This window comes from Kitasatospora sp. NPDC001540 (genome assembly GCF_042894345.1).
Taxonomy (GTDB): domain Bacteria; phylum Actinomycetota; class Actinomycetes; order Streptomycetales; family Streptomycetaceae; genus Kitasatospora; species Kitasatospora phosalacinea_C.
Window position 1 is genome coordinate 1 of the sequence record NZ_JBIAVO010000024.1, and the last position, 53,815, is coordinate 53,815.

General features: G+C 74.3%; 57 protein-coding genes and 1 pseudogene (1 of these 58 cut by a window edge). 29 read left to right on the forward strand and 29 right to left on the reverse strand.

Translation table 11 applies throughout. The features are described 5' to 3' along the window. Window positions 1-91 (reverse strand): annotated as a pseudogene (locus ACFY00_RS25280) (electron transfer flavoprotein subunit beta); the annotation flags it as partial. A 129-nt stretch (window positions 92-220) separates the two neighbouring features. Then, entirely contained in the window at window positions 221-1,840 is a 1,620-nt protein-coding gene (locus tag ACFY00_RS25285; protein WP_388033833.1) for an FAD-dependent oxidoreductase, read from the reverse strand. A gap of 82 nt (window positions 1,841-1,922) precedes the next feature. Here ACFY00_RS25285 and ACFY00_RS25290 point away from each other — a divergent pair, with 82 nt between their 5' ends. After that, window positions 1,923-2,537, forward strand: coding sequence for a helix-turn-helix domain-containing protein (locus ACFY00_RS25290; protein WP_388033834.1), 615 nt, complete (start codon window positions 1,923-1,925; stop codon window positions 2,535-2,537). Window positions 2,538-2,604: 67 nt separating this feature from the next. On the opposite strand, the gene ACFY00_RS25295 is transcribed toward ACFY00_RS25290, so the two are convergent. Further along, entirely contained in the window at window positions 2,605-3,267 is a 663-nt protein-coding gene (locus tag ACFY00_RS25295) for a Tat pathway signal sequence domain protein (RefSeq protein WP_388033835.1), read from the reverse strand. 132 nt (window positions 3,268-3,399) lie between these two features. Next, window positions 3,400-4,386: a hypothetical protein gene (locus ACFY00_RS25300; protein WP_388033836.1), complete on the reverse strand. Its 987-nt coding sequence runs from the start codon at window positions 4,384-4,386 to the stop codon at window positions 3,400-3,402. A 647-nt stretch (window positions 4,387-5,033) separates the two neighbouring features. Between ACFY00_RS25300 and ACFY00_RS25305 the strand changes: the two genes are divergently transcribed. The 4 genes from ACFY00_RS25305 (at window position 5,034) to ACFY00_RS25320 (ending at window position 8,106) form a co-directional block, all read left to right on the forward strand. Continuing rightward, a complete protein-coding gene (locus tag ACFY00_RS25305) occupies window positions 5,034-5,663 on the forward strand; it encodes a DUF6230 family protein (RefSeq protein ID WP_388033837.1) in 630 nt (209 codons plus the stop codon). Then, window positions 5,653-6,201: a DUF6114 domain-containing protein gene (locus tag ACFY00_RS25310; protein WP_388033838.1), complete on the forward strand. Its 549-nt coding sequence runs from the start codon at window positions 5,653-5,655 to the stop codon at window positions 6,199-6,201. The genes ACFY00_RS25305 and ACFY00_RS25310 overlap by 11 nt, the downstream gene beginning before the upstream one ends. 232 nt (window positions 6,202-6,433) lie before the next feature. Further along, on the forward strand, window positions 6,434-7,090 hold the full coding sequence (locus tag ACFY00_RS25315) for an allophanate hydrolase subunit 1 (protein ID WP_388033839.1): 657 nt from the start codon (window positions 6,434-6,436) through the stop codon (window positions 7,088-7,090). Window positions 7,091-7,167: 77 nt separating this feature from the next. Continuing rightward, complete coding sequence (locus tag ACFY00_RS25320; protein WP_388033840.1) at window positions 7,168-8,106, forward strand: biotin-dependent carboxyltransferase family protein; 939 nt, start codon at window positions 7,168-7,170, stop codon at window positions 8,104-8,106. A 53-nt stretch (window positions 8,107-8,159) separates the two neighbouring features. Here the strand turns inward: ACFY00_RS25320 and ACFY00_RS25325 are convergent, their stop codons facing one another. The 3 genes from ACFY00_RS25325 to ACFY00_RS25335 form a co-directional block, all read right to left on the reverse strand. Next, the gene (locus ACFY00_RS25325) at window positions 8,160-9,473 is read right to left on the reverse strand and encodes a VWA-like domain-containing protein (protein WP_388033841.1); all 1,314 of its coding nucleotides are present in this window, start codon (window positions 9,471-9,473) and stop codon (window positions 8,160-8,162) included. Then, the gene (locus ACFY00_RS25330) at window positions 9,470-10,696 is read right to left on the reverse strand and encodes an AAA family ATPase (protein WP_388033842.1); all 1,227 of its coding nucleotides are present in this window, start codon (window positions 10,694-10,696) and stop codon (window positions 9,470-9,472) included. Before ACFY00_RS25330 ends, ACFY00_RS25325 begins: the two co-directional genes overlap by 4 nt. Window positions 10,697-10,770: 74 nt before the next feature. After that, the gene (locus ACFY00_RS25335; RefSeq protein WP_388033843.1) at window positions 10,771-12,030 is read right to left on the reverse strand and encodes a hypothetical protein; all 1,260 of its coding nucleotides are present in this window, start codon (window positions 12,028-12,030) and stop codon (window positions 10,771-10,773) included. A gap of 262 nt (window positions 12,031-12,292) precedes the next feature. Here ACFY00_RS25335 and ACFY00_RS25340 point away from each other — a divergent pair, with 262 nt between their 5' ends. Further along, complete coding sequence (locus tag ACFY00_RS25340; protein WP_388033844.1) at window positions 12,293-13,252, forward strand: oxygenase MpaB family protein; 960 nt, start codon at window positions 12,293-12,295, stop codon at window positions 13,250-13,252. Window positions 13,253-13,945: 693 nt separating this feature from the next. Further along, complete coding sequence (locus ACFY00_RS25345; RefSeq protein ID WP_388033845.1) at window positions 13,946-14,245, forward strand: WhiB family transcriptional regulator; 300 nt, start codon at window positions 13,946-13,948, stop codon at window positions 14,243-14,245. 124 nt (window positions 14,246-14,369) lie between these two features. Here the strand turns inward: ACFY00_RS25345 and ACFY00_RS25350 are convergent, their stop codons facing one another. The 3 genes from ACFY00_RS25350 to ACFY00_RS25360 form a co-directional block, all read right to left on the reverse strand. After that, window positions 14,370-14,837 (reverse strand): ATP-binding protein, encoded by a 468-nt coding sequence (locus ACFY00_RS25350; RefSeq protein WP_388033846.1) that lies wholly within the window; start codon window positions 14,835-14,837, stop codon window positions 14,370-14,372. 141 nt (window positions 14,838-14,978) lie between these two features. Beyond that, the gene (locus tag ACFY00_RS25355) at window positions 14,979-15,347 is read right to left on the reverse strand and encodes an STAS domain-containing protein (protein ID WP_388033847.1); all 369 of its coding nucleotides are present in this window, start codon (window positions 15,345-15,347) and stop codon (window positions 14,979-14,981) included. A 128-nt stretch (window positions 15,348-15,475) separates the two neighbouring features. Further along, window positions 15,476-16,390, reverse strand: a complete 915-nt coding sequence (locus ACFY00_RS25360) for an RNA polymerase sigma factor SigF (protein WP_388033848.1) — start codon at window positions 16,388-16,390, stop codon at window positions 15,476-15,478. A 206-nt stretch (window positions 16,391-16,596) separates the two neighbouring features. Here ACFY00_RS25360 and ACFY00_RS25365 point away from each other — a divergent pair, with 206 nt between their 5' ends. Continuing rightward, window positions 16,597-16,971: a hypothetical protein gene (locus ACFY00_RS25365; protein ID WP_285739676.1), complete on the forward strand. Its 375-nt coding sequence runs from the start codon at window positions 16,597-16,599 to the stop codon at window positions 16,969-16,971. Between the two features lie 134 nt (window positions 16,972-17,105). Then, window positions 17,106-17,501: an SsgA family sporulation/cell division regulator gene (locus tag ACFY00_RS25370; RefSeq protein WP_388033849.1), complete on the forward strand. Its 396-nt coding sequence runs from the start codon at window positions 17,106-17,108 to the stop codon at window positions 17,499-17,501. A 67-nt stretch (window positions 17,502-17,568) separates the two neighbouring features. Here the strand turns inward: ACFY00_RS25370 and ACFY00_RS25375 are convergent, their stop codons facing one another. Both ACFY00_RS25375 and ACFY00_RS25380 read right to left on the reverse strand, forming a co-directional pair. After that, window positions 17,569-17,925 carry a PRC-barrel domain-containing protein gene (locus tag ACFY00_RS25375; protein WP_388033850.1) on the reverse strand — a complete coding sequence of 119 codons (357 nt, stop codon included), beginning with the start codon at window positions 17,923-17,925 and terminating at the stop codon, window positions 17,569-17,571. After that, a complete protein-coding gene (locus ACFY00_RS25380; protein ID WP_388033851.1) occupies window positions 17,922-18,479 on the reverse strand; it encodes a MarR family winged helix-turn-helix transcriptional regulator in 558 nt (185 codons plus the stop codon). The genes ACFY00_RS25375 and ACFY00_RS25380 overlap by 4 nt, the downstream gene beginning before the upstream one ends. 99 nt (window positions 18,480-18,578) lie before the next feature. On the opposite strand from ACFY00_RS25380, the gene ACFY00_RS25385 reads away from it, so the two are divergent. Continuing rightward, window positions 18,579-19,427 (forward strand): SAM-dependent methyltransferase, encoded by an 849-nt coding sequence (locus ACFY00_RS25385; RefSeq protein ID WP_388033852.1) that lies wholly within the window; start codon window positions 18,579-18,581, stop codon window positions 19,425-19,427. Window positions 19,428-19,557: 130 nt separating this feature from the next. On the opposite strand, the gene ACFY00_RS25390 is transcribed toward ACFY00_RS25385, so the two are convergent. Next, complete coding sequence (locus tag ACFY00_RS25390) at window positions 19,558-21,402, reverse strand: cellulase family glycosylhydrolase (protein WP_388033853.1); 1,845 nt, start codon at window positions 21,400-21,402, stop codon at window positions 19,558-19,560. Between the two features lie 402 nt (window positions 21,403-21,804). Between ACFY00_RS25390 and ACFY00_RS25395 the strand changes: the two genes are divergently transcribed. Further along, complete coding sequence (locus ACFY00_RS25395) at window positions 21,805-22,743, forward strand: carbohydrate kinase (RefSeq protein ID WP_388033854.1); 939 nt, start codon at window positions 21,805-21,807, stop codon at window positions 22,741-22,743. A gap of 50 nt (window positions 22,744-22,793) precedes the next feature. Further along, the gene (locus tag ACFY00_RS25400) at window positions 22,794-23,219 is read left to right on the forward strand and encodes a hypothetical protein (RefSeq protein ID WP_388033855.1); all 426 of its coding nucleotides are present in this window, start codon (window positions 22,794-22,796) and stop codon (window positions 23,217-23,219) included. A gap of 44 nt (window positions 23,220-23,263) precedes the next feature. On the opposite strand, the gene ACFY00_RS25405 is transcribed toward ACFY00_RS25400, so the two are convergent. Then, a complete protein-coding gene (locus tag ACFY00_RS25405; RefSeq protein ID WP_388033856.1) occupies window positions 23,264-24,193 on the reverse strand; it encodes an AraC family transcriptional regulator in 930 nt (309 codons plus the stop codon). Window positions 24,194-24,367: 174 nt separating this feature from the next. On the opposite strand from ACFY00_RS25405, the gene ACFY00_RS25410 reads away from it, so the two are divergent. Further along, the gene (locus tag ACFY00_RS25410) at window positions 24,368-24,748 is read left to right on the forward strand and encodes a YybH family protein (RefSeq protein ID WP_388033857.1); all 381 of its coding nucleotides are present in this window, start codon (window positions 24,368-24,370) and stop codon (window positions 24,746-24,748) included. 127 nt (window positions 24,749-24,875) lie between these two features. Here ACFY00_RS25410 and dmpI read toward each other — a convergent pair whose 3' ends face one another. From dmpI to ACFY00_RS25425, 3 genes are all read right to left on the reverse strand, one after another. Then, entirely contained in the window at window positions 24,876-25,058 is a 183-nt protein-coding gene (gene dmpI / locus ACFY00_RS25415; protein WP_388033858.1) for a 4-oxalocrotonate tautomerase DmpI, read from the reverse strand. Window positions 25,059-25,170: 112 nt separating this feature from the next. Further along, window positions 25,171-26,076, reverse strand: a complete 906-nt coding sequence (locus tag ACFY00_RS25420; protein WP_388033859.1) for a LysR substrate-binding domain-containing protein — start codon at window positions 26,074-26,076, stop codon at window positions 25,171-25,173. A 74-nt stretch (window positions 26,077-26,150) separates the two neighbouring features. Next, window positions 26,151-26,717, reverse strand: a complete 567-nt coding sequence (locus ACFY00_RS25425) for an SMI1/KNR4 family protein (protein WP_388033860.1) — start codon at window positions 26,715-26,717, stop codon at window positions 26,151-26,153. A 93-nt stretch (window positions 26,718-26,810) separates the two neighbouring features. On the opposite strand from ACFY00_RS25425, the gene ACFY00_RS25430 reads away from it, so the two are divergent. After that, window positions 26,811-27,794 (forward strand): TIGR01777 family oxidoreductase, encoded by a 984-nt coding sequence (locus ACFY00_RS25430; protein WP_388033861.1) that lies wholly within the window; start codon window positions 26,811-26,813, stop codon window positions 27,792-27,794. A gap of 509 nt (window positions 27,795-28,303) precedes the next feature. Here ACFY00_RS25430 and ACFY00_RS25435 read toward each other — a convergent pair. Continuing rightward, complete coding sequence (locus ACFY00_RS25435; protein ID WP_388033862.1) at window positions 28,304-28,867, reverse strand: TetR/AcrR family transcriptional regulator; 564 nt, start codon at window positions 28,865-28,867, stop codon at window positions 28,304-28,306. Window positions 28,868-28,998: 131 nt separating this feature from the next. Here ACFY00_RS25435 and ACFY00_RS25440 point away from each other — a divergent pair, with 131 nt between their 5' ends. Next, a complete protein-coding gene (locus ACFY00_RS25440; protein ID WP_388033863.1) occupies window positions 28,999-29,271 on the forward strand; it encodes a hypothetical protein in 273 nt (90 codons plus the stop codon). Between the two features lie 10 nt (window positions 29,272-29,281). Further along, the gene (locus ACFY00_RS25445) at window positions 29,282-29,737 is read left to right on the forward strand and encodes a hypothetical protein (RefSeq protein WP_388033864.1); all 456 of its coding nucleotides are present in this window, start codon (window positions 29,282-29,284) and stop codon (window positions 29,735-29,737) included. 7 nt (window positions 29,738-29,744) lie between these two features. Here ACFY00_RS25445 and ACFY00_RS25450 read toward each other — a convergent pair whose 3' ends face one another. Continuing rightward, window positions 29,745-30,404, reverse strand: a complete 660-nt coding sequence (locus ACFY00_RS25450; protein ID WP_388033865.1) for an NADPH-dependent F420 reductase — start codon at window positions 30,402-30,404, stop codon at window positions 29,745-29,747. Between the two features lie 109 nt (window positions 30,405-30,513). On the opposite strand from ACFY00_RS25450, the gene ACFY00_RS25455 reads away from it, so the two are divergent. The 6 genes from ACFY00_RS25455 to ACFY00_RS25480 all read left to right on the forward strand — a co-directional run bounded on the left by ACFY00_RS25455 (window position 30,514) and on the right by ACFY00_RS25480 (window position 34,531). After that, window positions 30,514-30,888 carry a winged helix-turn-helix transcriptional regulator gene (locus ACFY00_RS25455; RefSeq protein WP_388033866.1) on the forward strand — a complete coding sequence of 125 codons (375 nt, stop codon included), beginning with the start codon at window positions 30,514-30,516 and terminating at the stop codon, window positions 30,886-30,888. An 11-nt stretch (window positions 30,889-30,899) separates the two neighbouring features. Beyond that, window positions 30,900-31,154 (forward strand): hypothetical protein, encoded by a 255-nt coding sequence (locus ACFY00_RS25460; RefSeq protein WP_388033867.1) that lies wholly within the window; start codon window positions 30,900-30,902, stop codon window positions 31,152-31,154. A 129-nt stretch (window positions 31,155-31,283) separates the two neighbouring features. Continuing rightward, window positions 31,284-31,448, forward strand: coding sequence for a hypothetical protein (locus ACFY00_RS25465; protein ID WP_388033868.1), 165 nt, complete (start codon window positions 31,284-31,286; stop codon window positions 31,446-31,448). Window positions 31,449-31,838: 390 nt separating this feature from the next. Further along, window positions 31,839-32,732, forward strand: a complete 894-nt coding sequence (locus tag ACFY00_RS25470) for a hypothetical protein (RefSeq protein WP_388033869.1) — start codon at window positions 31,839-31,841, stop codon at window positions 32,730-32,732. After that, entirely contained in the window at window positions 32,729-33,742 is a 1,014-nt protein-coding gene (locus tag ACFY00_RS25475) for a hypothetical protein (protein WP_388033870.1), read from the forward strand. Before ACFY00_RS25470 ends, ACFY00_RS25475 begins: the two co-directional genes overlap by 4 nt. A 138-nt stretch (window positions 33,743-33,880) precedes the next feature. Continuing rightward, window positions 33,881-34,531, forward strand: coding sequence for a haloacid dehalogenase-like hydrolase (locus ACFY00_RS25480; RefSeq protein ID WP_388033871.1), 651 nt, complete (start codon window positions 33,881-33,883; stop codon window positions 34,529-34,531). A gap of 12 nt (window positions 34,532-34,543) precedes the next feature. Here the strand turns inward: ACFY00_RS25480 and ACFY00_RS25485 are convergent, their stop codons facing one another. From ACFY00_RS25485 to ACFY00_RS25495, 3 genes are read right to left on the reverse strand one after another with little or no spacing between them, the layout of a single operon-like run. Further along, a complete protein-coding gene (locus tag ACFY00_RS25485) occupies window positions 34,544-35,443 on the reverse strand; it encodes a hypothetical protein (RefSeq protein WP_388033872.1) in 900 nt (299 codons plus the stop codon). Window positions 35,444-35,465: 22 nt separating this feature from the next. After that, window positions 35,466-36,821: a hypothetical protein gene (locus tag ACFY00_RS25490; protein ID WP_388033873.1), complete on the reverse strand. Its 1,356-nt coding sequence runs from the start codon at window positions 36,819-36,821 to the stop codon at window positions 35,466-35,468. After that, a complete protein-coding gene (locus ACFY00_RS25495; protein ID WP_388033874.1) occupies window positions 36,821-37,738 on the reverse strand; it encodes a hypothetical protein in 918 nt (305 codons plus the stop codon). Before ACFY00_RS25495 ends, ACFY00_RS25490 begins: the two co-directional genes overlap by 1 nt. A 332-nt stretch (window positions 37,739-38,070) precedes the next feature. On the opposite strand from ACFY00_RS25495, the gene ACFY00_RS25500 reads away from it, so the two are divergent. From ACFY00_RS25500 to ACFY00_RS25510, 3 genes are read left to right on the forward strand one after another with little or no spacing between them, the layout of a single operon-like run. Beyond that, complete coding sequence (locus tag ACFY00_RS25500) at window positions 38,071-38,322, forward strand: hypothetical protein (RefSeq protein WP_388033875.1); 252 nt, start codon at window positions 38,071-38,073, stop codon at window positions 38,320-38,322. Between the two features lie 44 nt (window positions 38,323-38,366). Beyond that, on the forward strand, window positions 38,367-39,611 hold the full coding sequence (locus ACFY00_RS25505; RefSeq protein ID WP_388033876.1) for an RCC1 domain-containing protein: 1,245 nt from the start codon (window positions 38,367-38,369) through the stop codon (window positions 39,609-39,611). A 27-nt stretch (window positions 39,612-39,638) separates the two neighbouring features. Next, the gene (locus tag ACFY00_RS25510) at window positions 39,639-40,904 is read left to right on the forward strand and encodes an RCC1 domain-containing protein (RefSeq protein ID WP_388033877.1); all 1,266 of its coding nucleotides are present in this window, start codon (window positions 39,639-39,641) and stop codon (window positions 40,902-40,904) included. A gap of 73 nt (window positions 40,905-40,977) precedes the next feature. On the opposite strand, the gene ACFY00_RS25515 is transcribed toward ACFY00_RS25510, so the two are convergent. Next, window positions 40,978-41,169 carry a hypothetical protein gene (locus ACFY00_RS25515; RefSeq protein ID WP_388033878.1) on the reverse strand — a complete coding sequence of 64 codons (192 nt, stop codon included), beginning with the start codon at window positions 41,167-41,169 and terminating at the stop codon, window positions 40,978-40,980. 271 nt (window positions 41,170-41,440) lie between these two features. On the opposite strand from ACFY00_RS25515, the gene ACFY00_RS25520 reads away from it, so the two are divergent. Continuing rightward, entirely contained in the window at window positions 41,441-42,040 is a 600-nt protein-coding gene (locus tag ACFY00_RS25520) for an HAD family hydrolase (RefSeq protein WP_388033879.1), read from the forward strand. Between the two features lie 137 nt (window positions 42,041-42,177). Here ACFY00_RS25520 and ACFY00_RS25525 read toward each other — a convergent pair whose 3' ends face one another. Together ACFY00_RS25525 and ACFY00_RS25530 are read right to left on the reverse strand one after the other, a co-directional pair. Next, window positions 42,178-42,714 carry a hypothetical protein gene (locus ACFY00_RS25525; RefSeq protein WP_388033880.1) on the reverse strand — a complete coding sequence of 179 codons (537 nt, stop codon included), beginning with the start codon at window positions 42,712-42,714 and terminating at the stop codon, window positions 42,178-42,180. Window positions 42,715-42,825: 111 nt separating this feature from the next. Next, entirely contained in the window at window positions 42,826-45,153 is a 2,328-nt protein-coding gene (locus tag ACFY00_RS25530; protein ID WP_388033951.1) for an ATP-binding cassette domain-containing protein, read from the reverse strand. Between the two features lie 310 nt (window positions 45,154-45,463). On the opposite strand from ACFY00_RS25530, the gene ACFY00_RS25535 reads away from it, so the two are divergent. Continuing rightward, window positions 45,464-47,668 (forward strand): carbohydrate-binding module family 20 domain-containing protein, encoded by a 2,205-nt coding sequence (locus tag ACFY00_RS25535; RefSeq protein ID WP_388033881.1) that lies wholly within the window; start codon window positions 45,464-45,466, stop codon window positions 47,666-47,668. A gap of 82 nt (window positions 47,669-47,750) precedes the next feature. Here ACFY00_RS25535 and ACFY00_RS25540 read toward each other — a convergent pair whose 3' ends face one another. Continuing rightward, window positions 47,751-48,287, reverse strand: coding sequence for a winged helix-turn-helix transcriptional regulator (locus tag ACFY00_RS25540; RefSeq protein WP_388033882.1), 537 nt, complete (start codon window positions 48,285-48,287; stop codon window positions 47,751-47,753). Between the two features lie 109 nt (window positions 48,288-48,396). Here ACFY00_RS25540 and ACFY00_RS25545 point away from each other — a divergent pair, with 109 nt between their 5' ends. Beyond that, entirely contained in the window at window positions 48,397-48,825 is a 429-nt protein-coding gene (locus ACFY00_RS25545) for a nuclear transport factor 2 family protein (RefSeq protein ID WP_388033883.1), read from the forward strand. Between the two features lie 19 nt (window positions 48,826-48,844). Here the strand turns inward: ACFY00_RS25545 and ACFY00_RS25550 are convergent, their stop codons facing one another. Next, window positions 48,845-49,864: a two-component system response regulator gene (locus ACFY00_RS25550; protein ID WP_388033884.1), complete on the reverse strand. Its 1,020-nt coding sequence runs from the start codon at window positions 49,862-49,864 to the stop codon at window positions 48,845-48,847. Window positions 49,865-50,493: 629 nt separating this feature from the next. Between ACFY00_RS25550 and ACFY00_RS25555 the strand changes: the two genes are divergently transcribed. Then, complete coding sequence (locus tag ACFY00_RS25555) at window positions 50,494-52,008, forward strand: FAD-binding oxidoreductase (protein WP_388033952.1); 1,515 nt, start codon at window positions 50,494-50,496, stop codon at window positions 52,006-52,008. Between the two features lie 145 nt (window positions 52,009-52,153). Here the strand turns inward: ACFY00_RS25555 and ACFY00_RS25560 are convergent, their stop codons facing one another. Continuing rightward, window positions 52,154-53,419 carry an alpha/beta hydrolase family protein gene (locus ACFY00_RS25560; protein WP_388033885.1) on the reverse strand — a complete coding sequence of 422 codons (1,266 nt, stop codon included), beginning with the start codon at window positions 53,417-53,419 and terminating at the stop codon, window positions 52,154-52,156. A gap of 117 nt (window positions 53,420-53,536) precedes the next feature. Next, on the reverse strand, window positions 53,537-53,815 hold the 3' portion of the coding sequence (locus ACFY00_RS25565; RefSeq protein WP_388033886.1) for a hypothetical protein. 291 nt of this gene lie beyond the right edge of the window; the window shows 279 of its 570 coding nt (coding positions 292-570); its start codon lies off the right edge, out of view; it ends in the stop codon at window positions 53,537-53,539.

Below are 53,815 nucleotides of genomic sequence, written 5' to 3' on the forward strand. Positions count from 1 at the left end.
CCTCCCGGTCGGTGGTGGCGTCCTCCGCGAAGCGACGGTCACCGGTCGCGTCGGGCACGTACTTCACACAGACAACGATCCTCAAGCTCACGGCCACCTTGTCCTTTCACGCGGGAGGGAACTGAGTTCCCTCACTAGACCACACTCTGTGCCACAGATCCACTCTGGCAGGGGTGTGAGAGGGGACTCAGTTCCCAGGCCGCGCGACCGGGCGCCGCGCTCAGGCGGCCCGGCGCAGACGCAGGGTGGAATCGCGGTGCGGGCGGGCGTCCGGGTCGGCGACGGGGTGCCCGGGGTGGTCGTGCCGGGCGTGCTCCTCGGCGAGCTCGACCGTCCACTGCGCCGGGTCCAGCCGCAGCAAGGCGAGCATCTCCGCGGGGGTGGGGAAGTGCATCTCGGGGTGCGGGCGGTCGTGCTTGACCGGGGGCGCGGCGTGGCTGGTGACGAGCAGCGTGCCGCCGGGGGCGACGGCCGCGGCGGCACGGCGCAGCACCCGCTCGCGCGGGAACTCGGCGGGCGAGTGGAGGAACTGCGCCGAGACCAGGTCGTACGCGCCGGACGGGAAGGCGTGCGCCAGGTCGACGCGCTGCCAGTCGATCCGGTCGGCGAGGCCCGCGGCGGCGGCCCGGGCGGCGGCCCGCTCCAGGGCGACCCGCGAGATGTCGACGGCGGTGACCTGCCAGCCCCGCTCGGCCAGCCAGAGCGCGTCCCCGCCCTCGCCGCAGCCCAGGTCGAGCGCCCGGCCGGGCGCCAGGTCGGCGGCCTGCACGGTCAGCGAGGCGTTCGGGCGGCCGCTCCAGATCTGCTCGCTCTCGCCGTACCGCTTCTCCCAGAACTCGACCGCGTCGACGGCCAGGCGGGTCTCCTCGGCGACCAGGTCGGCGTTGATCGCGGCGGCGGCGCGCAGCCCGTCCGCGGCGGCGATGGCGACCTGCGCGGCCGGGTCGGTCAGGTTGCCCGCCGCCCACACGCCGGGGACGCCGGTGGCGCCGGTCGGGTCGGTGGTGGCCAGCCGGGTGGCGAACCGGACGCCCTGGTACGCCAGGTCGGTGGCCGCCAGGCCCAGCTCGGCCAGGAACGGCGCGGTCACGGCCATCTCGGTGCCGACGGCCAGCGCCTCGCACTCCACCGCGGTGCCGTCGGCCAGCCGCACGCCGGTCAGCTCGGCGCCGTCGTCCTCGGGCAGCAGCGCGACCACCTCGCCGGGCACCACGCGCACGCCGCGGGCGGCCAGTTCGCGCCGCTGCTGCTCGTCGAACGGCCCGCCGGTGTGTGCGAGCAGCGTGACGTCCGCGCTCCACTGCCGCCACAGCAGCGCCTGGTGGACGGCGATCACCGGGTTGGTGGCCAGCACGGCGATCTTCCGGTCGCGGACCTCCCAGCCGTGGCAGTACGGGCAGTGCACCACCTGGCGCCCCCAGCGCCCGGCCAGACCGGGCACCTCGGGCAGCAGGTCGGTGGTGCCGGTGGTCAGCAGCAGGCGGCGGGCGTGCACGGTGCTGCCGTCCGACAGCTCGGCCCGGAAGCCGCCCTCCGCCTCGCGGCTGACGGACCGCACCTCCGCGTCGTGGAACTCGCCGCCGTACGAAGCGACTTCGGCCCGGCCGAGGGCGACGAGCTCGGCGGGCGGCAGGCCCTCGCGGCCGAGCAGACCGTGGATGCCCTCGGCGGGCGCGTTGCGCGGCCGGCCGGAGTCGACCACCAGGACGGAGCGGCGGGCCCGGGCCAGGGTCAGGGCGCCGCTGAGCCCGGCGGCGCCGCCGCCGACGATCAGGACGTCGTGCTGGCGGACCGGGTGCCGGTGCCGGTCGGGGTGCGGGTGCGGGTGCGTCGTGGTCATGCTCCGATGGTGCGCCGGGTTCGCCGGATTGACAAACAATGTTGCTGAGGTGGCAAATGGAGGCGTGGAGAGGAGCAGGACGGTGGGCGAGGCGACGGGCGAGGACTTCGAGGCGGTGCTGACGGGCGTCGGCCCCCGGCTGCGGGCGATCCGCCAGCAGCACGGCACCACGCTGGCGCAGCTGAGCGAGCAGACCGGCATCTCGGTCAGCACGCTGTCCCGGCTGGAATCCGGCGGGCGGCGGCCGACCCTGGAACTGCTGCTGCCGCTGGCCCGCGCGCACGGCGTGGCCCTGGACGAACTCGTCGACGCCCCGCCGACCGGCGACCCCCGGGTGCGGCTGCGCCCGTTCGTCCGGCACGGCTGGACGTACCTGCCGCTGGCCCGCAGCCTCGGCGGCATGCAGGCCTACAAGATCGTCGTCCCGGCGGGCGGCAGCCGGGAGAACTGCGAGCAGCGCACCCACGAGGGCCACGAGTGGCTGTACGTGCTCTCCGGGGAGCTGCTGCTGAAGCTGGGCGAGCACGAGGTGGTGCTGAAGGCGGGCGAGGCGGCGGAGTTCGACACCCGGACACCGCACCTGTTCACCAACGCGGGGCGGGTGCCGGTGGAGTTCCTCAGCCTGTTCGGGCCGCAGGGGGAGCGGGTGCACGTGCGGGCGCGTACCGCCAACAAGGCGGAGAAGGACGGGGATTGACGGCCGGACGGCGGGACGCCGCGCCCGTGGGGGTGGGCGCGGCGTCCGAACGGGCGGTGGCAGGGCGTCAGTTGACGAAGACCGTGCCGCCGAGGGTGGTGTCGGTGACCGGGCCGTAGGCGGCCGAGAAGCTGATGCTGGCGAAGCAGATGCTGGGGCCGGACAGCTTGGTGAAGGCCTGGTTGGCCATGGTGATCTGCGCCGGGCTGTTGGTGGCGTTGCCGTGGAGGGCGCCGCCGGTGGAGGAGTAGGTGCACAGGGCGTTCCCGGCCAGGGTCTTCAGGTTGACGACCGCCTGGATGGAACCGCTGAGGGTGACCGGGAACCCGGCGGAGTCGGAGATGCTCAGGGTGTAGGGCAGGTTGCTCATGGTCAGGCTGTTCACGCCGCTGACGCCGACCACGTTGGAGGTGCAGCCGGAGAAGGTCAGGGTGCCGACCGGGCCGGACGCGGTGGCGGAGCCGGTGGCGAGCGGGTTGCTGCTCACGCTGCCGCCGATGGTGGAGGTGGTGCACTTGACGCCGGTGGTGGTGCCCGGGTTGTACATGGTGGCCAGGGTGCCGCTCACCAGGTTCGCGGACAGGCTGTCGCCGACCCCGACGGGGGTGGTGGTCCCGGCGATGGTCAGCACCGGGGTGGTCCCGGCCGCGTTGGCGGGCGCGGCGGGCAGGGCGAGCAGGGCGCCGGCGGCGGCGAGGGCGGCGACGCCCGCGAAGGTGCGGTTGCGCATGAGGGTTCGTTCCTTCCGGTGGGTGGGGCGGATCGGATCGGACGGAGCTGCTCCGGCACGGGTCGCCGGAGCGCGTGCCGGTCCCGCGTTGGGGACGGGGCGGCACGGGCAGGTGGGGGAGCGGGGGTCGGGTCAGTGGGCGGAGCTGTCGCTCAACGCGGCGGTGAGGTCGGCGATGTCGGTGTCCAGCACGAAGGAGGCGTCGGTCTGCTGGAAGCTCACCGAGTCCTTGCCCGCGGCGGCGGGCAGGCCCATGGTCCAGTTGATGATCTGGTTCAGCGAGCCGAGCACGCCGCACCCGTTGGCGCCGGGCACCGCGAAGGTGTTGTCGACCAGTGACGCGCCGGTCTCCGAAATGGCCAGCGCGTTGTGCCCGTTGGGGTCCGGGGCGTAGTCCAGGGTGCCCGGGTCGCCGGTCATCGGCGGGGTGGAACCGGTGGACCCGGTGGTGGGCTTGAGCAGCAGCGGCGCGGCGTCCGAGCCGACGTAGCAGTGCAGCCCGAACAGCGCGTTGTACAGGTGCAGTTTGATCGGCAACCGGAACACCGGGTACGGCTCGCCGGTCGCCAACGGCGTGAACTTGGTGACCGGGCCCGCGAGTTCGACCTGGGCGAAGACGCTGGTGATGCCCGGCAGGTAGTTCTGGACGCCCGGGATGTTGATCTGCACCATCGGCGCGCTGAGCAGCGGGGCGCCGGTCGGCGGCACCACGGTGTACTGGTTGGCGCTGCTGCCGTCCGGGAACGACACCTCGGGCGCCGACTTGTCCCAGTAGAAGCCGAACTGCAGCGTGATCGGCGAGTTGAACGGCACCACGGTGCTGCCGAGGGTGAACTTCCCGGCCTTGGTCACCGACACCAGGCAACCCACCTGGAGGTTCTCCGGGTTCTGCATGGCGGGCGCCGCGAGCGGACAGTTGCCCATGCCGGTGTACGGGGCGCCGGGCGCCGTGGTGCCTGCCGTGGCGGCGGAGGCCGGGGTGACGCCGGAGAGCAGTGCGGCGCAGGCGAGGACGGCGGCGGGTGGCAGCAGGCGGCGGAGCCGGCGTCGGGGTCGGGACGCGGAGGCGGGGGTGGTGGGCGTGGCGGTGGGGGAGCTGGTGCGCAAGGTGGGGGGCATGGCGGGGCACTCCTGACGGCAGGGGGTGGGCAGGGCGGTGCGACCGGACGGGTGGGTGCCGGAGCGGGCCGGGGTGGCCGGACGGGCCGGGGTGGCCGGGAGGTCGGGGCGCGGTGTGGTGGGGCGCGGTGCGGCTGAGCGGGGTGGGCCTGGGGGAACAGGTCGCTCGACGCCACGAGCGACCGGGCCGAGGGCGCACGACTGCCACCGTTGCGCCGGAGCGGTCCGCCGTACCGGGAACGCGGCGCCCCCGTACGGGAGGTGCGCCGGGCCGGAGCGAGAACGACCCGGTGGGTGCGGCGGAGCGCCGTGGTTACCGCCGGGTACCTGCCAAGTTCTAGGCGGCCTTTCGGTTCAACGTCAAGGCGGTGCGCGGAAGTTGGAAGGAAGGTGAGTGGAGTTCGGCCGGATCGAGTTCTCAAGTCCCCCGACAGTCACGGGAGTTGACCTGAGTTTCGGAAATCCCGGACGGTGCGCGAAGTATTGACCCGCCATGTACCCCGGGGTAACTTCCAGTCAGCCCGCCGGTTGTGAGAAAGATCGTCAACTGCACTGCCATACAACACAGTTGGCGATCCGAGCCCACGCCAGGCACTCAGACCGACGAAGAGCAGCGGATCCCCCACCCGAACCCTCTGGAGCTGTCCATGGCACCCTCCGCAGAACAACCCGCCGCCACCACGACCGGGCGCGGCCGGGTCCGGCTGCGCCGCGCCGCACTGATGGCGATACCGGCCTGCGTCACCGCGGGCGTCCTGGTGACCCTGACCGCGCAGAACGTCCTCGCCACCCAGTTCGCCATCTCCGGCATGGCCTTCCAGGTCACCGCCGACAAGCTGGACGGCAGCGGGTTCGAGCAGTTCGGCACCCTCGACAACATGATCGAGAACAGCCCCAACGCCGGGGACACCGGCGGCCAACTGTTCCTGATCCAGACGGTGGTCAAGCAGGCCTCACTGACCAAGCTCTGCCAGAGCGTCAACCTGGGCGGCATCAACCTGCTGATCACGGCGGGCGACAAGGGCACCCCCGTCACCGCCGAGAACCTCACCACCGACTCCGACCTGATGAGCGGCGACGCCGAGTTCAAGGGACTGGAAGTCGGCCGCGACGCCAGCACCTTCGACAAGGGCGGCGTGGCCGGCCCGCCCGGCATGTTCGGCCAGCAGGGCGACACCGTCACCGTCGACCACTTCCGGCAGCAGAACTACGCCACCACCGCCGGAACCTTCCGCCTGCCCAACATGCACCTCAGCTTCAGCAGCGATGGCTGCTGAACCCGGACCGGCACCGGGCCGGGCGGCCGACACCACGGCCGCCCGGCCCGCCGCCGACACGCCCGCCGTCGGCACGCCCGTCGCCCCGCGCGGTTTCGCGGGCTGGCGCGGACGCCGACCGTTCTGGGGCGGCCTGCTGGTCGTCCTGGCCGGGAGCGAGATCCTGTTCACCGAGAAGGCCCCGATGCGCATGGTCATCCGCATCGGCATGCTCGGTCTGGCGGGCTACATCGTCCCCGGCCTCATGGTGCTCTGCGGACTGCTGCTCATCTTCCACCCCGTCCAACGGATCTTCTACTCCCTGGTCGCCGTCCTCGCCACCCTCGGCAGCTGGGTCACCTCCAACCTCGGCGGCTTCTTCATCGGCCTGCTGCTCGGCCTGATCGGCAGCAGCCTCTCCTTCGGCTGGCTCCCCGACCAGCCCCGACGCCGCCGCCTGCTGCGCCGGGAACCGAAACGCGGTGCGGACGGCGGTGCGGACGGCGCAACGCACGGCGGCGCGGAGCGCGGACCGGCACCCGAAGCGACCCCGGCCTGACCGGGGCGGCGCCCGGCGGAGGAGCGTGGCCACCGTCGGACGCCCCGGCCGCGGCCCCCGCACACCGAGCGGGCGGGGACCGCGGCCGGGCCCCGCACCGGACACCGGTGACGGCCCGCCACTTCTTGGTACCTTGGGCAGCCGACGGCCCGCGGACGCCCGCGGACGCCCGCAGCGATGCGGCGGCGTGGCGGCACAGCGGTGCAGCGGGCCCGGACACACGGCGGCGGGCATGGCCACGGCGGACGGGACGGGTGCGGTGCGGGTACTGCGGTGCGGCAGCGACGCCGTCCTGATCGAGGCCGAGGACGCCGAACAGGCCCAGCGGCTGCACGCGGCCCTGCGCGACGCCCCGCCCGCGGGCACCGGCGAACTCGTCCCCGCCGCCCGCACCGTCCTGGTCCGCTACGACCCGGCCGCGACCGACTGGCAGCGCCTGCGGGCCGCCGTCACCGCGCTCCCGCTGCACGAGGCGCCACCGGCCTCCGCGGCGGAGACCGTGCTCGTCCCCGTCCGCTACGACGGGCCCGACCTCGCCGAGGTCGCCCGACTGGCCGGGCTGACGGAACGCCAGGTCGTCGAGCGCCACACCGCCGGGCACTACCGCGTCGCGTTCTGCGGCTTCGCCCCCGGCTTCGCCTACCTCACCGGGCTCGACCCGCGCCTGCGGGTGCCGCGCCGCGCCGAACCCCGCACCCGCGTCCCCGCCGGGGCGGTCGCCGTCGCCGACGAGTACACCGGCGTCTACCCCCGCACCTCGCCCGGCGGCTGGCAACTGCTCGGCACCACCGACCTCCCGCTGTGGGACGCCGCCGCCGACCCGCCCACCCGGCTGCGCCCGGGGACCGCCGTGCGCTTCGTCGTGGCGGGGCCGGGAGGGGAGTCGTGAACGGGCCCGTCGAGGACGGCGTACCGGCGCGAGACGGTGTATCGGGTGCGGGAGGGGACGCAGACGCGAACGCGAACGTGGACGCGGACGCGGACGCCGGGCGGGCCGGGCTGCTGGTGGTGCGGGCCGGGTACGGGGCGACCGTGCAGGACCTGGGGCGCCCCGGGCTGGCCGCGCTCGGGGTGGGGCGCTCCGGGGCCGCCGACCGGGGCGCGCTGCGGCTCGCCAACCGGCTGGTGGGCAACCCGGAGGACGCCGCCGGACTCGAAATGCCGCTGGGAGGCGTCGAGTTGGCGTTCCGGCGGACCGCCACCTGCGCGCTCGCCGGAGCCGACTGCCCGGCCTGGGTGGACGGCCGCCCGGTCGGCCCGCGCACCCCGCTGGCGGTGCCCGCCGGGGCCCGGCTGCGGATCGGCACGCCCGGCCGCGGCCTGCGCGCCTACCTGGCCGTCCGCGGCGGGCTGGACGTCCCCGCCGTGCTGGGCTCCCGGGCCACCGACACCCTCGCCGGACTCGGACCGCAACGGCTGACGGTCGGACAGCTGCTGCCCGTCGGCACCACCGCCACCGGCTGGCCCGCCGCCGAACACGCCCCGCGCCGCGACCAGGCCGAGCCCCTGGTGCTGCACGTGATCCCGGGGCCGCGCGACGACTGGTTCACGCCCGCCGCGCTGCGCACCCTGTGCGGCGAGCCGTACACCGTGACCGCCGACAGCGACCGGGTCGGCATGCGGTTGGACGGCCCCGTGCTGGAACGGGCCCGGGGCGGCGAACTGCCCTCCGAGGGCATGGTGGGCGGCGCGCTCCAGGTGCCGCCGTCCGGGCGGCCGATCCTGTTCCTCGCCGACCACCCCGTCACCGGCGGGTACCCGGTGATCGCGGTGGTCCGCCGCGCCGACCTGGACGCGGCCGCGCAGGCCAGGCCCGGCGACGTGCTGCACTTCCGGTTGGTCGGTCGGGCGGATGGTCGGTCGGGCGGTCAGGCGGGCAGTCGGCCGGACAGTCGGTCGGACTGAGGACGGAGCGGGAACCGGGGGAGGGCCCCGGTTGCCCCGGATCCGGTGGCGGGTCACCCCAGGGTGACGACCTTCGCCCAGCTCGGCGGGGTGTCCGGCTGGTAGTCGGGATCGTCCTCGTCCACGCTGCGGGGACGCGGGAACAGGCCGACGACGGTGCGGCACGGGGGCGGGCTGCTCGGCCACGGGGTCTGGCCGTCCGTCAGGACGACGACCACGTCCGGGGCGGGGCGGCGGCGCAGGGCCGCGGTGAAACCGGTCCGCAGGTCGGTGCCGCCACCGCCGACCAGCTCCCACCCGCCCTCGGCGGCGGCCTCCCGGACGAACCGGGCGGCGGCGTCGCAGGAGACCACCGAGACCAGGTCGCGCCGTCCGTCCACCGCGCGCAGGATCGCCGCGGTCTCCAGCAGCGCGCTGCCCAGCTCGCGGTCGCTGACCGATCCCGAGGTGTCGACGACCACCGCGACCCGGGGCGGGCGGCGGCGCAGCGAGGGCAGCACGACCCCGGGCAGACCGGACGAGCGGCGCGCCGGACGGCCGTAGCTGTAGTCGGTGCCCGCACCCGCCGCGGCCACCGCGGAGCGGACCGCCGCACCGAGCAGCTCCCGCCAGGGCTGCGGCGGGTGGAAGGCCTCCCGGGCCCAGCGCCGCCAGCCCGCGGGCGCGCTGCCGGGCCGGCCCAGGATGCCCTGGGCGACCCGGAAGCGGACCAGGTCGCGCTCGTGCTCGGCCAGGCCGTGCCGACAGTCGCACTCCGCCCCCGGACCGTGCGGGCAGCCCGGGCCGGACTCCCACTCCCGCTCCAGGCCGTCGGCGCCGCTGCCGCACTCCAGCCAGACCAGCCGCTGATACTTGGTGTCGATGGTGAACTGCCGCAGGTAGTCCTCCATCAACCCGCCCTCGGCCAGCCCGAGGGTGCTCGGGTAGACCGCGTCGACCGGCCGGACCAGGCCGTCGCCGAACGCGTCGTCGTTGATCTCGCAGTCCGCGGCCAGGTTGACCCGCAGCCGGTCGGCCGGGCCGTCCAGGCCCAGCGCGCGCATCGCCCGGTCGCCGCGCCGGGCGTGGTCGCGCAGCAGGTGCGAGACCTCGTGCACCCAGACCGAGGCCAACTCCTCCTCGGAGATGCGGTCGACGAATCCGGGCGAGACGTAGCACCGCCAGTACCGGTCCACGGCCATGGTCGGCACCCGGGACGACTCCACCACGTGCATCGCGAACAGCGCCGTCGCCAGGTACGGGCGCGCCCGCACCGCGTGCAGCCGGGCCGCGAACAGCTTCTCGGTGTCCAGCCGCAGCGTCGTCCGGGCGGTGGCGGCGGTGGCGGCGGTGGCGGTGGCCGCGCCCGCTCCGGCCGGGGTGCTCATCGGTGCCCCGCGGTGGCGGGGACGCGGGCCGCCGAACGCTCCGCCCGGCGGGAGACCTGCAGCGCACCGGCGAAGCGGTGGACCAACTCCGGTACCTCCCAGGCGTCCTGGCGCAGCGAGGCGAGCGTGGTCACCGGCACCACCAGCAGGTCGGGCGGGCTGGTCTCCAGCGCGCGGGCCATCAACGCCCAGGCGGAGTCCCAGCGTTCGCGGGTCGGGCGGGCGCGGACGGCGGCCACCACCCCGTCCAGCACGGTCTGCCGCAGGTCGCCGCGCTCGGGCAGGACGGCGGCGGCCGGGTCGGCGAGCAGGTCCTCGGGCGCGGGCAGGTCCATCCGGTCGACGGTGGCGAGGAGTTCGAGCCCCGGACCGTCGCCGACGGTGCCGCGCACCAGCAGCGACAGCACCTCGCGGGAGGATCCGGCCGCCGAACCGAACGCGAGCAGCCGCACGGTCATCTCCCAACTGCGCGGCGACGGCCACGCCTTGCCGCGCCGGGCCTCGGCGGACGGCAGCCGGTGGGCCAGCTCGGGGCGGACGGTGAGCAGTCCGCACACCGCCCGGCGGGCGAACTCGACCGCGGCGGGCAGCCGTTCGGCGTCCAGCCGGGGCAGTTCGGCGCGCGGCCACACGCCGCCCAGGCCGCGCACCACCACCTCGGCGTCGTGCACCCAGTCCAGGTGGACGAAGCGGTTGGCCAGCGGCGGGCTCAGCTCCCAGCCGTCGGCGGCCGAGGCGCGCGGGTTGGCCGCCGCCACGATCCGCACCCCCGGCGGGAGTTGCAGCGAACCGATGCGCCGCTCCAGCACCAGCCGGAGCAGGGCGGCCTGCACCGCCGGTGGCGCGGTGGACAGTTCGTCGAGGAACAGCAGCCCGCGGCCCTGCCGGACCAGCCGCACCGCCCAGTCCGGCGGCGCCAGCGGCACGCCCTGCGTGGCGGGGTCGTCCCCGATCACCGGCAGGCCGGAGAAGTCGGACGGCTCGTGGACGCTGGCGATCACCGTGGTGAGCGGCAGGTCGAGTTCGGTGGCGAGCTGGGTCAGCGCGGCGGTCTTGCCGATGCCGGGCTCCCCCCACAGCAGGACCGGCAGGTCGGCGGCGACGGCGAGGGTCAGCGCCTCGGTCTGGAGATCCTGCCGGGGCTCGGTGCCGGACTCCTTCAACAGGCCCAGGAGGCGTTCGGCGACGGCGAGTTGGGGCGAAAGCGGAACGGAAGAAGACATGGGTGATCACCTTTGGGGTCGGAGAAGACGTGGCGGGCGTGCCGGGGACCGGTGGGCGTGGCGGGGCGTCGGCCCTAGCAGGACGTCCAGTGCCGTCGGCTGTGCGGAGGGAGGCGGTGCGGGCGGCCGTTCGGGCGCGGGTCGCCCGGCACGGGGATGGGAGCGGTGTCGTAACGGCTGCGACCGGGTTCGAGACCGGCCGCGTGCAGACTGTGGACCAGGCGGCGCCGCAGGTCGGCATCCAGCACCTCGGCCAGCGGGCCGTGCCGCAGCACGGCCTTCGGGCCGATGAGTCGGCGCACGGCGGCGAGCGCCCCGGCGCGGTCGCCGTGCAGCAGCCGCTGCCGGATGGCGTCCAGGTCCTCCGGCTGCCGGTGCGCGCGGTCGATCGCCCGCAGGCACGGCAGCGGAGGCCCGCCGAGCTCCGCCAGCGCCTCCTCGCGCCGCAACTGCTCCGGGTCGTGGTCGAGCGGCACCAGCACCCCGTCGACCACGGCGAGCCGGTGCGGGACACCACGGCACTCCACCGTCAACGGCCCCTCCCCGCCCGCCCGTTCGGGCCGGGATTCACGTACGGACCGGTGGCCGGGGACGAGCGCGGCGGCCACCAGCGGGTGCAGCGCGTCCGGCCCGATCAGCCCCGCACGGAGCAGCAGCAGGTCGGGCGGCGTCCACGTGGCGGCGTCCGGCAGTACCGCCAGGCCGCGGACCCCGCGCACGCTCTCCACCGCCGCGGTCGGCGGGCCGCCGAGCAGCAGGTACTGCCGGTGGGCCAGCCGCACCGCGACGGGGGCGTCCTCCGGCAGCCCGTCCGCCGAGCGGACCAGCGCCGCTTCGAACCGCCATGCCGCATCCGCGATCTGACGATTCGTCAAAGAGGCGCTGCGATCGGCGAGTTCGGAGGTGCGGCGGGCGTCCCAGAGGTGCCGGTGCAGGTCGAGGCGGAAGCGCGGGTCAGGGCGCGGCCGGGGCCGCCCGGCGGACGGGCGGGCGGCGGCGTCCCACAGCGCCAGCCCGATCCGCTGGCCCGCCGAGGCGTGGCCCGGCGCCGTCCGGGCGACCAGGTGCAGCGGCGGCCCGCCCCCGTCGCGCGGGTAACGCGCCAGGGACAGCGTCAGCCCGGGCCGCAGCACCCCGTCCGGGGCGATCCGCGGCAGGTGCCAGCGCAGCAGGTCGGGGGCCAGGTGCCGCAGGTCGGCCCGGAGCCGACCCGTCAGCTCGGACCCGTACGTGCGGGTGACGGCGCGCAGCTCGATCTCCGGATCGCATCCGGCCGCTGCGCAGGCTCCGCCCCAATCGCCCAGCGCACGGCGGGCGGTGGCGGTCTCGATCATGGCCGGGGGAACGGCGAAACGCCGGACGCGCGACCAGAAACTGTTACGGGTGTCCTCGTCCAGGAGGGAAGTGTCGTACATCAGCACGCACTTCGGAAGGACGGGACCTCCAATCCGTGAGTAGTCATCGTCGGTGATCGTAGCCGCAGACCGGCGAACTGTCAGCTCCGTTCCGATCCCGCCAGCGCGCCGCGCCCCGGACGGTTCCCGACGTAGGGTGACGGGAAGGGACAGGAAGCCGGTGGCGGAAGGGCGGTGGAGGATGTCGGACGGACGGGCGGCGGGCGGACGGCCCCGGTGGCGGCGGCCCGGCGAGGCGCTGCGGCTGCGCCTGCTACGGGAGATCAACTCCACGGTGCACGGCGCCGACCTGCACCTGGAGCGCTACGACCGCCCGCCCGGTGACCCGGGGCTGTTCGGCCCGGACAGCGTGGTGTGGCGGGTGCACGGGCACCCGGCCGGGATGCTGGTCGGCGGGTTCGCCGCGCTGATGCTCCAGTCGCTGCACCCCGTGGCGATGCGCGCCGTCGCCCAGCACTCCGACTACCGCACCGACCCGGTCGGCCGACTGCACCGCACCGCCCGGTTCGTCTCCACCACCACGCTCGGCTCCTCCGCCGCTGCCGAGGCCGCGATCGCCGACGTCCGCCGCATCCACGGTCACGTCCGCGGCCGCGACGCCGAGGGGCGGCTCTACCGGGCCGACGACCCCGACCTGCTGTGCTGGGTGCACACCGCCGAAGTGGCCTGCTTCCTGGCGGGACACCAGGTCTTCGCCGGTGGTGACCGGTTGACCGCGGCGCAGTGCGACGACTACCTCGCCGAGGTCGCCCAGATCGGCCAACTCCTGGGCGCCGACGGCGTACCCCTCTCCCGTGCCGAACTCGCCCGCTACCTGGCCGGGGCGCGCGGTGCGCTGCGGGCCGGGCCCGAGGCGCTGGAGGCCGTCGGGCTGCTGCGCGGCTTCGGCCGGACCGGGCGTGAACGCCTCGCCGTCCGCGTCCTCACCAACGCGGCGATCGGCCTGCTGCCCGCCTGGGCCCGCTCCGCGCTCGGCATCCGCCGCCCCTGGGCCGTCCGCCGGCTCTGGGACCGCCCGCTGGCCCGGCTGCTCAGCGCCGTCATGGTCTGGGCCTGCGGGCTGTCCCCGATCCGCGCCGCCGCGACCGCCCGGGCCCGGGCGAAGTCCTCCGTCCCGGCGGGCGGCGGCGCGGGGCGCTGACCGCGGGGCGCTGATCGCGGGCGGCGGCGCGGGGCGCTGACCGCGGGCGGCGGCGCGAGGCGTTGAGCCCGGACGCGGCGGAGCGGCCGTCGCGTCCGGGCCAGGGTCCGGGTGCGACGGCCGCTCCGGCGTCGTCAGTGGTCAGCGTGGGGTGCGGGGAGTGCGGACGTCAGCACTGGGGCCGACGGCCGTGGTTCGCTCCGCGCCTCGCGCGGGCCTTCTTCTTGCGGCGGCGCTTCGACGACATGGCCTCTCCTCTCGCGTGGTGCACAACGGCCCCCCGTCCACCGTGCCCCGTCCGCGCCGAACCCGCCAGCCGACCTGCTCCGTCGGCCCGCCGGGACGCGCCGGCCGAGGAGTGGCCGCCGGTCGAGACCCCGGAGGCCCGGATGACCGCCGAGGGGGCGCCACTGCCGGACGAGAGCGAGAAGACGCCGAGGACGGCCCTGAGTTCGCCGTCCCGGCCTCCTCGCCGCCCGAGAACGAGGGCGAGAACGAGGGCGAGAACGAGGCCGAGGACGAGGGCGACTGACCGGGAACCCTCCGCGTGGTCCGGGTGCTTCGGTCGGGGGCGCTTCGCTCGACGGATCCCGGTTAGACGGACGGAAATCCGCTCATCGGCACAGCTGCCCAGCAGCTCGTCTGCCAGAGCGACGAACCGATGATCCGACCGTCCGACGGAAGGAGTACCCGATGACCGTGATCTCGCACCTGCCCGGCGCCCACGAGGAGGAGTGGGAGTGGCAGCTCAGCGGCGCCTGCCGCGCCGCCGACTCCCAGCTGTTCTTCCACCCCGCGGGGGAGCGGGGCCAGGCCCACGACGACCGCGACCGCGCCGCCAAGGCCGTCTGCGCCCGCTGCCCCGTCCGCGAGCGCTGCCTGATGCACGCCCTGGCCGCCCGCGAACGCTACGGCGTGTGGGGCGGCTGCACCGAGGAGGAACGGCGCGGCATGCTGCGCCGTCGGCGGCGCAACCGCGCCCGCGTCAGTTGAGACGCCGCCGAGACGCCCCCGAGCGGGCGGACGGGCACGCGACGGAGGCGGCCCCCGGAAAACCGGGGACCGCCTCCGTTTCTGTGCCTTGGTTGTTGTTGCGGCCCGGACCCGGACCTGCTGCTCAGGCGAGCAACCGGGTGGCGTCGATCTCCGCCCAGATGGACTTGCCCTGGCTGTGCCGGTCCGCACCCCAGCGGTCGGCGGTGCGCTGCACGATGTACAGGCCGTGCCCGCCGGGCAGGCCCGGCAGGTGCGGCGTGCGCAGCGTCGGCAGGACCTCGGACGCGTCGGAGACCTCGATCCGCAGCCGCTCGGGCGTCGCGTCCAGGACGAGCTCGAGCGGACCGCCCGCGTGCAGCATCGCGTTGCCGACGAGCTCGGCGACCAGCAGCACGACGTCCTCGGGGAGGTCGGGGTCGGGCGGTGCGGACCACGACCAGTCGCCCAGCGCCTCCGCGGTGAACGCCCGGGCGCGGGCCACCGGGCGCGGCACGCCCACCAGGCGCAGGCGACGGCGCTGCCCGCCTCGGGGCAGCGCCGCCCCCGCGTCGGGACGGTCGCCGTCGAGGGTCCCCCGGCTCGGTGTCACGTGCGGGTTCCCTTCGCTCTGGGCGGCGGTTTCATCGGTCCATCTCATCAGCTCGATCTCACGAGTCGGTTGCCCGGCCGGGCCCGGATCATGCCGGGGATGCCCGGTCCTTCGTGACGCGGTGGTTGACGTATGCACGGCTCACCCGCCCGCCGCGAGGGCCGCTTCCACCGTCTCGTGGATGGCGAACACCGCCTTCGCGCCGGTCAGTTCGAGCAGGTGCTGGACCGAACCGGAGAGCGCCGCCAGGTGGAAGGCCACCCCTGCGTCGGTGGCGGCCATCCGGGTCTGGAGCAGCAGGTTCAGCCCGGACGAGTCGCAGAAGTCGACCCGTCCGAGGTCGACCACCACCACCGGGGGGCGCTCGGCCAACAGCAGGTCGAGCACCTCCCGGGCGGGGGCCAGGGTTTCGATGTCCAGATCGCCCGCCAGTACGCACACCGCCGCATGCGACGGTGTGCGCCGGACATCGACGGCAAGGGGGGCCATGGGCAAGTTCTCGGCTGGCATCCTCGTCCTGTTCCTTCGACCGATCTGCCTCGACCTTACGCATTGACGGGCCCGATGGTCGAGACGGGGAGCCCGGTGCGGTCGGTGCGGACGGCCTGGGCCGCCGCGGCAACGAGAATTGGCGGAGATCAGTCCTCGGCCGAGAGGCCGGTGCGCAGCTTGGCGAGCGTCCGCGACAGCAGCCGGGACACATGCATCTGCGACAGCCCGAGGCGCTCGCCGATCTGCGACTGGGTGAGGTCCTCGGTGAACCGCATCGCCAGGATCTGCCGCTCCCGCTCCGGGAGCTGCGCGATCATCGGCTTCAGCGCCACCAGGTTCTCCACCAGCGCGAACCGTCCGTCGACCCGGCCCAGCCGCTCGGCGGGCTGCTGCCCGTCGCCCTCGCCCGGGGAGGTCAGGTCGAGGGAGCCGGCGGTGTGCGCGTTCGCGGCGGCCAGTCCCTCGATCACCTCCTCCTCGGTCAGCGAGAGGTACTCGGCGAGGTCGGCGACGGTCGGCTCGTGGTCCAGCGTCTGGGCCAGCGCGTCCTGCGCCTTCGCCAGGTCCAGGCGCAGCTCCTGCAGGCGGCGCGGCACGTGCACGGACCAGGTGGTGTCCCGGAAGTGGCGCCGTATCTCGCCGACGATGGTGGGCACCGCGTACGTGGTGAACTCGACGCCCAGGTTCGGGTCGAACCGGTCGATCGCCTTGATCAGGCCCACCGAACCGACCTGCAGCAGGTCCTCGTACGGCTCCTTGCTGTGGCCGAAGCGGCGGATCGCGAACCGGACCAGGGTCAGGTTCAGCTCGATCAGGGTGTTGCGGACGTAACTGAACTCGCGGGTGCCCTCCTCCAGGCCCGCCAGCCGCCGCAGCAGCACCCGGGTCATCTCGCGGGCGTCGCTCGGCGAGGCGTTCGACGGGTCGGCGAGCACCTCCGGGTCGAGGCCCGGAACGTCGAGCAGGGACGCACCCGCGGGAGCGGGTCGGGCCGCTCCGAGCTGGTCGGAGGGCACCTCGGTGGTGGCGTTCAGGAGAAGTTCATCAGTGGGCACGGGCATGCCAGTCCTTTCCTCGTCTCCGGCCGGTCCGTCCCCGGGTACCCGGGGTTCCTTCGATCATGCAGGATACGACGATGGAGATTGGGTGAAGGAAATGTGATGACTTCCGAACGGCATGGATGTGCATGCGCCCGGGCGGGCGGGGCAAGCGGCCCACCGACGCGGACCGCGCCCGGCGGCCGCACTCCGGCGAAGGAGGGAACACCATGGGCCGGATCGAGGAATCCATCGAGATCGACGCGCCGATCGGCACGGTCTACCGCGAGTGGACCGACACCGAGTCGCTGCCCGCGTGCATGCGCGGCGGGGCGGGGCGCGGCGCCACCGCGACCGAGGTGCTGCCGCCCGACCGGATCGCCTGGAGCGGCGGCCCGGAGCTGCCCGGACACTCCGGGGTCGTCACCTTCCACCGGGTCACCGACCACAGCACCCGGCTGATGCTGCAGCTCGACACCGAGCCCCACGGGCTCTGGGGCCACCTGGTCGAGGGGCTCGGCTTCACCGACCGCAAGGTCATCGACGACCTCGCCGCCTTCAAGGCACGGGTCGAGGAGCACCAGCAGCACCACCAGGCCGCCTGAGCGGGCCGGCCCCGCTCGCTCCCGCTCATCCCTGTTCGTCCCGTTTCGCTCCGGCGCTCCGTGCGCCCCACGGCTCCACCCGCCCCAGCAGATTTCGTCCCAGCAGCCCGCGAGAAACGGAAGGGAGCACCGCCATGGGCCCCGTCACCGAGCGGATACCCCTGCACCTGCTCGCCCCCGACGGCGCCGCCGTCCGACTCGAAACCGACTGGCGTTACCAACCCGACGACCCGTACGCGGTGAGCCTCGACTTCGGCCCGCGCGCCGCCGGGGCGGGCTGGGTGCTGTCCCGAGAGATGCTGCTCGCCGCGCTGCACGGGCCGGTCGGCGAGGGCGACCTCCACTTCGCGCCCGTCGACGACGGCCTGCTCTGCCTGGTGCTCGGCGGCGCCGGCGGCTCGGTGGTGCTCACCGTCGAATGCGCCGCGATCGCCGCGTTCCTCACCGCCACCCTGGAGCTGGTGCCGCTGGGCGGCGAGTCCGAGCGGATCGACTGGGACCGCGAGCTGGCCGGGCTCCTGTCGGCCTGAGCGGCCGGAGGGCGGGGGCCGTGGCGGGGCCGGGCCCGGATGGGTCCGGATGGGCCCGGGCGGCGGCTCAGCGGCGCGCCAGCCGCCGTTCGCCGCTCGCGCCGGTGGCGTAGTCGAGGTGGTAGTGCGCGAAGACCTCGGGCTCCTGTTCGGCGGTGAGCACGTCGTCGGTGCCGATGGACGGCGCGCTCTTCACGTCGTTGCGGTTGAACGGCACCCGCAGGTAGCCGGGGCCGGCCACCGCGTCCGCGATCGGCACGAACGTCAGGCGGTGCCGACCGAGCATGCCGACCGTGACGGTGGCGAAGGACGGCTCGTCGGTGGCGGTGTCGACGTAGACGTTCTCCAGGCTGCCGATCTTCTTGCCGTCCTGGTCGAGCACGTCGTGGTTGCGCCACTCCCGGATGTCGGCGATCTCGATCATTCACGGCCTCCGTGGGCTGGACTCGGACCCTGGGCATCCCCGTCCGTTCCATGCTCACCGACGGCGCCGGAGCGCGCTCCCCGGACGGGCGCCCAGACGTCCGGGGGCGGCGCGGACGGCGCCGGTCCGGCGGTCGAGGCAGCGGGGAGCAGCAGGGCGCAGAGCTCGTCGAGCAGCTCGGCGGCCCGTCGGGCCTGCGCGGGGTCGGGCAGGGCCCGGGCGAGCAGCGGTTCGGCGGGGCGGGCGGCCCGGGCGCGGACGTAGCCGCGGGCGAGCGCCGAGACGGACAGCAGGGTGCGGCGTCCGTCGGTCGGGTCCGGGGCCGCCTCCAGCAGGCCGCGTTCGCGCAGGCGGGCGACGGAGGTGGAGATGTGGCTCTGGGCGAAGCCGGTGCGGACCCGGATGTCCTGCACTGAGCTGCCGGGGTGCTGGTACACGTCGGAGACCACCGCGATCTCGCCCGGGGTGAGGGTCTCCGAGGCGTGGTCGGTGACCATCGCCCGGCCCAGTTCGGTGAGCCGCTTGCCCAGTCGCAGAAGCCGTACGCCGTCCATGGCGGACAGGCTACCGCTCCGCCGCCCACTGCATCGGCGAAGATGCATCTGCGCTGATACATCTTCCCAGATGCATCTGTGGAGATGTAGTTTTGCGGCATGACGACCAACGAGCCCGTCGGTTCCGACCCCGGCACGCACCGCGCCGCCCAGTTGAGCCCCGTCTCCCGCACCGCACTCTCGGTGGCCCGGGTGCGCGCCTACGAGAGCAGCCGACCGGAGCCGCTGTTCACCGACCCGTACGCCCTGGCCTTCCTCGAGGCCTCCGGCACCCCGCTGCCCACCGGGGGCCCGGCCGGGCCGCTGGCCCGGCTGCTGGTCGCCCGGGGCGTCATGCGCACCCGCTTCTACGACGACCGGCTGCCCGCCCTCGGCCCCCGCCAGGTCGTGCTGCTCGCCGCCGGGCTCGACACCCGCGCCCACCGGCTGTCCTGGCCGTCCGGCACCCGGCTGTTCGAGCTCGACCTGCCCGCCGTCCTGGACTTCAAGCAGGGGGTCCTCGACGAGCAGGGGGCCGAGGCGGCCTGCGAGCGCACCGCGCTGCCCGCCGACCTGGCCGACCCCGCCTGGACGGGCCGGCTGCTGGCCGCCGGGTTCGACCCCGCACGGCCCACCGACTGGCTGGCCGAAGGACTGCTGGTCTACCTCGACGCCGACCAGGCCGCCGGACTCCTCACCGCCGTCGGCGACCTGTCCGCGCCCGGAAGCCGACTGCTGACCGAGCAGGGGCGCGACCTGACCGAGGTCCCGGCCGAGGCGGGGCTCACCGAGATGACCGCCCTGTGGCGCGGCGGCCTCGGCTCCGGCACCGCCGACTGGCTGGACGCGCACGGCTGGCGGACCGACTTCACCGCGATCGACGCCTTCGCCGCGAGCCTCGGCCGCGAACTGCCGCCCGTCGGAGGCTTCGACGGCGCGGGCTTCCTGGAGGCCCACCGCACGGCCTGAGTCGTCGAACCGGTCGTCGAACCGCTCGACGAACCGGCCCAAGCGCCGTACCCCACGGGCACGTTCACCGCCGACCGGAGGAACCGGCCGACGGTGAACGGGTGTTGCGCAGGGCGTGGTGCGGTGGCGATCAGGAGGTCGCGGTGCACACCGCCGTCGCGGTCGCCGCCGCCGAGGCGTCGGTCCGGGTCGCCTGGACACCGAACGAGGTGGACGCCGCCGGGGCCAGCGCCCCGTTGTAGGACAGGCTCGTCGCGGTGACGGTCTGCCCGCTGCGGGTCACGTTGGCGCCCCAACTCCCGCTGATCTGCAGGCTGGTGGGCCACGCCCAGGAGACCTGCCAGCCCTTGGTGGGCGCGGTGCCGGTGTTGGTGACGGTGACCGTCGCGGTCAGGCCGCTGCCCCAGTCGTTCAGGCTGACCGTCGCCGAACACCCGGAGCTGGTGCCGGTGCCGCCGGTCGCGGTGGTCGCCGTCACCGCCGCCGAGGCGGCCGACACGTTGCCCGCCGCGTCCTTCGCCCGGACGGTGTAGCTGTACGCCGTCGCCGCGCTCAACCCGCTGTCGGTGTAGGAGGTTCCGGTCGACGAGCCGACCTTCGTCCCGTTGCGGTACACGTCGTAGCCGGTGACCGCGGTGTTGTCGGTGGACGCCGTCCAGGACAGCGCCACGCTGCTCGCGGTGGTGCCCGTCACGGTCAACCCGCCCGGCACGGAAGGAGCCTGGACGTCGCCGCCGGTGTTGCCGCCGGTGGAGCCGAAGCCGGGGGCCTTGATCGAGGCCAGGTAGCCGTCCTTGACGGTGTTGACCGTGGTCCAGTCGTCGTTGAGGATGCCGCCGGTGTCACCGGAGTTGGGGTTCCACGACCAGTACGTCCACTGGAAGGAGTCCGCGCCGTACGTCGAGGTCGGCCGCAGGTACTGCACCAGGGCCTTCAACCAGGCCTGGTCGGTGGTCGACTGGAGCGTGGTGCCGAACTCGCCGACCCACACCGGGGCGATGTTCTGGTTGAACAGGTAGCCCCAGTTCTTGTCCCACACGCCCGGCATGTTCGACGGGAAGCTCGGGTCGGAGAACCAGGTCTGCTGCGCGACGCTGGTCGCGTAGTCGTGCGCCGAGTACACCACCCGGTTGGGGACGCTCAGTTGGACCGGGTACTGCCCCGCGCCCTGCAGGTTGCCGCCCCACCAGTACGAGCTGCCGTTGAAGCTCTGCACGCCCTCGACGAAGATCAGCAGCTTCGAGTTGGCCGACAGCACCGCCTCGCCGCCGCGCTGAGCGGCCAGCCGCCAGTCGGTGGAGGTGTCGCCGCAGCCCCAACAGGCCGGGTCGTGCGGCTCGTTGTGCAGGTCGATGCCGATCACGGCGGAGTTGCCCGCGTACCGGGCGGAGATCGCCTTCAGGTTCGTCAGCCAGGTCGACTCCGGCACCGAGGCGGTGTACCAGAGCGCCGACTGCCCGGCGGAGTCCGGGCGGTGGCGGTCCAGGATGACCTTCATGCCGATGCTGCCCGCGTAGTTGACCAGCTTGTCCATCACGCCGAGCGAGCTCAGGCCGACCAAGTCGGCGTTCATCCCGCCGGAGGTGTTGATGCTGCTCGGGGTGGTGCCCTTGAAGATGTCGTCGCTGTACGGCAGCCGGATGGTGTTGTAGCCCAGCGACTTCATCTGGTCGATCATCGACTTGTAGTCGCGGCTCCACAGGCCGTGCGGCACGTAGTTGGAGGTCTCGAAGCCGAACCAGTTGATGCCCGCGATCCGCACCGGGTTCCCGGCCTCGTCCAGGATCTGCCGACCGCTGGTGTGCCAGTACCCGGCCCCCGCGGTGGCGGCGGCCGCGGTGGTGGTGGTCGTGCTGGTGGCGGCCTGGGCCGCGGGGACCGCCGGGGCGGCCAACGTGGTGACGAGCGCGGCGGCCAGGGCCGCGGCGCAGCCCGCCACTCGGCGCGACAGGCGTCGGCGCAGTTGGAGGTGCATGGGTCTCGTTCCTCTCTGGACGCGTGGGGGGCGTCCGGTGGGGGTGGGGTGGTCCGAGACGTTCGTGGTGCTGGGGAGTAGGGACAGGACGGTTCCGTGGCGAGGCTTCCGGGAGCGCTCCCACTGGCAGCCCTTGCGGGCCTGCCATATGAAGCCAGACGGCCCGAGGGGTCGTCAAGACTTCTGGGAGCGCTCCCATTTGATCGGGGGCACCCGATCGAGCGCGCTGAAACGTACATCGGGGGACGCCGGGTGGACACCGGCCGGAGGGAACACCGGGGCGGTGACCCGGCCGACGCCCCGCGCGTTGACCACGGGCGGGCCGCGATGATGGAGTCCGGACCGCCGGATGTGCGTTCCTCCGGCTGAGAGCAGTCGAGAGTTGTCGAGAGGCTGGTTGCGATGGCGGGTCGGCAGATCACCGTGATCGGGGAGTGCGTCGCCGACGCCTTCGTCGAACGCGACGGGGCCCGGCCGGGCGAACTCGCGCTGCGGGTGCTGCCCGGGGGCGGTCCGGCGAACACCGCGGTCGCGCTGGCCCGACTGGGCACGCCCACCCGGTTCGTCGGCCGGATCTCGGCCGACCCGTTCGGCGCGCTCTTCCGCACCCACCTGACCGGCTCCGGCGTCGACCTGACGGCCACCGTCGCGGCCGCCCAACCCAGCACCCTCGCCCTGGCCGCGCTCGACGGCGACGGCCGCGCCACGTACTCCTTCCACGCCGAGGGCACCGCCGACTGGCAGTGGACCCGCGAGGAACTCGCCGCCGCCCGCCACGACGGATCGGTGTGCCTGCACACCGGCTCGCTCGCCCTGGTGCGCGAACCCGGCGGCCCGCGGATCGAGAACCTGCTCGCCGAAGCCCGCCCGTACGCCACCGTGTCGATCGACCCCAACGTCCGCACCCTGCTGGTCGCCCCCGACGCCTACCGGCAACGCCTCGACCGCTGGTGCGAACTGGCCGACCTGCTGCGCCTGAGCGAGGACGACCTGGACGTCCTGCTGCCCGGCGCCACCCCCGAGGACGCCTGCGACCGCTGGCACCGGGCGGGCGCCCGGCTGGTCGTCGTGACGCTCGCCGAACGCGGCGCGCTCGCCTCGCTGGACGGCCGCCGCGTCCGGGTCGCCGCGCCCGTGACGCCGGTGGTCGACAGCGTCGGCGCGGGCGACTCCTTCACCGCCGGGCTGCTGCACTCCCTCGCCGTCCAGGGCCACCTCGGCGGCCGCCTCGACTCCCTCACCCCGGACGACCTGGAACGCGCCTGCGCCTTCGCCGCCCACGTCGCCGCCCGCACGGTCGCCGTCCCCGGCGCCAACCCGCCCTGGGCGGACGACCTCTGAGCCCGCGCCAGGGTGCTCAGGTCGTTGTCGGTGGGGAACGGGAGAGGCGGGTGGTGCAGGTGGTGCCGGAGCTGCCGGAGGGGGCGTGGTGGGACTGGGACGTGGTCTCCACGACGCCGGAGCTGTTCGTGCTGGGCGCGGGCTACGACCTGACGTACCACCACGGACTCGAGCTCCGCTTCCACCAGCCGCTGTTCGTCCGGTGCCCGACGGAGCAGTTCCACGACCCGGTGTTCCGCGCGCCGACGGCCGCCGAGGAGGAGTCGGTGGCCCGGGCGGTCGGCGGGGCGCCCGGGGTGCTGGTCGCGTTCGAGTGCGATGAGGGCGAGGCGGAGCAGGTGACCGGGCTGATCGCCGCCCGGCAGTTGGAGATCGCAACCGGGGTGGTCTTCCGGTACTGGCGCGAGCACCTGGAGCCGGGGCAGCGGCGGGCGCCCTGGGTGCGGCAGCCGGTGGACGGGCCGGGCGTCGGCTGAACGACGGGTCGGGCGGGGGACGCCCGCCTGGTGACGGTTGGCGGTCAGCGGTGGGTGCGGCGGAAGTCGCCCGGGGTGTCGCCGGTCTCGCGGGCGAAGAACTTGCCGAAGTTGGTGGGCTCGGAGAAGCCGAGGGCGCGGCCGATCGCGGCGACCGGCAGGTCGGTGTGGGCGAGCAGCCGCCGGGCTTCGAGGGCGACGCGGGCGTCGACGAGTTGCTTGGGGCTGAGGCCGGTGGCGGCCCGGCAGGCGCGGGTCAGGGTGCGTGGGGAGTAGCCGAGCCGCGCGGCGTACTCCCGGACGCTGCGGGTGACGGCGTGGGAGCGTTCCACCTCGCGGCGGAAGGCGCGGAGGAGTTCGGCGTCCGGGGCGGGGGCAGCGGGCGGGTCGGGGTGCGGGTCGGGGTGCGGCAGGCGCGCGGTGCGCAGCAGCAGGGCGCCGAGCAGGTGTCGTAGCAGTTCCACGGTGAGGGTGTCCGCGTCGTCGCCGCGGCGGCCCAGCGTCCCGTACTCGGCGGCGATGCCGGTCACCGCGTCGTCGAACGCGCCGTACTCGGCGGGCGGCAGTTGCCGGGCGGCCGGTCCCGGGTCGTCCAGGAGCGCCGTGACCGCGGCCGTGGGCGGCGGGAAGACGGGGGTGAACAGCAGCAGGACGGCGTCCAGGGCGGCGAGGGCGCCGCTCTCCGGATCGTGCGGGAAGCGCTGGACCTGGCCCGGCCGCAGGTGCAGCAGCGTGCCGGGTCCGCAGGGATGGGTGACGAAATCGACCATCGCGGTGCCGTGGCCGCCGCGGACCAGGAGCAACTGGTGGAAGTCGACCCGGCTCGGCCTGCGCGCGACGTCCCTGAGCAGGCGGTGGCGCAGCTCGTCGAAGCCGAGCACCTCGAGCCCCAGACGCGGACGTCGCGGATTGGCGTAGGCGAGGTCGATGATGCCGACGGCTCCTCCGGCATCGTGCTGTCCCTTTTCGACCATGACGGGTCCTCACCCTACCTCGCCCGGGGCACCGTCGGGCGGAGACCGTGGAGGGGCGTCGGCACGAGGCCCGCGCACCGCCATCGGCGCCGTCACCGGTACTGGCGCCGCCACCGGTACCGGCACCGTCACCGGGACCGATATCGGGACCGACACCGTGGAAGGAACACCGTCATGGACATCCGGATCACCGACCCCACCCGCCTGCCCGTCCTCTTCGAGGAGCGCCTCAACGCGGGCGACGTGGAGGGCGTGCTGGCGCTCTTCGCCCCCGGCGCGTCGATGCGGACGGTCAACGGGGCCGTCCTCACCGACCGCGAGGCCCTGCGCCGGGAGATCGGCGGCACGGTCGCCGCCGGAGGCCGGCTCGCCAACGTCCAGCGGCACACGCTGGTCGGCGCGGACACGGCGCTGCTGGTCACCGACTGGACGCTGGAGATCGACGCGCCGGACGGCACCCGGGTCTCCCCCTCCGGCACCACCGCGAACGTCGCCCGCCGGGGCGGCGACGGGGAGTGGCGGTTCGCCGTGCTCAACCCGCTCGGCACGTCCTGAGGACGCGGCGGCCCGACGGGGGCGCCGACCGTTGGGGGGCCGCTGGCGGTCGGGGCGGTCGGGGCGGTCGGCGAGGCGGGGGCGCGCTGCCCGCCCTGCTTCGCCGACCGCCCCGGCGGTTGCGGTGCTACTGGTCGGCGGTGAGCTTGCCGGCCTTGCCCCAGTTCTCGGCCGGGTACTCCTGGATCCACACGAGGACGCTCTCGGGCGGGCAGTCCAGGGCGGCCACGAAGGCCGCGGTGATCCGCTCGACCAGCTCGCGCTTCTGCTCGACCTCGCGCGGGCCCTGCTGGATGGTGACGATCGGCATTCTCGGCTCCTGGTGTCCGTCGGTGTTCGCGCTGTGGGCCGGTCCTTCCGGCCCGACACCAGTCCACCCGATCCGGCCGTCCGCACCCAGACCCGATCCGCTCTCGCAGCGATCACGAATCCTGATCGTCGCTGGTCGGGGTGGGTCGAGAGGCGCTGTGGCGGCAGGCTTCCAGGAGAAGGCGCGGCGGCGGGGCGGAGCGTCGGACGGCGAGCGACATCGGCAGGGCCAGCGGGGTGCGGCAGGGGCGGAAGGCGATCCGGCGGGCGTGCAGCATCCGGGCGTTGGCCGCGTACACCACCGTCCACATCGGGACGCCGGTGCCGATCGCGGCGAGGGTGTTCTGCAGGGTGTGGTGCGGCGGCCCGGGCAGTGGCCGGAAGCCGGCCCGGGCGCAGGCGTCCGTCACCAGGTCGACCAGGGCCGGGTGGTGGCGCCGCTCGGTCAGCAGCAGGGGCAGCGCGGCGAGGTCGGCGAGGTCGACCTCGGGCCCGTCGGCGAGCGGGTGACCGGCCGGCAGGGCGATCACCAACTCGTCCTGCCAGAGCGGCAGGTAGCGCAGACCGTCGTCGCCCGGGAGCGCGCCGCGGACGAAGGCGGCGTCAAGTCGCCCGTCCGAGAGGCGAGTCAGACGTTCCCGGACGGGGGCAGAGTGCAACTCGACGCGTACGGTCGGGGCTTGGTGACGGTAGGTGTCCAGGATGTCGTCCAGTCGCTCCCCGAGGCCGCCGACGGTGCCGAGCCGGAGCACGGTCGGTGCGGCCAGGTCGGCGGCCAGCGCGCGGGCCGCGTCCTCGGCCGCCAGGACGTTCCGGGCCGCGGGCAGGAAGCGTTCGCCCGCCGGGGTCAGGCGGACGTACCGTGGCGAACGGTCGAACAGCTCGACCTTCAACTCCCGTTCCAGCCGCCGTACTTGCTGGCTCACGGCGGGCTGGCCGAGCAACAGCCGCTCGGCGGCCCGTCCGAAGTGCAGCTCCTCCGCGACGGCGACGAAACAGCGCAACTGCCGCAGTTCCACGGGGTTCTCCTCCGGTTGGTGCTCCGGCGCCGCCGTTGACGGGGACGGGGGCGGCGGGCATGACGGCTGGGGTGTCAGGCCTCGGCGTCGAACCAGGGGTGCCCGGCGTGCCAGTGGGCGACCCAGCCCGCGAAGCCGGAGGCGGCGCCGGTGTGGCCGAACTCGGCGCCGAACGGGGTGGCGCCGACGTCGGTGACGCACCAGACGTGGCCGCGGTGCGGGCCGGTGACGACGAGGTGCCAGTACATGCCGCAGCCGTCGGTGCCGAGCACGACCGACCCGTCGTTGCGGACCCGTCCGACGCGCGCGTCCACCTCCTCCTCGGGGATCTCCTCGTCGTCCTCCCAGAGCCAGCCCTCGGTGAGCGGGAACGGGCGGGCGAGGCCGCGCTCGGCGGGGTCGCCGCCCCAGTCGGAGGGGAGTTCGGCGAGTCCGACCAGGCCGTGGTCGGGCGGGCCGGTGTAGGAGCCGTCGGTGATCTCGGCGACGAAGGTGCGGTACGGCTCGGGCAGCACGACGCCGTGCTCGGCCTCGAAGGCGTGCACGGCGGCCCAGCCGAGGGCGTCCGCGCCGTCGGGGGCGGGGTCGAAGGCGTCGCGGAGGAGGGCGAGGTCGGCCTGGTCCGGTTGGTCGGTGCGCACAGCCCCATGGATAGCAGACGGCCCGGAGAGCAGGTGGGGAAGGTGGGCGGGAGAGGAATTGAACGCGTTCAGTCCTGGGTATACGTTCTTCCCGTGAAGTACGTGATCCCCGGCGGGACCGGGCAGGTCGGCACCATGCTGGAGCGCGCGCTGCGCGCCGACGGGCACCAGGTGGTGATCCTCACCCGGACGCCCACCGCCCCGCACCACGTCCCCTGGGACGGCCGGACCCTCGGCGCCTGGGCCCGGGAGCTGGACGGCGCCGACGTCGTGGTCAACCTGGCCGGGCGGACGGTCAGTTGCCGCTACACGCCGCAGAACCTCCGGCAGATGATGGACTCCCGGGTGGACTCGGCGCGCGTGGTCGGCGAAGCCGTCGCCGCCGCCGAACGGCCGCCCCGGGTCTGGCTGCAGATGAGCACCGCCACGGTCTACGCGCACCGCTTCGACGCCCCGAACGACGAGGCGACCGGCATCATCGGCGGCACCGAACCGGGCGTCCCGGACTACTGGGAGTACAGCGTCCGGATCGCCCGGAACTGGGAGGCCGCCCAGGACGAGGCCGACACGCCCGGCACCCGGAAGGTCGCGCTGCGGGCCGCGATGGTTCTCAGCCCGGACCGAGGCGGAGTCTTCGACGTGCTCTGCCGACTGGCCCGGCTCGGCCTGGGCGGGCCGGTCGCGGGCGGACGGCAGTACGTCTCCTGGATCCACGAGCACGACTTCGTCCGGGCGGTGCGCTTCCTGGTCGAACGGGACGACCTCGCCGGGCCGGTCAACCTGGCCGCGCCCAACCCGCTGCCGCACCGGCAGTTGATGCGCGAGCTGCGCCGTGCCAACGGCGTGCCGATCGGCCTGCCCGCCACCCGCTGGATGGCCGAACTCGGCGCCCTCGTCCTCCGTTCGGACACCGAACTGCTGCTCAAGAGCCGCCGCGTGGTCCCCGGCCGCTTGCAGGACGCCGGCTTCGCCTTCGACTTCCCGCACTGCGCGGACGCCGCCCGCGAACTCGTCGCCCGCCGCGCGGGGGAGCGCCCCTGCGGGCTGCGGCCCTCGGCCCGCAGCGGCGCGAGCTGACCGTCCGGGCGCCGGCGCGCGTCCGGGGTGTCCGGTGGCATCCGGCAGCATCCGGGGGCGTGTCCGAGGTGGGTCGGGCGTGCCGGAGTGCGTGCGGAGTGCGCGTTGGGGGTGCGCCGGAGGGGGTGTCGCCGGGCGCCGTGCGAGGAGTGCGGCGGGCGGGCGTTCACCGTCTGGGTGGACGGCGCGGAGGGGTGCGCGGCGCGGGAGTGCATCGCCTGCGGGGGCAGGACGTTCCTCGCGGACAGCGTGGAGGTCTGACAGGAGGCCGGGCAGGAGGCGACCGAACACCCGTGCGGGGGAGGCGAGTTCGGGGCGGCGGCGGGGTTCTCGCCGACGGCCGACGGCCGACGGGCCGGTCCGGTGGGTGGCGGTGGGGCTGCGTTGCGGCCGCGACGGCGCGGTCGGGGTCCACGTCGACTGGAAGATCGACCGCGCCCCGACGGACCACCTGCTGCACGCCGTCCGAGTCGACGGCCGGGGAGCGTGACGGGCCCCGGCCGGTCAGGTCAGGAGGCGGGGCGGAGGCCGGTCAGGGCGAGGGTGATCAGACGGCGGGTCTCGGCGGTGGCGTTCGGGTCGTCCTCGGTGGTGACGGCGATCGCGCTGACCAGCTTGAGGAGTTGGGTGATCGGCACGTCCGAGCGGACGGCGCCGGTGGCCGCGGCGCGGTCGAGGAGGCGCTGCCCGGCGGCGGTGATCATCGCGTGGCAGGTGGCGCCGAAGCCCGGGTCGCCACCGGCTTCCTCCCGGGCGCTGCGGAGCAGGGAGACGCCGAGGCCGCGGTTGGCCACCGCGTGCGCGCCCAGGTCGTGCAGCCACTCGGTCAGCGCGGTCTCCGGCGGCAGTGCGGCGGCCCGGTCGTCGGCCTGTGCGCAGAGTGCTGCGACCCGGCCCTTGAACACCGTCTCCAGCAGGAGCTGCCGGGAGGGGAAGTGCCGGTGCAGCGTTGCCGAGCCGACTCCGGCGACCCGGGCGACCTCCTCCAGTGAGACGTCCGCCCCCTGTTCGGCGACCAGCACCTCGGCGATCGCCACGATCCGCTCGTAGTTCCGGCGGGCGTCCGCACGCATCGGCCGGGGTGAGGGGGAGGGCGAGAGCAGGGGTGACGAGGCGGGGGCGCGGCGGCTCGGGGGCACCGGAACTCCTGACGGCTTACCAACCGGGGTGGGCCTCCGCATCGTAGCGTCCGTCAGGTGGGGCTGTGTCGTTCCGCTCGGGGCCGGTCGGACGGGCGGACGGGCGGGCGCCGGGCCCGGAGGTCGTCGACGCCTTGGTGGCGCACGGCGACGCGGCGACGGTCGCGGCCCGGCTCCGCGCGCACCTGGAAGCCGGGGCGGACCACGTCGCCCTGCACGTCCTCACCCCGGACGGACCGGGCGGGCCGGACGGATCCGGCAGGCCGGGCGTACCCGAGCGGGCCTGGGCGAGGTTGGCCGCAGAGCTGGGCCCGGAGGTGGTGGGGCGGGATCGGTGATACTCACCGCATGGAATGGTTCGAGCAGGCCCAGGAGGCGGAGCGCGCAGCGGACTGGGACACCGCCGTCGCGCTGGTCAGCGCCCGGTCCGAGTGCTACTCCACCGACCACTGGGCCCATGGCAACCACCTGTGGCACATGGCGCTGCTCGCCGAAGCGGGCCGCTTCGCGGAGCTCGCCCGACTCGCCCAGGTCGACGTCCATGCGCGCAGGAGCCTCAACCGGGCGCTGCGCGACCGCGGGATGGCTCCGGAGCTGCACGCGCGCGCTGCGGACGGCGACCGCGGTGCGCTGTACGCCCTGGTCAGGCTGTTGGGCGAGACGGGGCGGCTCCGGCAGGCCCGGCGGGCGGTCCGGGAGTTCGCTCCGGAGGACCGGTACGCGCACCGGCTGCTGGCTGACTTCCGGCCGTCGTCGACCGAGGTCACGGCGGTCGACGACGGCGCGGTCCAGCAAGAAGACTGACGGCGCGTCAGTTCGCGACGGGAGTGGGGCCGGCCGCGTACGCGAGCGGGGGTGCGATGGCCTGGGCGTCCGCGCCGCCGCCGACCCACAGGCCGATGAAGAGGGCGGCGGTGGCCTCCACCAGCCCGGCCCGGTCGAGGGATCCGGCGGCGAACGGGGTGCAGCCCAGGTCGTGGACGAGCGTGGTGACCTGTGTCAGGGCGGCGGGGTCGTCGCCGCACAGCGGGACGGCGAGCGGGCGTCCGTCGAAGACCGGGGGTCGCATCCGCCAGACGTCCTCGTGGCACAGGTTGAACGCCTTCACCACGTGGGCACCGGGTGCGGCGGACGCCAACTGCTCGGCGGCGGACGGCCCGTGGCCGGTCAGCAGGCGGAAGCCCGGTCCGACGGGATTGGCGCAGTCGACCAGGGTCCGCCCCACGAGCGGTTCGGCGAGCGTCCGCACCACCTCCGTACCGGTGCCGAACGGCAGCGCGACGAGCACCACTTCGGCGTCCACCACGGCCGCGCGCAGCTCGCCCGATCGGGCCCCGTGGCCGATCCGTTCGGCCAACTTCCCTGCCTTGTCCGGGTTGCGGCCGCCGATGGTGAGCTGGTGCCCGGCCCGCGCCCAGTGGGTGCCCAGCGCGTCCGCCATGTTGCCGGTGCCCAGAATGCCGATCCTCATCAATTGACTCCCGTTCGAACGGATTTCGCCCCGCTGCCGACACCGGACGTCGACCTCGGTTGCGGTCTCGGTTTCGACCCTAGGGAGGCGATCGGGCACCATTCGGTACGTGACCACCGACCGCCTGCTCGCCGACTGCCGGGCCCGCCTCGCCTTCGACCTGCTCTCCAACACCTGGAACGCCGTGCTGCTCTGGTCCCTGCGGGAGGGGCCGTGCCGACCCGCCCAACTGCGCGGCCGGATCGGCGGGATCAGCTCCAAGGTCCTCACCGAGACGCTGCGACGCCTGCAGTACAACGGCCTGGTCGAACGCCACCCGTCGCAGCCCGGACGCCCCGGCGTCACCTACGAACTCACCGCACTGGGACGGACCTTGCTGCCCGCCATCGACGCCTTCGGGGCGTGGGCGTTCGCGCACGGCGACGAGGTGATGGCCGCCCAGGAGGCCGCGGACAGGGCGGCGGAGGAAACGGCGGAGGCGTAGGGGGAACGGGTGTGGCGGACGACGGGATCGAGCGGCGGCTCGCTGCGGTCGCGGACGGTGGTGCGGACCGGGACGCCATCGACCGCTGGGCCGGTCGGCAGCTGCTGGACGACGGGCGGGAGTGGGACGAGACCTCGCTGTGGGCGTTGAACCTGCTCTTCGGCATCGACCTGCGGCACGGGCCGGGCCAGCCCTACCTGCACGACGAGGAGCAGGTCGGCGAGTGGCTGGCGGAGTACCGGCGCCGCCGCCGCGCCGAGCGGTGACGGCACCGGGTCGGGGCCGGGCCGGGGCTGGGCGGGGGCTGGATCGGGCACGTCGGTAGCACGCGGACAGCGCGGGGCGGACGCGGGCCGGACCGGACCGGGAGGGAAAACGGCTCCGTCACCCGACAGTTGGCGCAGGCGTCGAGCGCGGCCGGGGTGGACCGGGCGGACCGGGTGGACGCGCGGCTGCTGCGCGAGCACCCGGCGGACCTGGCGCGGGTGGTGGCCGAGCACCGGCTCCCGCTGCGAAAGCCCCGTACCGGCGCTGATCCGCCACCGCAGGACGCTCCTTGACGTCCCACCGGGTGACGTCCCATCGAATGGCGCACCCGCGGCGACCGACCGTTCGCCTGCGATCCGAAGCTCGCGGAGGATGGGCCCGGGGGGCCGTCCGCGGGTCGGTGCCCGCTCGGACGGCCCGGTACGCACGGGGGTCGTCGACGAGTGAGGAGCACATCCGTGGTCGGTTCCGCACGCCCGCGCACGGCACGAACAGCACGAACGGCACGCCCAGAACGAACGGCGCGAACAGCGCGAACAGCGCGAACAGCGCGAACGACGCGAACGACGCCGAGGGGCAGGTGGACAAGCCGGTGCGCCGCCCTGGTCCCCGGGGCCACGCTGACCGGGCTGGCCGTCCTGGGCGGTCTGGTGCCGCCCGCCGCGGCAGCCGAGGGAACCCCGGTGGCCGGACCGGTGGAGGCCGCGGCGCCCACGGGTCCGGCGGGGCTGGTGCAACTGCCGCCGATGCCCGCGGCCCGGGCGTACGACGGTGACACCGAACTGGCCTCGCCGGAGGAGGTGGCCTCCCAGTGCGACCAGCCCGGCGCCTGCACCTTCCGGATCACGGACCGGATCGTCGGGCTGTTCGGCAGCGCCGTCGCCTCGGTCGGCAACGCGGCGATCAACTGCACGGGCGAGGACCTGGAGATCGACCGCTCCCTGACGGTGGCCAGCAGCAGCACCGACAACATCAGCGGCTCGATCTCCGGCAAGGCCACCGTCACCGGCAGCATCGACACCACCGTCACCGCCTCCGCCCAGGGCAGCCAGTCGACGAGCACCACCAACAGCACCGTCCAGTACGGGCCGAACAAGGACAAGGGCCCCACCACCCAGGACAAGTTCCAGGACACCACGGATTCGACCGGCACCGTGGCCGGTTCCAACGCCCTGCACCTGGGCGCCAAGGCCAGTTTCGAACTCGCCTTCCAGGCCTCCTACGCCAAGCAGTGGCAGGCCACCGTGAAGGAGACCACCCGGGTGGTGTTCACGGTCTCCTCCAACGACGAGATCCAGTTCGGCGCCATCAACGCCGTCACCCGGGTGGTCGGCATCCTGTCGGTCAACCACACCGGCCGGTTCATCAAGAACGTGGTGGTGGACAGCCCGTCCGTCGCCACCAGCAGCTCCATCGTCGCGCAGACCTTCTCCCGCCCGGACGTCTGCCTGTCGCTGCGCCCGCCCGGCCGGGCACTGCCGCAACCGGGCCTGGTGGAGGTGGCGCCGGAGCCGCCGGGGCGGGTACCGGACGCCGTGCACGCGCGCACCGCCGAGGGCACCTGGAGCGAGCGGTGAGGCGGGGCGCGGTGCTGGCCGCCGCGCTGCTACTGGCGGGCGGCCCGACGGCCGGTCCGGCGTTCGCGGACGAGGGCGCCCCGCCGCAGGCCGTCCCGCAGCAGGGGGCCCCGCCGCAGGAAGCTTCGCAGCAGGCAGCCTCGTCGCAGGCGGTCTCGCAGCAGGCCGTCGAGGAACTGGTGGCGCAGGCCTTCGACGGCGACCGGCCGCTGCCGGACGCGGCCGCCGTCGCACGCGGCTGCGGCCGCGACTACGGGTGCGGCTTCCGATTCATCCCCGGCCTGGCCCTCGAACGGACCGCCGCCGTCGTCTCGGTCGGCAACACCGTCATCAACTGCACCAACAAGAAGATCAGCGTCTACCGGACGGTGGTGCTGGAGTCGAGCGCCACCGACAACCTGGCCGGTGAGATCTCCGGCTCCGCCACCGTCGAGGGCACCATCGACAACACCACCAACGTGTCCGGCACGGCGGCGGGCTCCAGCAAGACCGAGAACTCGCACACCGACATCACCGCGCCCAAGGACAAGGGCCCCAACACCGACACCACCAACGGCACCACGACCACGACCAGCGGCAGCGTCACCGGCTCCGGCCAGCTCAAGCTGACCGCCACCGCGGCCTTCCAGATGGCCTTCAAGGCCGCCTACTCGCACGAGTGGAAGCGCACCAACACCGAGAGCACGCAGGTGAAGTTCACCGTCGGCATCGGCGAGGAACTGCAGTTCGGCATGCTCAGCGCGATGACCCGCACCGTCGGCGTGCTGTCGGTCGACGGCACCGGGACGACGGTCAGGAACATCGTGGTGACCAGCCCGTCCAGCAGCAACATCAGCACCGTGGTCGCCCAGACCTTCAACGCCAAGGACTACTGCCTGACGCTGCGCCCCCAGCGCTCCCTGCCCGGGGCCGAGGACGGCGTGTACGAGGGCACCCCGCACCCGGCCGACCGGCGCCCGCTGGCGCAGTACCGGCTGGCGGACGGGAAGGAGTGGGCCCGCACCGACTGACCGAGGCCGACCGGAGCCGACCGACCGGACTGCCGGGCCCTGTGCCGTACGGGAACCACCGTGCGGCACACTGGGCCCGGCGGTCCGGTTCGGGCGGGGTCGGGGACGCGGACAGGGGACGCGGACGGGGAGGGCGCGGTGGCGGAGCCGAGCGTGGCGGTGTTCGACCTGGACGGCACGCTGTGTCGGGGTGACTCCTTCGCGGGGTTCCTGCGGCGGTCGATGCTGGACGGGCGGCTGCGCGCGGCCCTCTCGCTGGCCGCGGCGGTGGTGCTGGTGCCGCTGTTCCTGCTGCCCGCAGGGCGGCGTCGGGCGGTGCGCGGCTTCGTGCTGCTGGCCACCGCGGGCCGCAGTGCCACCCAACTGGCGCAGATGGCAGCGCAGTTCGCGGTGGAGCACGCGGCGAAGGGGCGGATCGAGCCGGTGCTGGAGCGGCTGCGCGAGCACCGCGAGCGCGGTGACCGGGTGGTGGTGGCGACCGGCTGCGCCGAGCCGCTGGCGTCCGCCGTGTGCCGCGAACTCGGCCTGGGGGACGTCGAGGTGCTGGCCGCCGAGCTGGCGCCCGGGCGTTTCGCGCACCGGCCGGTGCGCGGTTGCCTGGGCGTGCAGAAAGTCGCCCGGCTGAGCGACCTGGGCATCGCCGTGCCGGTCGGTCACGCCTACACCGACAGTTCGATGGACCTGCCGCTGCTGCGGGCCGCCGAGCGGCGCTTCCTGGTCGAACCCCGGCCGCGCACCGTGGCCCGGGTGCGGGCCGCGCTGGGGCCGGAGTTCACCGTGCTGGACTGAGGGGTCGGCGGCTCAGCAGTACCACCAGCTGCCGGGTGCGAGGACGGTGTCGCCCGGTTCGAGGTTCTCGGTGTGCAGGTTCGCCACCTGGCAGAGGCCGCCGAGCGCCGCGTTCGGGTCCTGCTCGCGCGGGGTGTTGGTGAACTCGCCCAGGGCCTGGGTCTGTTGGTCGATCCCGGCGTTCTCCTTCTCGCCCTTGCCCGCGACCGAGTCGAGGCAGTCCCGGCTGGTGGCCGGGCACTTCTCCAGCTTCTCCTTGTTGCCCGCGTCGGTGGTGCACGCGGGGCTGCTCGCGCCGTCGCCCGCGCAGGGGCCGGAGGCGGCGGGGGTCGGGGGCGGCGGCGGGGTCTGGAGCGCCTGCACGTTGGTGACCATCGGACGGCAGGTCGGGTCGGTGCTCGGGGTGCCGAAGGTGAAGGTGACGGCGGGGGCGTCCTCGGCGGCGGTGAAGGAGTAGCTGCGGCCGATGGACCAGTTGGGCTGGCCGTTGGCGTCCTTGGTGGTGTACGTGCCGGGCGCGTTGTCCGCTCCGGCGACGGACACCGTGTAGGGCCGCCCGCCGCCGGAGGAGACGCAGGAGTCGGGGTTGTCGTCCCAGGTCAGGGTGGTCGTCGCACCGCTACGGACGCCGCGCACCCGGGTGCCGATCGGCGCCGAGGTGGCGGTGGCGAGGACCACGGCCTGGAACTGGCGCGGGTGACCGGCGCGACCGGCGGACGCCAGGAGGGTGTCCCCGGTCCAGTCGTCGGCGGCGCCGCCCCAGAGCTGCCCGGCGGGCACGGTGGGGGAGGAGAGCGTCGCGTTCGGCACCACCGCCGGTTGGGTGTCCGCCGCGCCGGACGGCCACGGTGCGGCGAGGGCGAGGGCGGCTCCGAGCGGGACGGCCAGCAGGCGAAGGCGGGTGAGCGGCACGGTGGACTCCAGGGGGCAGGGATCAGGGGTTGAGCGGGACGGTCCGGGTGGGCAGACGCTGCGGCGGGGCGTCCAGCGGGAGCAGGCGCTTGTCCGGGCCGGCCGTGTTGTCGGGCGTCCCGGCGGTCGGGCGGGCGGCGCCGCAGCGTTGCAGCTCGACCTCGGTGAGCGGGCCGGTGCGCTGGTAGTAGCGGTCCGGCAGCGAGGTCGCGGGGACGTCGAAGGTGGCGTCCAGCCGGTAGTTGTTGCGGGAGTTGGTGAACGAGCCGACCACCCGCTCGCGGGCGGGCTGCACCTCGATCCAGCTCACCTCGCCGGGCTGGATCACCGGGTTCAGCGGCTTGCTGGTGGTCCGCGACCAGGTCAGCGGGTTGCTGGTGGACACCGCCGCCGCGTTCCCGCCCGCCACGCTGAAGCCCGCCTCGACCTGACTCGCCACGTTGGGGCGGCTCTTGGCCAGTTCGGAGCGGCTGGGCAGCAGCGGCGCGCCCTTGAGCGCGTAGTACTGGGTGAGGCTGTCGTACGGCGGCTCGGTGACCTCCAGCTTGCGGTCGTCCGTGATCGCGTTGCGGGTGCAGTTCAGGTACACCTCGCCGACGATCCGGGTCTGCCCGTAGTACTGGTACGAGTACCGCTTGTCGACGGTGAACGTGCAGGTGGTCGGCGAGCCCTCGCAGTCGTCCACCGCCACGCCGGGCTCCAGCGGGTCGTTGCCGCGGTACGCCTTCGGTGGTGGCAGCTGCTCCTTGCGGACCTTCTGGTCGACCGGCGCGGGCGTCTGCTTCGCCTGCACGTTGGTGATCAGCGGGCCGCAGGACATCGACCCGGCGGGCTCCGCCGAGTCGAAGGAGACCATCGGGTTGTCCTCGGTCGCGGTGAACGAGAAGCTGCGCCCCGTCGTCCAGTTGGCGGTGCCGACGGTGTCGCTGCCCGCGGTGGTGACCTGCGGGTCGGGCGCGGGCCCGTCGGTGATCAGCGAGACGTTGTACGTCTGGCCGTCCTTGACCTGCTCCGGGGTGCAGCCCCGGTACGTGCTGGGGCTGTCGTCCCAGGTGAGGGTGGTGGTGGAGCCCCGCTTGACGCCCCACAGTCGGGTGCGCAGGGTCAGCGGGGCGCCGTTCCAGTTCAGCGAGGCCGCCTGGTAGCCGCTCGGGTGCTGGGCCAGGCCCTTGCCGAACACCACGCCGTTGCTCTCCGGCGACCAGCCCGCGTGCCCGGCCTGGGTGCCGTTGTCGGGGGCGACCGGGTCGGCGAAGGTGCCGTTCGGGACGGTCGCCTCGACCGTGTCGGCGGCGTGCGCGACACCCGGCGGGGCGGTCAGGGCGAGGGCGGTGGCGAGCAGAACCGAGCCGGTGGTGTAAGGGAGTTGACGGAGCATCAGCACTGACCCCATTGCTTCGGCGGGATGACCATGTACGCGGGCGGGAGGCCGTCGGTGAGGGCGTTCGACAGCGGGCAGAGGTTCTGGGCGGCGGCGTCCGGGCTCTCGTCGCGCGGGATGTTCCCGAAGTCCTTGACGGCCCCGGTCTGTTGACCGATCCCGTCGTTGGTCTGCTGGCCGTCCCCGGCGACGCTGCTCAGGCAGTCGCGGCTGGTGGGCGGGCACTTGTCGATGTCGCTCTTGGCCTTGCCGACGTCCTTGCACTCCTGCGTGTCGGCCGAGCCGCCCGCGCACGGGTCGGAGGCGGCGGCCGCGCCGGGCGGCGGTCCGGTGGGGGCGGTCTGCTTGGCGGCCACATTGGTGATGGACGGCTGGCAGCTCTGCTTCGCGTTGGACGCGTCGAAGGAGAAGGTGACCCGGGGCGAGTTGTCGGTGGCGGTGAAGGAGTAGGACCGGCCGAGGAACCAGTTCGCCTTCCCGTTGGGGTCGTTGGTGGTGAACTTGCCGGGCTGGTCGGCGGCGCCCGCGACCGTCACCGTGTAGGCGCGCTTGGGGAGGTCGCTGCCCGCGCAGGTGTCCGGGTTGTCGTCCCAGGTCAGGGTGACCGTGGCGCCCCGTGGGACGTCGCGCAGCAGGGTGCTCAGCGGCTTGCCCGAGCCGGGGGTGGCGAGGAAGGCGGCCTGGTAACCCCGCGGGTGGTTGGCCCGCCCCGCGGAGAGCAGGCCCGGACCGTCCCACCCCTCGATGTCGAGGTACGCCCAGTCCTGCCCGGACGGGACGGTCGGGGAGGCGAAGGTGCCGTTCGCCACCGTGGCCGGGCCGGTGTCCTCGGCACCCGCCGGGGCCGCGAGGGCGAGGATGCAGACGCTACTGAGGGTGATGGCCAGGTGTCTGGCCGGTGAGGTCCGGAGCAACGGGGGGCCTCCCTGAACTCGGCTACGGGGCCGATCGGTTGATGGCTGGTCGAGAATTCCGGCGACCAAGATCCCTGGTCATGCTGGGTGGATCGACTACGCACCGCAACCGAGGGCGGACCGAACGGGGGGTGGGCGAAGGACCGACTGCGCCGTTGGCATGGAAAGCAGTCGGTATCCGCACGAACCAGGTGGCGGTGGGTTAGGCATTCCGGCGATCGGATCGTCATTTCTCGACTTCGACTCTGACTTCGACTTCGACCGGAGTCGGACCGCCGCCGCACGCCTCCCGTGCCGTGCCGAGCCGCGCCCGACCTGACCACGAGGCACCGATGACACTCCACGCCCGAAGCGCCGCCCTGCTCGCGGCCGCCGCCCCCTGCCTGCTCGCCTGCCTGCTCGCCGCGCCCCCGGCCGCCGCCGCCCAGGCCCCTCCCGCGCAGGGTGACCGCCCCGCACCGCAGGGCGCCCCGCACGCCGCGCACCGGCCGGTGGACAAGATCCACCCCGTCCAGCCCCCGCCCGGACGGCTCGCCCGGGGCGGGCCCGTCCAGCGCACCGCCCCCGGCACCCCGTCCCGTTGAGGCCCCGTCACCCCACGCCCCGCACGTCCATGGAGGAACCACCGATGCACCGCACGCTGCGCCAGCTGCCCGCCGCCACCCTGACCGCGATGGTGGCCGGACTGACCCTGGTGTCCACCACCGTCCTGCCGGCCGGCACCGCGTCCGCGTACGACCTGCGGCTGCGCGCCTGGGGCAACAACGCCAACGGGCAGCTCGGGGACGGCACCGCCAAGACCCAGCGGCTCACCCCCGTCTCGGTGGTCGGCATGGCCGGGGCCGAGCTCAACGGCATCGCCGCCGGAGGCACCACCAGCGGCACCACCGTCACCGGGTTCGCGCTCGCGCTGCTGGGCAACGGCACCGTCGAGGCCTGGGGCAAGAACGACAAGGGCCAGCTCGGCAACGGCACCACCAGCGCCACCGAGGACGCCGCCGTGCCCGGCCTGGTCGCCGGACTGACCGACGTCGAGGCCGTCGCCGCGGGCGGCGCGCACGCCCTGGCCCTGCTCAAGGACGGCACCGTCAAGGCGTGGGGCCTCAACGACAAGGGCCAGCTCGGCGACGGCACCACCGTCAACACCAGCCTGCCCGTCACCGTCGCCGGGCTCTCCGACGTCAAGGCGGTCGCCGCCGGTGACACCTTCAGCATGGCGCTGCTCAAGGACGGCACCGTCAAGACCTGGGGCAACAACGACAAGGGCCAGCTCGGCGTCACCCCGCTGCCGGTCAGCTCCACCGCGCCCGTTCCCGCCGCCACCCCCGCGACCCGCAACACCGCGATGAGCATCCCCGGCCTCACCACCGTCAAGGGCATCGCCGCCGGGGCCAACCACGCCCTCGCCCTGCTCGCCGACGGGCACGTCTACGCCTGGGGCCTCAACGACAAGGGCCAGCTCGGCGACGACACGACCGCCAACAAGCCCTACCCCGTGCCCGTCCAGGAGCTCACCGACGTCACCGCGCTCTCCGCCGGAGCCACCCACAGCCTCGCCCTGCTCCAGGACCACACGCTGCGCGCCTGGGGCGCCAACGACAAGGGGCAGATCGGCGACGGAACCACCACCCAGCGCAACACCAGCGTGCCCGTGCCCGGGGTGACCGGCATCGAGGCGATCGCCTCCGGCGCCGCGCACAACCTGGCCGTGCTCGCCGACGGCACCGTGCAGGCGTGGGGCCTCAACGACAAGGGCCAGCTCGGCGACGGCACCACCAACCAGCGCAACACGCCCGTCCAGGTGCTCGCCAAGTCCGGCAGCGTCTCCCTGGTCTCCGCGCCCAGCAACGGCAACTTCAGCCTCGCGCGCTGACCCGCCACCCCTAGAGAAAGGCCCTCCATGACGCCCTCCCAGAACGCCGCCGCTCCCCGCACCCCGCTGCGCGCCCGGCTGCGCCCCGCGCTACGGCCCGCCCTCGCCGCCGGGCTGGCCGCGTTCACCGCGCTCAGCCTGGCCGCCGTGCCCGCCGGGACCGCGCACGCGCAGGAGAAGCGGCTCAAGGCCTGGGGCAACAACCGCTCCGGGCAGCTCGGCGACGGCACCTGGACCGACTTCCGCACCACCTCCACCACCGTGCTCGGCCTGACCAGCGCCGAGGTCGACAAGATCGCCGCCGGTGGCGGCGGCTCCACCACCGGGCACGGGCTGGCGCTGCTCAAGGACCGCACCGTGATGTCCTGGGGCGCCAACAGCTCCGGGCAGCTCGGCGACGGCAGCGTCTTCAGCCACAACGCGCCCGGACAGGTCGTCAACCTCTCCGACGGCCGCGACGTCGCCGCCGGGGGCTGGCACAGCCTCGCCCTGCTCGCCGACCAGACCGTGGTCGCCTGGGGCCGCAACAACTACGGGCAGCTCGGCAACGGCACCAACAGCGACAGCAGCGTCCCCGTCCGGGTCGAGGGCCTCAACAAGGTCGTCGCGATCGCCGCGGGCCTCAACCACAGCATCGCGCTGCGCGAGGACGGCACCGTCTGGGCCTGGGGCTACAACATCAACGGGCAGCTCGGCGACGGCACTTCGGCCAGCCGCAACGTCCCCGCGCCGGTCGGCGGCCTCAGCGGCGTCACCGAGATCGCGGCCGGGTGCAACCACAACCTGGCCCTGATCGGCCCGCCCAGCGGCGGCACCAAGCCCACCAGCGGCAACTCGGTCAAGGCCTGGGGCTACAACGCGACCGGGCAGCTGGGCGACAACAGCACCATCAACCGGTACGCGCCCGTCGACACCCAGGGCATCTGGCTCGGCGGCGTCTCGCAGATCGCCGCGGGCTGCAACCACAGCCTGGCCGTCACCGACAGCGACAACAAGCTGAAGGCCTGGGGCCAGAACACCTCCGGCCAGGTCGGCGACGGCACCACCGACTACCGGATCACCCCCGTCCCGGTGCCCGGCATCAAGGGCGTCCAACTCGTCGCGGGCGGCCGCGAACACACCATCGCGCTGCTCGGCGACAACACCGTTCGCTCCTGGGGCGCCAACGGCTCCGGCCAACTCGGCAACGGCACCACCACCGAGAGCAGCACCCCCGTCACCACGCTCACCGCACTGACCGGCGTGGACAAGATCGCCGCACCGGTGGGCGGTGACTTCAGCCTCGCCAACTGAGGCCGCAGGAACGGACGGACGGACGTTCAAGGGCCCGCGCGGTGTTCGCGCGGGCCCTTCGGGTTGCCGGTCCTCAGGTGGTGCGGACGGGGCGGCGCAGGCAGACCCGGCCGGCCGGGTCGAGACCGAACGCGGCTTCCTCGGCCGGGAGTTGGCGCAGTGCCGGAGTGAGCTCGGCGGGCGGAACCTCGCGGAAGCCGATCCGCAGGTAGTAGGGGACGTTCCACGGGACGGAGCGGAAGGTGCTCAGGGTGAGGGTGGGCATCCGCCGCTCGGCCGCCCACCCCGCCACCCGGTCGATCAGCTGCCGATGTGGTGGAAGGTCTGTCCGGCGGCGAGCTGCAGGGTCGGGAGCTGCGGCAGGTCGGCCGGTCCGGCCGGGCGGACGGTGAGGGTCACCGGGGGATTCCAGCACGGGACGGGCCGGGCGGGCCGGCGAGTTCCGGGCGTCCTTGACCGGGCGGGGCGTCGGCAGGGAGGGTGTGGTGTGGACCAATGAGGTCGTGGCGTGACGTCAACTCACTTGGGAGGAAGGCATGGTCGTTCTGGATGACCCGGAGTCGTTCGCCGGTTTCGGGGCCGTGCTCTTCGACTGCGACGGCACCCTCGCCGACACCCACCCCGCCCACCACCTGGCCCTCGCGGCGACCCTGGCACCGTACGGGGTGGAGGTCAGCCGCGAGTGGTACGCGGGATACACCGGGACGTCCACCCCGGAGACGATCAGGGCTGCGCTGGCCGGGCAACGGGCCGCCGCGGACGACGAGTTGGTGGGTCGACTGGTGGGCGAGTGCAGCGAGCGCTACCTCGACCACCTGACCGCCGTCACCGAGATCGCCCCGGTCACCGCCCTGGCCCGCGCACTGTCCGGCCGCCTCCCGCTCGCCGTCGCCTCCGGCGGGACGCGCCGGACGGTGGAGGCGACGCTGCGGCACCTGGGGCTGGACGGGCTGTTCGCGTGCGCGGTGACCCGTGACGAGGTCCGGCACGGCAAGCCCGCGCCGGACCTCTTCCTGCTGGCAGCACGGCAGTTGGGCGTCGAACCGGCGGCGTGCGTGGTGCTGGAGGACGCGGACAGCGGGCTGCTGGCGGCGGCGCGGGCGGGGATGGCGGCGGTGGACGTGCGGGGGCGCTAGACGAGGTCGAACCCGATGCGGCGGCCCTTCGGGCGGGAGGAGGGGAAGGGTTCCTCGCGGGCAAGAAGGCCAAGGGCCGCAAGCGGTTCCTCGTGACCGGTACGCTCGGCCTGGACCTCGGCTCACCGGCCGGAGCCCTACTGGACCGGACCGGCCAGCGTTTCGATGGGCGGAAACGGCCGGTTCGGCTCTTCCCGGGTGAGGTTCGCCAGCTCTTCCGGTGGTTCGGCGCCGTCCCGAACGGTCGTGACGTAGACCCTCGCTTCCTGCAGGCCCAGTCGTGGGGCCTGCTTGCGCAGGTGGCTCATCGCGGCCACGACGCCCGCGGCGCGGGCGAGCGCGCGAACGGCGGAGGCCAGTGGATCGGGCGGTCTGATGCCCTTGATCTCCAGGAGGTACTGCTCCTCCCAGCCCGCTTCCTCCCACGAGACGGCGGGCACGTGGTGGATGCTCCCGTCGTGCCGGTCCACCAGGTAGTGGCCCCCGACGAAGCTGCCGCGCGCGTCACGGGCGCGGGCCTGTTCCGCCGAGCGCCAGAAGACGAGCCAGCCGACCGCGCGTTCCTGCACGTGGTAGACGTCGGGCGTGGGGGCGGGCCCCCGCCACGGCCACGTCGGCAGCTCTCGGGCCAGGAAGGACTCGACCAGCCCGACGGCGCGTTCCTTGGAGATCACGATCTCATCATTCGCCACAGGGCAACCGGTTTTCGGCATGCCTGCGCCGCCCCGGCCCAGATCTCGAACGCGGACCGAGGCCGGGACGTCGGTGAGTGGGCTCGCGGGCGATCAACTTCCCTGCGGGGAGAGGCGCTCCGCCAGGTACGGTCCCGTGCGGCTGGCGGGGGAGGCGGCGACGTCGGCCGGGGTGCCGGCGGCGAGGAGGCGGCCGCCCGCGTCGCCGCCGCCGGGGCCGAGGTCGATGACGTGGTCGGCTCCGGCGATCAGGTCGAGGTCGTGTTCGGCGACCAGGACGGTGGCGCCCGCGTCGACCAGGCGGTGCAGTTGGGCGGTGAGGACCTCGCTGTCGGCGGGGTGCAGGCCGGTGGTGGGCTCGTCCAGCAGGTAGAGGGTGTGGCGGCGGTGGGCCTGCTGGAGTTCGGCGGCGAGTTTGACGCGCTGGGCCTCGCCGCCGGAGAGCTCGGGGGCGGGCTGGCCCAGCCGCAGGTAGCCGAGGCCGACCTGCTGGAGGGTGGTGAGGACGCGGGCGGCGGGCGGAGTGTCGGCGAGGAACGCGGCGGCCTCGTCGACGGTCAGGGCGAGGACGTCGGCGATGGTGGCGCCGCGGTACGTCACCTGCAGGGTCTGCGGGTTGTAGCGGCTGCCGCAGCAGTCCGGGCAGGGGCTCCAGGCGGTGGGCAGGAACAGCAGCTCGACCTCGATTGCGCCCGCGCCCTCGCAGGTGGGGCAGCGTCCGGCGGCGACGTTGAAGGAGAACCGGCCCGCGCCGTAGCCGCGCGCCCTCGCCTCCGCGGTGGCGGCGAAGAGCTTGCGGACGCTGTCCAGCAGGCCGGTGTAGGTGGCCAGGTTGGAGCGCGGGGTGCGGCCCAGCGGGGTCTGGTCGAAGCTCACCACGCGGCGGTCCCCGGCGGCGTCGGCGACGGCCGCGAGCAGCGTCGACTTGCCCGCGCCCGACACGCCGGTGACGGCGGTGAGCACGCCCAGCGGCACGTCCACGTCCAGGCCGCGCAGGTTGTGCCGGGTGACGCCGCGCAGCCGCAGCACGCCGGTGGGGGTGCGGCCGCGGGACGGCGGCGGGGGCGGCGGGTCGAACAGGAAACGGCGGGTCGCGGAGGCGTCCACCGCGCGCAGGCCCTCGACCGGGCCGCTGTGCAGGATCCGGCCGCCGCCGCTGCCCGCGGCCGGGCCGACGTCCACCAGCCAGTCGGCGCCGCGCACCACCGCCATGTCGTGCTCGACCACGAACACCGAGTTCCCGGCGGCGCGCAGTTCGGCCAGGACGCGCCGCAGCGCCTCGGTGTCGGCCGGGTGCAGGCCCGCCGAGGGCTCGTCCAGGACGTACACCACGCCGAACAGGCCGGAGCGCAACTGGGTGGCCAGGCGCAGGCGTTGGAGTTCGCCGGTGGAGAGGGTGGGGGCGGTGCGGTCGAGCGAGAGGTAGCCGAGGCCGAGGCGTTCCAGGGCGGTGAGGCGGTCGACGAGGTCGGTGGTGATCAGGGCGGCCGGGCCGTCCCCGGCGGTGTGCGGGCGCAGCAGTTCGGCGAGCCGCCCGGCGGGCAGGGCGGCCAGGCCGGTGACGTTCAGCCCGGCGAAGGTGACGGCGAGCGCTTCGGGGCGCAACCGGTGGCCGTGGCAGTTCGGGCAGGTGGACTGCTCCAGGAAGGCGGCGGCCCTGGCGCGGGCGGCCTCGCTGCGGGACTCGGCGAAGGCCTTGAGGACCAGGCGCCGGGCGCTGCTGTACTTGCCCCGGTACGGGCGCTGGACGCGGCCGGGTTCGCGCTCGGGGTGGACGGTGACGACCGGCTGCTCCTCGGTGAACAGGATCCACTCCCGTTCGGCGGCGGGCAGTTCGCGCCAGGGCCGGTCCAGGTCGTGCCCGAGCGCGCCGAGGATGTCGCGCAGGTTCTTGCCCTGCCAGGCGCCGGGCCAGGACGCGACGGCGCCCTGCCGGATGGAGAGCGAGTCGTCCGGGACGAGCGAGCGCTCGGTGACCCGGTGCAGCACGCCCTGCCCGTGGCACTCGGGGCAGGCGCCGGCCGGGGTGTTGGGCGAGAACGCGTCGGAGTCCAACCGCGGCGCGCCGGGCGGGTACGTGCCGCAGCGGGAGAGCAGCATCCGCAGCAGGTTGGACGTGGTGCTGACGGTGCCGACGGTGGAGCGGCCGGACGGGACGGAGCGGCGCTGCTCCAGCGCGACGGCGGGCGGCATGCCGGTCACGGCGTCCACCTGCGGGGCCTCGACCTGGCGCAGCAGGCGGCGGGCGTAGGGGGAGACCGACTCCAAGTAGCGGTGCTGGGCCTGGGCGAACAGGGTGCCGAAGGCCAGCGAGGACTTGCCGGAGCCGGAGACGCCGGTGAACGCGACCACCGCTCCGCGCGGCACCGCCACCGTCACGTTCCGCAGGTTGTGCACCCGGGCGCCGCGCACCCGCACCATGCCGTCGTCGTCGATCTCGCCGTGGTTCACCGCGCCACGCTAACCCGGGGGCGGATGCGGGGCGGGGAGCGGCACGGGGAGTGAAAGTTCCTGAAAGAAATTTCGCTCCTGCTGGGGCGAGCTGGGCGGATGGTGGGGAGGTGTATACCTTTTCGGCGGATTCACCTACCCGATCCCTGTTTCCGGGAGGTGTGGATCCGAACGCAAGAAGATGAAATTTCTTGCAGAAAGCCTTGACGGTGCGTCGGGCCGGAGTGGATCGTCTTCCCGTTGCCTTCTCAAGTCCCCCACCACCTTGGGAGATTCGCCGATGACCCCTGTCCGTAGAACCGCGCCCGTGGCGGCCGCAGCCGGTGCCCTGGTGCTGGGCGGGCTGCTGCCGCTCGGCCTGCAGGGCACCGCACGGGCCGCCGCCACCCCCAACGGCGGCGACGTGATCGCCAACCTGTTCCAGTGGAACTGGAACTCGGTCGCGACCGAGTGCACCGACGTCCTGGGGCCGAAGGGCTACGGGGCGGTGCAGGTGGCCCCGCCGCAGGAGTCGATCTCGCTGCCCGGGCACCCCTGGTGGGAGGTCTACCAGCCGGTCTCGTACCGCCTGAACAGCCGGATGGGCACCGACGCGCAGTTCCGGGCCATGGTGACGGCCTGCCACGACGCCGGCGTGAAGGTGTACGCCGACGCGGTGATCAACCACATGGCGGGCAGCAACCAGAGCAGCACCACCGGCTACGGCGGCTCGGCCTTCAGTCCGTCCGCGTACAGCTACTCGGCGGTGCCCTACGCCAAGTCGGACTTCCACGGCTCCCCGCCGTGTCCCAACGCGGACCTGAGCGTCACCGACTGGAACAACGTCACCCAGGTCCAGGAGTGCCAGGCGCTGAACCTGGAGGACCTGAGCACCGAGAGCGACTACGTCCGCGGCAAGATCGCCGGGTACCTCAACTCCCTGGTCGGCGCGGGCGTCGACGGTTTCCGGGTGGACACGGCCAAGCACATCGCGCAGGCCGACATGGCGAACATCCTCTCCCGGGTCGACGACACCCGGTGGGGCGGTCGCCCGTACGTCTACCAGGAGGTCTTCCCTGGCGGCGGAAGCCAGTTGGCGCCCGCGGCCTTCGAGGGCAACGGCAGCGTGCTGGAGTTCACCTACGCCTCCAAGCTCTCCCAGCAGTTCAACGGGAACATCGCCAACCTGAAGACCTTCGGGCAGAGTTGGGGCTTCGAGCCGAGCGACAAGTCCGCCGTCATGGTGACCAACCACGACCTGGAGCGGGACCGGGCCACCCTGACGTACAACGACGGCGCCAAGTACAGGCTGGCGCACGTCTTCGAACTCGCCTGGGGCTACGGCACCCCGCAGGTCTACTCCGGCTTCCGGTTCAACAACAAGGACGACTCGCCGCCCGCCGACGGCAACGGCTTCGTCACCGACGTCAACTGCGGCAACGGCACCTGGACCTGCACCGACCGCGACCGGGGCATCGCCAACATGGTCGGCTGGCACAACGCCGCCCAGGGCCAGTCCGTCGCCAACTGGTGGGACAACGGCAGCAACGCGATCGCCTTCAGCCGCGGCAGCAAGGGCTGGGTCGCCATCAACAACAGCGGCTCCGCGATCACCCGGGCCTTCACCACCGGCCTCGCCGCGGGCACCTACTGCGACGTCGTCCACGGCGACCTCAGCGGTTCCGCCTGCACCGGCCCGACCGTGAGCGTGGACGGCTCCGGCAAGGCGACGGTCACCGTCAACGCGGGCGACGCGGTCGCGCTGTACGCCGCCACCACCGGCACCGCGAGCCCCAGCGGCAGCGCCAGTCCCAGCCCGAGCGGCAGCCCGAGCGGCAGCGCCAGCCCGAGCGCCGGCCCGAGCGGCAGCGCCAGCCCCTCGCCGTCCGCCGGCCCGACCAACCCCGGCGGGACGGTCACCGAGACGTTCAACGAGAACAGGACCACCGTCAACGGCCAGAACGTCTACCTGGTCGGCTCCCTGCCGCAGCTCGGCAGTTGGGACCCGAACGCGGCCGTCGCGCTCTCCCCGGCCGGTTACCCCGTGTGGAGCGGAAGCGTCCAACTGCCCGCCGACACCGCCTTCGAGTACAAGTACCTCGTCAAGGACGCCGCCGGGAACGTCACCTGGGAGAGCGGCGCCAACCACAGCGCCAACTCCGGCACCAACGGCGGCACGCTCAACGACAGTTGGGGTGGTACCACCGCGAGCGGCCAGGTCACGGTGAACTTCTCCGAGAACAAGAGCACCGTCTACGGGCAGAACGTCTACCTGGTCGGCTCCACCGCCCGGCTCGGCGGCTGGAACCCCGCCAACGCGCTGCCGATGTCCTCCGCCGCCTACCCGAACTGGAAGCTCTCGCTCACCCTGCCCGCGAGCACCGCCTTCGAGTACAAGTACCTCGTCAAGGACGCGGCCGGGAACGTCACGTGGGAGAGCGGCGCCAACCGCGCCTGCACCACCGGCGCCGCCGGGACGGTCAGCCTCGACGACAGCTGGAAGTAGCCCCGCCCGGGCCCGAGACCCCCACGGAATGAGGCCGTCACCCCACTGCAGGGGGTGGTGGCCTCGCCGTCGTCCGGCGGGTTCAGCCCTCGTCCGTCGGGTTCGGTCCTCGGTCGGGGAGCGGGCCCGCGGCCAGGCGGGCGGCGACGACGGCGGTGCCGCGGGCCGGGCGGCCGCCCGGGCCGGGGACGAACTCGACGGTGCCGTCGGTCAGTTCGCCGCCGCAGTGGTCGCAGGCGACGACCGGACGGGCGGGGTGCCCGCAGGTGGTGTGGCGGGGGACGAGCGGGGCGCCGGCCGGGTCGGAGCGGTGGCGGTCGCCCCAGGCGAGCAGCGCCAGGACGACGCCGTGCAGGTCCCGTCCGGCGTCGGTCGGCAGGTACTCGTCGCGCGGCGGGTGCGCGCTGTAGCGGCGGCGCTCGACCAGGCCTTCGGCGACCAGGTGGTCGAGGCGGGCGGACAGGATGTTGGTGGCGATGCCGAGGTCCTGCCGCAGCTCCTCGAAGCGCCGCAGCCCCAGGAACAGGTCGCGCAGCACCAGCAGCGTCCACGGGTCGGCGACCGCCCCCGCGGCGCGCGAGACGGAGCACGGGATGTCGGCGAAGCGGGTGCGGTCCACGCCGTCCAGTGTAGTGCGGCGGGGCGCAGTGGCTTGCATGTTGCAAGTCAGGTGCTAGGTTGAGGACCGAGGGGCCGGTGCGTCCGTCGCCCTCGTCCGGGAGGCAGTGATGTACCACGCGATCACCCGTGCCAGGGTCCGCGCGCTGTGGCGGCGGATCGGCACCGGCGACCACCGGGCGGCCGTCGCCACCGCCGCCCCCGACCTGCGCTTCCGCTTCGCCGGGGACACCCCCGTCAGCGCCGAGTTCGTCGGTCGGGACGCCTTCGCGGAGTGGTTCCGCGCCCTGTACGAGCGTTTCCCCGGGCTGCGGCTGACTCCCCGCGAGGTGATCGTCCGGGGCTGGCCCTGGCGCACCACCGTGGTCGTCCGGCTCGACGTGGCGGCCACCCTCGCCGACGGCACGCCCTACCGCAACGAGGCCGTCCAGTGGCTCACCCTCCGCTGGGGCCGGATGACCGCGGACGAGGTACTGGAGGACACCAAGGCGCTGGACGAGGCCTGCCGCCGCCAGGCCGCGGCGACCGCCCCCCGCTGACGGCTGCGCCCGCGAGGCGCTACCGACCCTCCCGGCCCTCGTGGCGCTCGCGGTGCAGTTCGACGAAGGAGGCCACCTTGGCCCGCACCGCCCACGGGTCGACCGGCTTCGGGATGAAGTCGGCGGCGCCCGCGGCGTACGCGCGCATCGCGTGGTCGGCGTCGCCGCCGATGGCGGTCACGAAGACGATCGGGATGTCGCGGGTGCGGGCGCGGCGCCGGATGTGCTCGGCGGTCTCGTAACCGTCCATGCCGGGCATCTGCACGTCGAGCAGGATCGCGGCGTAGCCGTCGGGCTCCATCAGCGCCCGCAGCGCCTCGGGGCCGGAGGTCGCGGGGACGAGTTGGTGTCCGTGCGGCCCCAGCAGCGCCTCCAGGACGGTCAGGTTCTCCGGGCGGTCGTCCACCAGCAGGACCTTGGGCGGCGGCCCGTCGTCGGGCTCCGCTCCGGTGGGGGGCGGCGGCGCCGCGGAGGTGCCCTGCTGCTGCTCCACCAGGGCGAGTTGGCGCCGCAGCAGGGCGTGCCGGGCCCCGGCCCGGGCGGACTGCTCGCGGGCCCGGTCGAGCTGCTCGGCCAGGGCGGCGCGGTCGGGGTGCTCGGGGTGCTCGGCGGGGGAGTCGAGGGCGGCCAGCGCGCGTCCGGCCCGGGCGGCCTGTTCGTCGGCCTGCTCGATCTCCCGTTCGGCGGCGTGCAGTTGGCCCTCGAGCTGGCACACCGCCCGGCCGATCGACCGGGCGACCCGCAGCGCCGCCATCCGCGACCGGCGCAGCCGCTCGCGGACGGCCCGGTCGGCGGCGTCGTGGGTGTCGGGGGTGCCGCCCCGCACCGCGTCGAGCAGGGCCTCGACGAACTCCCACGGCGGGATGCGCACGGCCGCGAGGTAGCCCGCGAGCGCGTCCGGGCCCAGCCCGCAGCGGGTGGCGAATTCGTCCGCCGGGGTCTCCAGACGGCGGACGAGCGCCCGCAGCTCCTCGGTGAACCCCAGCCGCTCCCAGCCGAGTTCGGCACCGAGCGGCGGAAGGCCGTCGACGGCCGTCACCAGGCGCACCCCGTCGGCACCCGTACCAGGACCCGAACCTCCACCCGCCCGCCTCCGCTCGCTCCGCGCGTTCCGGTCGACCCGCCCGCCGCGTCCGGGCAGCGCGCGGCCGCACGGCAGCGACGGTGCGCGGTCATCCGTGACCGCGCCCGGCCGAGACGGTGACCATACGACACCGGAGGGGGAATTGACTCCCTGTCAGGTCACGGTTCGGAGGCGTTCGGCGGCGCACGGGTTCCCCGGAGCGGCGTGCGGCGCCCGCGAGGCGCGGGTGCGGCCCGCGGCGGTGGGGACCTTGAGAGTCCTCAAGAGGCTTTTGGGGAAGCGCAGTTGGCGCGTGGGTGAGGTGCCCCGCAGGGCGGATCGCACCGGCCGGAGCGGCCGGAGCGGCCGCCGGGCGGTACGGGCTCCGGAATCGAACGGCCGGACGGCCGGGACGGGCCGGGGCGGTGGGGGCGGCCGGGCGGGACGGGCGCGCGCGGCCCGGTGTGCCGTCCGGCGCGCGCCGGTGTGCGCTGCGCCATCGGACGCACTCCGGCGGGCCGCAGCCGGGCGCGGGCGGGGCGGGGCGTGACGATCGGCCCAGAGCCCCCGTGCGCCCGGTGCGGGGAGGAAGGTGCGTCGTGACAATGAACCGTCGTCGTTTTCTGGCCGTCGGCACAGCGGTGGGGGTGGGGCTGGTGGCGGGTGCGTCCCCCGCCCTGGCCCGGGGCGGGCCCGGTGCGGTGGAGGCGTTCCCGCCCCGGCAGCGCGGTTGGCGGGCCGCGCCGCCGGACTGGCAGGCGCTGCGGCAGCGCCTCGGCGACCGGCTGGTGCTGCCCGCCGACCCCGGCTACGGGACGGCCCGGCTCGGCTTCAACGAGCTGAACGACGGCCAACTCCCGGGCGCGGTCGCCAAGTGCGCCACCGCCGACGACGTCCGGGCCTGCCTGGACGTGGCCCGCGGCCACGGCATCCCGATCGCGGCCCGCAGCGGCGGTCACAGCTACCTGGGCTACAGCGTCCCCGACCGCGGCCTGGTGATCGACCTGCGCGCGATGAACACCGTCCGGGTCCGCCCCGACGGCCGGGCCGAGGTCGGCGCGGGTGCCCGGCTGATCGAGGTGTACGCGGGCCTGGCCGCGGCCGGACGGCTGCTGCCCGGCGGGAGCTGCCCGACCGTCGGCATCGGCGGACTCACCCTCGGCGGCGGCATCGGCGTCCTGGCCCGCAAGTACGGCCTCACCTGCGACCGGCTGGACGCCGCCGAGGTCGTCACCGCCGACTCCTGCGTGCGCACCGCCGACGCCGAGCACGAGGACGGCCTGCACTGGGCACTGCGCGGCGGCGGGGGCGGCAACTTCGGCGTGGTCACCCGCTTCACCTTCGACACCCCGCCCGCGCCCGGCCTGACCGTCTTCATCGTGCCGTTCCCCGCCGGGTCCGTCGCCCAGGCGCTCGGCGGCTGGCAGCAGTGGGTCGCCGACGCGCCGCCCGAACTGTGGGCCAGCTGCCAGGTCTCCGGCGGCAACCCGCCGACCTGCCGGATCGTCGGCTGCTGGGTCGGCGACCCGTCCGGCGCGAACCAGCAGATCGACCGCCTGGTGCGGCTGGCCGGCACCGCGCCCACCGGACGCACCGTCGCCGCCAAGGACTACCTGGCCGCGATGAAGTTCATGGCCGGGTGCGCCAACGACACCGTCGCCCAGTGCCACCCCACCTGGGAGGGCGGGCGGCTCACCCGCACCGGGTTCGTCGCGGTCTCCCGGATGTTCGGCCCCGGCCCGGTCGACCCGGCCCGGCTCACCGAGCTGATGACCGGCCGCACCGGCGTCGACCTGCTGCTCGACTCGCTCGGCGGCGCGGTCGGCGAGCTCGCCCCCGACGCCACGGCCTTCCCGCACCGCGGCTCGCTGGCCAGCGCCCAGGTCTACGCGGGCGCCACCGCCGCCACCGAGGACCGCGTCCGCGCCACCGTCGACGAGATCCGCGACGGCCTCGCCCGGCTCGGCGCCCGCGGCGCGTACGTCAACTACATCGACGCGACGCTGCCGGACTGGGGGCGCGCCTACTACGGCGAGAACCTGCCGCGGCTGCAGCGGGTGGCCCGGCAGTACGACCCGGACGGGGTGTTCGCCTTCCCGCAGTCGGTGACGGCGGCCTGAGAGGCTCGCTCCGCTGTCCTGGCCCGAAGCAGCACGGACCTTCGATGGGCTCCGGCCGCCAGCAGCTCGGACTCGCCGTTCCCCGAGCCCCTGACGGGGCTCTGCCGTTCCCCGAGCCCCTGGCGGGGCTCGGCAGCGGCCCGGGTCAGCGTTCGTAGGTCATCTCGGGGAAGCGCGCCGAGGGCCCGTCCAGCAGGTGGTCGTCGTGGCCGCGCAGCCAGCGGTCGAAGAAGGAGGCGACGTAGGCGCGGGTGGCGGCCTCGGTGCGGGCGGGCGGGAGGTCGCCGACCTCGGAGCGGAGGTCGGCGGGGGAGAGGGCGCCCTGGCGGGCGAGTTGGGGGAGGAGGGTGGCGGCGTCGGTGTAGGAGGCGTGGCGGGAGCCTTCGAGGGTGACGTCGGCGTGCCAGCCGGTGCTGTGCTGCCACAGGGCGTCCCAGCCGGGCTGCCGGTGGTAGGAGCCGGAGTCGGGGCTGCGGGTGCCCATCAGGAGGAAGGGGCGGTCGAGGCCGTCCTCGGCGACGCTGGGGAGGAAGACGCCGCTCTGCCCGTCGGGGCCGGGGAAGTGCAGTTGGCCGTCGAGGTCGATCGCGGCGGCGATCCGCGGGTCGTCGTGCATGGCCTGCAGGGCGGTGAAGCCGCCCGCGGAGTGCCCGGCCATGCCGATCCGGCCGAGGTCCATCGCGGCGGCGAGCCCGGCGGGCAGGTCGGACCGGTCGCCGAGGCAGCCGAGCCGGTCCAGGACGAGCCGGGTGTCGGCGACCCGGGCGTCCAGGGACCTGCGCAGCACCGCGCCGATGTCGAGGTTCGGGTCGCCGAGCATGCCGGGCAGCACGGAGGTGGCCAACTCTCCGTCGGGGAAAGCGACTTCGGACGCCTCGTAGGTGTGGTCGACGGTCACCACCACGTACCCGCGGGAGGCCAGGTCCTCGACCAGCGCGGTCCCCCAGGTGCGCGGGTCGCCCAGCCCGGCCGAGTACAGCACGACCGGGCGCGGGCCGCCGGGCAGGACGGGGGCGTCCGTCCGGGCGTGGGTGCGGATGCCGGACCAGTCCGTACTGCCGGGCGTCACCGCGTAGTTGATCAGCCCGACGCCGTCCGGCCCGCCGAAGTGGGCCCCGGCGGCCGCGGTCATGTACGGGGCCCGCGGGCCGTCGGCGGAGCGGGCGGCCGGGTACCAGACGCTCACCATCAGCTCGCGGGTGCGCCCGGCCGTCCACGGGTCGGGTCGGGAGTCGTCGGCGATCCGCAGCGAGGCCGTCCCGATCGCGAACGGCCCGGTAGGCGAAGGGAGTTGTGCAGTGGCCTGCCGGGTGCCGGTCTCGGCCGACGCTGCCGGTGCCGGTAGGGCCGCCGTCGCCGCCAGTGCCGCGAGCAGCAGCGCCGCCCCGATCCGTCCGCGCGTGCCCGTCATCGGAAGTCCCCTCGTGTCAGGTGCCTGTTGCCGGGCCCCACCGTACGGGGACGAACGGGTGGTCCGCGTCGTACCGCGGAGCCAATCGGCGGGGTGATACCGGAGTATGACGCCCGATCAGGTGGCGGTGCCCCGCCGGGGGAGGGAGAGCAGGGTGATCGCGGCGGTGACCACGGTCAGGGCGAGGACGAAGGCGCCCAGGGTGAAGAGGCCCAGGGTGAGGCAGGTGGCCAGGGCGAGGACGGCGAGGCAGTCCAGGGCGGCGGCGAAGCGGAGCGCCGCGCGGCCGGTGGCCCAGGCGGCGCGCAGCGGGCCGCGGCGGTGCCAGAGCCCCGCCAGCGCGAACAGGCCGAAGAACGGGAAGACCAGGGTCAGCGCCCCGAGGTCCTGGTTCCG

Excerpts from the sequence above, each read along its gene's own strand:
- ACFY00_RS25285 (WP_388033833.1), bottom strand. The coding sequence starts at position 1,840 with ATGACCACGACGCACCCGCACCCGCACCCCGACCGGCACCGGCACCCG.
- ACFY00_RS25295 (WP_388033835.1), bottom strand. The coding sequence starts at position 3,267 with ATGCGCAACCGCACCTTCGCGGGCGTCGCCGCCCTCGCCGCCGCCGGC.
- ACFY00_RS25300 (WP_388033836.1), bottom strand. The coding sequence starts at position 4,386 with ATGCCCCCCACCTTGCGCACCAGCTCCCCCACCGCCACGCCCACCACC.
- ACFY00_RS25305 (WP_388033837.1), top strand. The coding sequence starts at position 5,034 with ATGGCACCCTCCGCAGAACAACCCGCCGCCACCACGACCGGGCGCGGC.
- ACFY00_RS25310 (WP_388033838.1), top strand. The coding sequence starts at position 5,653 with ATGGCTGCTGAACCCGGACCGGCACCGGGCCGGGCGGCCGACACCACG.
- ACFY00_RS25315 (WP_388033839.1), top strand. The coding sequence starts at position 6,434 with ATGGCCACGGCGGACGGGACGGGTGCGGTGCGGGTACTGCGGTGCGGC.
- ACFY00_RS25325 (WP_388033841.1), bottom strand. The coding sequence starts at position 9,473 with ATGAGCACCCCGGCCGGAGCGGGCGCGGCCACCGCCACCGCCGCCACC.
- ACFY00_RS25330 (WP_388033842.1), bottom strand. The coding sequence starts at position 10,696 with ATGTCTTCTTCCGTTCCGCTTTCGCCCCAACTCGCCGTCGCCGAACGC.
- ACFY00_RS25335 (WP_388033843.1), bottom strand. The coding sequence starts at position 12,030 with ATGATCGAGACCGCCACCGCCCGCCGTGCGCTGGGCGATTGGGGCGGA.
- ACFY00_RS25340 (WP_388033844.1), top strand. The coding sequence starts at position 12,293 with ATGTCGGACGGACGGGCGGCGGGCGGACGGCCCCGGTGGCGGCGGCCC.
- ACFY00_RS25345 (WP_388033845.1), top strand. The coding sequence starts at position 13,946 with ATGACCGTGATCTCGCACCTGCCCGGCGCCCACGAGGAGGAGTGGGAG.
- ACFY00_RS25355 (WP_388033847.1), bottom strand. The coding sequence starts at position 15,347 with ATGCCAGCCGAGAACTTGCCCATGGCCCCCCTTGCCGTCGATGTCCGG.
- ACFY00_RS25360 (WP_388033848.1), bottom strand. The coding sequence starts at position 16,390 with ATGCCCGTGCCCACTGATGAACTTCTCCTGAACGCCACCACCGAGGTG.
- ACFY00_RS25365 (WP_285739676.1), top strand. The coding sequence starts at position 16,597 with ATGGGCCGGATCGAGGAATCCATCGAGATCGACGCGCCGATCGGCACG.
- ACFY00_RS25370 (WP_388033849.1), top strand. The coding sequence starts at position 17,106 with ATGGGCCCCGTCACCGAGCGGATACCCCTGCACCTGCTCGCCCCCGAC.
- ACFY00_RS25375 (WP_388033850.1), bottom strand. The coding sequence starts at position 17,925 with ATGATCGAGATCGCCGACATCCGGGAGTGGCGCAACCACGACGTGCTC.
- ACFY00_RS25380 (WP_388033851.1), bottom strand. The coding sequence starts at position 18,479 with ATGGACGGCGTACGGCTTCTGCGACTGGGCAAGCGGCTCACCGAACTG.
- ACFY00_RS25385 (WP_388033852.1), top strand. The coding sequence starts at position 18,579 with ATGACGACCAACGAGCCCGTCGGTTCCGACCCCGGCACGCACCGCGCC.
- ACFY00_RS25390 (WP_388033853.1), bottom strand. The coding sequence starts at position 21,402 with ATGCACCTCCAACTGCGCCGACGCCTGTCGCGCCGAGTGGCGGGCTGC.
- ACFY00_RS25395 (WP_388033854.1), top strand. The coding sequence starts at position 21,805 with ATGGCGGGTCGGCAGATCACCGTGATCGGGGAGTGCGTCGCCGACGCC.
- ACFY00_RS25405 (WP_388033856.1), bottom strand. The coding sequence starts at position 24,193 with ATGGTCGAAAAGGGACAGCACGATGCCGGAGGAGCCGTCGGCATCATC.
- ACFY00_RS25410 (WP_388033857.1), top strand. The coding sequence starts at position 24,368 with ATGGACATCCGGATCACCGACCCCACCCGCCTGCCCGTCCTCTTCGAG.
- dmpI (WP_388033858.1), bottom strand. The coding sequence starts at position 25,058 with ATGCCGATCGTCACCATCCAGCAGGGCCCGCGCGAGGTCGAGCAGAAG.
- ACFY00_RS25435 (WP_388033862.1), bottom strand. The coding sequence starts at position 28,867 with ATGCGTGCGGACGCCCGCCGGAACTACGAGCGGATCGTGGCGATCGCC.
- ACFY00_RS25445 (WP_388033864.1), top strand. The coding sequence starts at position 29,282 with ATGGAATGGTTCGAGCAGGCCCAGGAGGCGGAGCGCGCAGCGGACTGG.
- ACFY00_RS25450 (WP_388033865.1), bottom strand. The coding sequence starts at position 30,404 with ATGAGGATCGGCATTCTGGGCACCGGCAACATGGCGGACGCGCTGGGC.
- ACFY00_RS25490 (WP_388033873.1), bottom strand. The coding sequence starts at position 36,821 with ATGCTCCGTCAACTCCCTTACACCACCGGCTCGGTTCTGCTCGCCACC.
- ACFY00_RS25500 (WP_388033875.1), top strand. The coding sequence starts at position 38,071 with ATGACACTCCACGCCCGAAGCGCCGCCCTGCTCGCGGCCGCCGCCCCC.
- ACFY00_RS25505 (WP_388033876.1), top strand. The coding sequence starts at position 38,367 with ATGCACCGCACGCTGCGCCAGCTGCCCGCCGCCACCCTGACCGCGATG.
- ACFY00_RS25510 (WP_388033877.1), top strand. The coding sequence starts at position 39,639 with ATGACGCCCTCCCAGAACGCCGCCGCTCCCCGCACCCCGCTGCGCGCC.
- ACFY00_RS25515 (WP_388033878.1), bottom strand. The coding sequence starts at position 41,169 with ATGCCCACCCTCACCCTGAGCACCTTCCGCTCCGTCCCGTGGAACGTC.
- ACFY00_RS25520 (WP_388033879.1), top strand. The coding sequence starts at position 41,441 with ATGGTCGTTCTGGATGACCCGGAGTCGTTCGCCGGTTTCGGGGCCGTG.
- ACFY00_RS25530 (WP_388033951.1), bottom strand. The coding sequence starts at position 45,153 with ATGGTGCGGGTGCGCGGCGCCCGGGTGCACAACCTGCGGAACGTGACG.
- ACFY00_RS25535 (WP_388033881.1), top strand. The coding sequence starts at position 45,464 with ATGACCCCTGTCCGTAGAACCGCGCCCGTGGCGGCCGCAGCCGGTGCC.
- ACFY00_RS25545 (WP_388033883.1), top strand. The coding sequence starts at position 48,397 with ATGTACCACGCGATCACCCGTGCCAGGGTCCGCGCGCTGTGGCGGCGG.
- ACFY00_RS25555 (WP_388033952.1), top strand. The coding sequence starts at position 50,494 with ATGAACCGTCGTCGTTTTCTGGCCGTCGGCACAGCGGTGGGGGTGGGG.
- ACFY00_RS25560 (WP_388033885.1), bottom strand. The coding sequence starts at position 53,419 with ATGACGGGCACGCGCGGACGGATCGGGGCGGCGCTGCTGCTCGCGGCA.